Source organism: Azohydromonas lata NBRC 102462 (assembly GCF_001571085.1).
In the GTDB taxonomy this organism is placed as follows: Bacteria; Pseudomonadota; Gammaproteobacteria; order Burkholderiales; family Burkholderiaceae_C; genus Azohydromonas; species Azohydromonas lata.
In genome coordinates, this window is sequence record NZ_BCTC01000005.1 from 1 (window position 1) to 54084 (window position 54084).

Consider the following 54084-nt stretch of genomic DNA (forward strand, 5'->3'; position numbering starts at 1 on the left):
CGCCATCAGGCCCACGCGGTCCAGCATCTTCAGACCGCGCTTGAGGGCGTCGTCCTTGTTGCGGCCCAGCACCTTGATCTGCGCCAGCGTGAGGTTCTCCGTCACCGACAGGTGGGGAAACAGCTCGAAGTGCTGGAACACCATGCCCACGTGGCTGCGCAGCTTGGGCAAGTCAGTTTTCGGGTCGGCGATGCTCACGCCGTTGACGACGATGTCACCCTTCTGGAAGGGCTCCAGCGCGTTGACGGTCTTGATGAGCGTGGACTTGCCGGAGCCCGACGGGCCGCAGACGACCACGACCTCGCCCTTTTGGATGCTGGTGGTGCAGTCGGTGAGCACCTGGAAGCTGCCGTACCACTTGCTGACGTTCTTGATGTCTATCATGAGGTTGCCCCCTCAACGGATGATGGCGATCTTCTTCTGCAGCCGCCGCACGAGCATGGACAGGCTGAAGCAGATCACGAAGTAGACGACCGCGGCGACCAGGTAGGTCTCGACGGGCCGGTTGAAGTTCTTGCCGGCGACCTCAAAACCCTTGAGCAGGTCGTAGGCGCCGATGGCGTAGACCAGCGAGGTGTCCTGGAACAGGATGATGGTCTGCGTGAGCAGCACCGGCAGCATGTTGCGAAAGGCTTGCGGCAGGACCACGAGCTGCATGGTCTGGCGGTAGCTCATGCCCATGGCGTAGCCCGCATAGACCTGGCCCTTGGGCACGCTCTGTATGCCCGCGCGCATGATCTCGGAGTAGTACGCGGCCTCGAACACCGTGAAGGTGATGGTGGCCGAGAGCTCCGCGCCCAGCGGGCGTCCCGTGAGCAGCGGGATGAGCAGGAAGAACCACAGGATGACCATCACCAGCGGTATGGAGCGCAGCGTGTCCACGTAGAGCTGCGCCGGGATCTGCAGCCACTTGTGGCTGGAGAGCCGCATCATCGCCAGCAGCGTGCCCAGCAGGATGCCGCCGACCATGGCCACCACCGTGAGCTGCAGCGAGAACAGGAAGCCCTTGGCGACGAAGCCGGTGATGACGTCCCAGCTCAGGAAGGAGAAGTCGAGGTTGAGCATGTCAGCGCGCTCCCGCCTGCGTGCCCGGGATGTGCAGCCGGCGCTCGATGAAGATGGCGATGCGGTTGACCAGCAGCGCCGAGACGAAGTAGAGCGCCGTCACCGCCAGGTAGATCTCCACGCCGCGCGAGGTCTCCTCCTGCGCCTGCATGGCGAACATGGTCAGCTCGGCGATCGAGACCGCAAAGGCCACGGCCGAGTTCTTGATGATGTTCATGCTCTCGCTGGTCAGCGGCGGGATGACGATGCGAAACGCCATGGGCAGCAGCACGTAGCGGTAGGTCTGCGCCAGCGTCAGGCCCAGCGCCAGCCCCGCGTAGCGCTGCCCGCGCGGCAGCGCCTGTATGCCCGCCCTCACCTGCTCGGACACGCGCGCCGAGGTGAAGAAGCCCAGCGCGAACACCACCAGGACGAAGCTCGGGAAGGCGCGCAGCGGCGGCAGCAGCGCCGGCACCACGTGGTACCAGAGGAAGATCTGCACCAGCAGCGGAATGTTGCGAAACAGCTCCGTCCACGCGTTGCCCAGCAGCACCAGCGCGCGGCTGGGCGTGGTGCGCAGGATGCCGACGAGCGAGCCCACCACCAGCGCCACCACCAGCGCCAGCAGCGCCACCGAGAGCGTCCAGCCCCAGGCCGAGAGCATCCAGTCGAGGTAGGTGATGTTGCCGTCGCTGCCGAAGCAGCTCGGCACGGCCTCGCCCTCTATGGTGTCGCGGCAGAACACCTGCCAATCCCATGCCATGCGTTCTTCTCCTTCTTCGGCGCCTGCGCGGCGCGCATGAAAAAGGCGCGGGCAACGCTGCTGTGCGTCACCCGCGCCGCGGCTCAGGGTCCGGGCGTCACGGTCAAGCCGTGGCCGGCGGCCATGGAATTACAGCTTCTTGGCGTATTCCTCGGCCGGCTGGTCGTTGGGCTTCTTCAGCGCCTCCTTGAGCAGGTCGCTCATGGGCAGCTTGACCACGGCGCCGGTGGGCGGCGTGGGCTGCATGAACCACTTGTCGTAGAGCTTGTTGATCTCGCCGGACTTGGCCATGTCGGCGATCGTCTGGTTGACGATCTTGCGCAGGCCCTCGTCGTCCTTGCGCATCATGATGGCGATGGGCTCCACCGACAGCGGCTCGCCCACGATCTTGAAGTCCGCGGGGTTCTTGCTGCGGGCGATCAGGCCGGCGAGCAGGCTGGAGTCCATGACGAAGGCGTCGGCGCGGCCGGTGTCCACGAGCAGGAAGCTGTCGGCGTGGTCCTTGCCGAAGACTTCCTTGAACTCCATGCCCTCGGCACGCTTGTGGCGCCTAAGGGTTTGCACGGAGGTCGTGCCGGTGGTGGTGGCCACGGTCTTGCCCTTGAGGTCGGCCACCGAGTTGATGCCGGAGTTGGCCTTGACGGCCAGGCGCACGGTCTCGACGAAGGTGGTGTTGGCGAAGGCCACGTCCTTCTGGCGCGCGAGGTTGTTGGTGGTGGAACCGCACTCCAGGTCCACGGTGCCGTTTTGCACCAGCGGGATGCGGTTTTGCGAGGTCACGGGCTGGTACTTGATCTCCAGGCGCTTGCCGATGGCCTTCTCGACGCTTTCGACGGCCTTTTCGCAGATGGCCACGTGGTAGCCCACGTACTTGGAGCCACCCAGGGTGTAGGACAGCACGCCGGACGACTCGCGCACGCCCAAGGTGATGGTGCCCGTGTCCTTGGCCTTTTTGAGGGTGTCGGACTGGGCTTGCGCTGCACCGGCTGCCGCCAGGATGGTGGCGACGAGCAGGATCTTCTTCATGCGGGCTCCTTGATCAAGAAGTAGTAATGGGAGTGAAAGCATTCTAGGCACGGCTTCAGGCCACTCGGCCCGCCGGCGCGTCGATTGCGGCTTCCCCGCCGCTTTGCTGCAACAACCACATGCGCGCGTAGCGCCCCTGCAGCGCCAGCAGCTCGGCATGCGTGCCCTGCTCGACGATGCGCCCCTGCTCCATGACCAGGATGCGGTGCGCATCCACCACCGTGGAGAGCCGGTGCGCGATCACCAGCGCCGTCTTGCCCTGCGCGGCGCTCTTGAGCTCGGCCTGAATGGCGCGCTCGTTGGCCGAGTCCAGGGCGGAGGTCGCCTCGTCGAAGATGAGGATGGGCGGGTTCTTGAGCAGCGTGCGGGCGATGGCCACGCGCTGCTTCTCGCCGCCCGAGAGTTTGAGGCCCCGCTCGCCCACCATGGTGTCGTAGCCCTTGGGCGTGGAGGCGATGAAGTCGTGGATGCGCGCGGCGCGGGCCGCGGCTTCCACCTCCTGGCGGCTGGCGCCGGGGCGGCCGTAGGCGATGTTGTATTCCACGGTGTCGTTGAAGAGCACCGTGTCCTGCGGAACGATGCCTATCGATTGGCGCAGGCTCGCCTGCGTGACCTCGCGGATGTCCTGCCCGTCTATGGCGATGCGCCCGCCACTGACGTCGTAGAAGCGGTAGAGCAGCCGCGCCAGCGTGGACTTGCCCGCCCCGGACGGCCCAACCACCGCCACCGTCTTGCCCGCCGGGATCTCGAAGCTCAGGCCCTTGAGGATGGGCCGCGCCGCCTCGTAGGCAAAGCTCACGTCCTCGAAGCGCACGCAACCTTCGCTCACGCGCAGCGCTTGGGCGGCCGGCGCGTCGGCCACTTCGCGGTGCGTCTCCAGCAGGTGGAACATCCGGTCCAGGTCGGTGAGCGACTGCTTGATCTCGCGGTAGAGCACGCCCAGGAAGTTCAGCGGGATGTAGAGCTGGATCATGAAGGCGTTGATCATCACCAGGTCGCCCAACGTCATGCGCCCGTCCACCACGCCCTGCGTGGCGCGCCAGAGCATGGCCACCAGCGCCACGGCGATGACGAGCTGCTGCCCGCTGTTGAGTAGCGACAGCGTGCGCTGGCTCTTGAGGGCCGCCTTGCGCAGTGCTTCGAGGCTGCGGTCGTAGCGGCTGGCCTCGAACTCCTCGTTGTTGAAGTACTTGACCGTCTCGAAGTTGAGCAGCGAGTCGATGGCCTTGGTGTGGGCCTGCGAGTCGAGCTGGTTCATCTCGCGGCGGTACTGGGTGCGCCACTCGGTCACGGAGATGGTGAAGGCGACGTAGCACACGAGCGCGGCCAGCGTGATCCAGGCGAAGCCGGTGTCGAACTTCACCGCCAGCAGCGTGAGCACCAGGCCGACTTCGATGATGGTGGGCAGGATGCTGTAGAGCGAGTAGGAGATGAGCGAGTGCACGGCGCGCGTGCCGCGCTCGATGTCGCGCGTCATGCCGCCGGTCTGGCGCTCCAGGTGAAAGCGCAGGCTCAAGGCATGCAGGTGGCGGAACACCTGCAGCGAGATGCGCCGCGCCGTGCCCTCGGTGGCGCGGGCGAAGATGAGCTCGCGCAGCTCGGTGAACACGCTGGTGGACAGGCGCAGCGCCGCGTAGGCCACCAGCAGTCCAACCGGGACCACCAGCATGGATGCGGCGCTGCCGGGCTGGATGGAGAGCGCGTCCACCAGCTGCTTGAGCAGCAGCGGCACGCCCACGTTGGCCACCTTGGCCCCGACCATGAAGGCCAGCGCCGCGCCCACGCGCCAGCGGTAGTGCCACAGGTAGGGCAGCAGCTTGCGCAGGGTGCTCCAGTCGGAGCGGCGGGCGGCGGGGTCGGAAGAGGAGTCGACGGCGCTAGAGCGGGCCAGGGCGCGCATGATGTAGGGATCAGTGACAACCCTTGCCATCATGCCCATGTCCGAATCCCCTGCCACCCTGCCCACCGACAAGGAGCTGGTCCTGCGCGTCATCCCCATGCCGTCCGACGTCAACGCCAGCGGCGACGTCTTCGGCGGCTGGGTGATGGCGCAGGTCGATCTGGCCGGGGCGGTGCTGCCCGCGCGGCGCGCCCAGGGACGCATCGCCACCATCGCCGTCAAGGAGTTCGTGTTCAAGCAGCCCGTGCGCGTGGGCGACCTGCTGAGCTTTTATGCCGAGATCATCCACTTGGGCCGCAGCTCCATGACGGTGGACGTGGCCGTGTATTCCCAGCCGCTGCATGACGCCAAGCGGGTGCTCAAGGTCACCGAGGCGGTGCTGACCTACGTGGCCGTGGACGAGCAGGGCCGCCCGCGGCCGCTGCCGCCCGTTTGAGCACCGGCAGCCTCAAGCGCTTTTAGAACTTCGAAAAGTCCGGCCGGCGCTTCTCGAAAAAGGCCTGGAAGGCCTCCATGGCTTCGGGGCTGCGCAGGCGCTGGACGAACACCTCGCGCTCCTCCTGCAGCGCCTGGCGCAGCGCCGGCAGCAGCGGCGCGCGCATCAAGGCCTTGGTCGCGCGCACCGCAGCCGGCGGCAGCTGCGTAAAGCGCGCGGCCAGCCGCCGCGCATGCGGCAGCACTTCCGAAGGCGGCATCACAGCATTGGCCAGGCCCAGCTCCACGGCCTCGGCGCCCGTGAAGGCATCGCCCAGCAGCAGCTTCTCGGCCGCGCGGGCATGGCCCAGGCGCTGTGCCAGCAGCAGGCTGGAGCCAAACTCCGGCACCAGCCCCAGGTTGACGAAGGGCAGCGCCAGCCGCGCCTCGTCTGACACCACCACCAGGTCACAGTGCAGCAGCAGCGTGCAGCCTATGCCTATGGCCGCGCCCGTGACGGCGGCCACCAGCGGCTTTTCCAGCGCCAGCACCGCTTCCATGAAGGCAAATACCGGCGCGTCCTCGGCGCCGGGCGGGTACTTCATGAAGTCCTCCAGGTCGTTGCCGGAGGTGAAGATGCCGGGCTGCCCCGCCACCAGCACCGCGCGCACGGCCGCGTCGGCCTGCGCGGCGCGCAGCGCCGCGGCCATGTCGGCGTACATCTGCGCGGTCAGCGCATTCTTCTTCTCGGGGCGGGCGATCTCCAGCGTGGCGACGCCGTCGACGTTGGCGGTACGGATGCTCATGAATCAGGCTCTTGAAGCCGAAAGTCCGAAGGCGGCTCACGATAGCAGTGTCAAGGCCTTTGCACCCCCTGTTGATGCGTCCATGCGCAATGGATTACGCTTGACGAGGGAGAACTGACGTGGACGTGCTGCAACTCGACGTGTCCGGACGACCGCAAGCTTGGATCACCGCCCGCGAGGCGGCCGTGATCTACGCCACCGACGGCGTCGCGTGGACTTTGGGCGACCCCTGCGCGGTGCTGCGCGGGGGCGTGCAGCGCGCCACCGGCCGCATCTCGCGCATCGAGGTGCATTCCATCATCGCCGTGCGCGGCGCCATTCCCAGCCGCGCCTGGCGGCAGACGCCGGCGCTGAGCAACTCCAAGCTCTTTGCGCGCGACCGCTACTTCTGCGCCTACTGCGGCCACCACCTCCCCGCCGACGAGCTCACGCGCGAGCACGTGGTGCCCACCTCGCGCGGCGGCGCCGACACCTGGCTCAACTGCGTCACCGCCTGCCGCTCGTGCAACGGCCGCAAGGGCAACCGGCTGCCGGAGGAGGCCCGCATGAGCCTGCTGTACTTGCCCTACGTGCCCAGCCTGCACGAGGACATGATCCTGCGCGGGCGCCGCATCCTGGCCGACCAGATGGAGTTTCTGCTCGCCAGCGTGCCGCGTTCGAGCCGGCTGCACGGCTGAGCTTCACGCTCGACGCGGCGCGATCTCCTGGCGCACGGCGCTGCGGCTTTACGTTGCAGCAACGCACCCGCGCTAACCTTCGCCCCGTCCGTTTGGGCTGCGCCCCGTTTTCAGCGTCCGGCCTACGCCGCGCCAAGGCCGGTACCCCAGCCGTCAACGCGACGCTGCCGGCAAGCGTTGCGCTGCCACCTGCAAGGGAACACATCACATGAACCGCATCAAGACTCTGGCCGCCCTGGCGCTGGCCGCCGCGCTGGCCGCCTGCAGCACCACCAGCCCCGACGTCATACAGCGCGGCGACGCGCAGCGCCTGTCGCAGATCCAGGACGCCACCGTGCTCAACGTGCGCGACGTGGTGGTCGAGGGCAGCCAAAGCGGCGCGGGGGCCGCCACCGGCGGCGTGCTGGGCGGCATCGCCGGCTCCACGCGCAGCAGCGGCCGCGAGTCGGTGGCCATCGGCCTCGTGGGTGCCGTGGCCGGCGCGCTGGCGGGCAACGCCATCGAGCGCGCCTCCACGCGCGAGAACGCCGTGGAGGTGCTGGTGCAACTGCCCAGCGGCGAGCGCCGCGCCATCGTCCAGGCCAAGGGCAACGAGAACTTCGTGCCCGGCGAGCGCGTGGTGCTGGTCACCACCGGCGGCAAGACCCGCGTGGTGCGCAACCCCGGCGGCGCCGGCTACTACACGCCCGCTCCGGCGCTGGCGCCGCAGCCCACCCAGCCCGGCGCGCCCGTCTATTCGCCCAACGGCCGCCCGGCGTACTGAAAACGCCGCCGGGGGGCGCAGGGCTGCGCCACGCCGCGGCCCACCCCGCAGGCACTTTCTCCTGCGGCCGCTACACGTCCAACGTGTAAACCTGCGCCTCGCGGCGCTCCTGAGGGTTGTGGCCCAGAAGCGGCTTGTCCCAGTCGGCGCCGTGGGCACCCTGGCCGGGCACCAGGCCGCTGGTCATCACCGCCACCTCCTCGCTGGTGGCGTCGAACTCCGCCACCTGCACGCGCTGCTCGTCGAAGAGCCGCGCCACCATGGCGCCGCCGGAGTCGATCAGCACCAGGAACTTCGCCGGTTTCTGCATGGATTCTCCCGAGGTTTTTTGCGTCTGATTTCCAGGTCTCACGGCGCCCAGCCGCACGGCGCCGGGCCATTGTCGGCCCGGCAAGCGCGGTGCCCAGCAGCGGGGAAAGCCCTGAGCACGCCCGGCCTGCGCGGGCGTGACGCTTGCCCGCACGGTGCATGCCGCCCACCCCGCGGCGGACCTCTTCCACAACAGGAGCCCTCACATGAAGCGTTTGATGTCCAGCGTCGTGCTCGGCTGTTCCATGGCCCTCTTCACCGGCCTTGCAGGCGCGGCCAACGGCATGGTGCGCAGCGACCGCAACTTCATGGAGCAGGCGGCCCAGAACGGGCACGCCGAGGTCGAGGCCGCCAAGCTCGCGCAGAGCAAGAGCGGCAACGAGAAGGTGAAGTCCTTCGCCGCGCAGATGGAGCAGGACCACACCAAGACCAACGACGAGCTCGCCGCGCTGGCCTCCAGCAAGAACGTCAAGCTCCCCACCGAGCCCTCGGTGGTGCAAAAGAGCAAGGCCAAGGCGATGGGCGCCCTGGACGGCGCGAAGTTCGACCGCCAGTACGCCGACACCATGGGCGTCAAGGCGCACGAGGACACACTCAAGATGTTCCAGAAGGCCGCCTCCGGCGCCAAGGACCCGGACGTCAAGGCTTTCGCCGCCAAGACCGTGCCCGCGCTGGAGCAGCACCTGAAGATGTCGCGCGACTTGCGCGCTTCGCTGGGCAAGTAAGCACCTGACGCGAGCTTCCCGGGGCCTGCTCGCAGCGCACACCGGGAGCCGCCCGGGAGCGCCTGGCCAACGCCCCGGGCCTGTTGCGCCCACTACAGCGGCTGCATCAGCACAACCCCCATTAGCAGTGGTTTCCATATCATGGAAAATGCTGAGTGCGCGAAAAGCATCAAACGAAGTGGGGGGAAGAAGTCATGGAAACGCCGTGTTCAATCCTGATTGTTGAAGACGAGGCGGTGATTGCCCTGGACCTTCAACTGCAACTGGAGGACATGGGCTACCGCGTGCTCGGCCCTGCGGAGAGCGGCCCCCAGGCGCTGGCGCTGGCGGCGCAGGAGCGGCCGGACCTGGTGCTGATGGACATCCGCATCCAGGGTCCCATCGACGGCATAGAGACCGCCGCCCGCCTTGGGCGCGTGAGCGGGCTGCCCGTGGTGTTTCTCACCTCCCACAGCGACGACGAGACCGTCGCCCAAGCCGCGCGCACCTCTCCCTGCGGCTTTCTCACCAAGCCTTTCGAGGGCCGTGCGCTGCGCGCGGCCATCGAGATGGCGCTGTCGCGCGCGACGCTGGAGCGGCAGTTGCGCGAATCGGAGCGCTGGTTCGCCGCCACGCTGCGCGGCGTGCAGGACGGCGTGCTGGTGGTCAACCCCGACACGACGCTGCGCTTCATCAACCCCGCGGCCGAGGCCCTCACCGGCTGGAGCGCCGAGGAGGCCGTGGGCCGCCGCCTGGAGGACGTGGTGCGCTACGCCAGCGGCGACGACGATCCGCCCGCGGTGCTGAAGGCCCTGGCCGAGAACCGCAGCGTGGGCGTGACCCACGGCCGGCGGCTGCTGCGGCGCAACAGCGCGCGCACCATGGTGGTGGTGGACGAGTCGGCCTCGCCGGTGGAAGGCGAGTTCGGCCTGCGCATGGGCGCGGTGCTGGTGCTGCGCGACGCCACCGAGCGCCTGTCGCGCGAGGGGCTGGACGCCGCCGGGCAGCACCGTCCGCCCGCGGCCAACGCCGCCGACGAGCCGGCCGCCGAGCCGCAAGACCTGCCGCCCAGGGCACGGGCCACGTGAATGCCGGGAGTGCGGTCTCCGGCCTCCAGGCCACAACGCCTGAGGGCGGCTGAAGTTTTCAGATTTCTCCCCATCGGCCGTGCCGGGAAGCGCCCCTCATGAGCGCCTCGCAACCCGGCGCCCCTCGCGGCACCCTCCCGCGGCCGGACGGCACGCCGCCGGGCAACGGGCCGCCGGACGCCCCTGCCCCCGCCACGCGGCTGCCGCGCTCGCTGCGGCTGCCCCTGCCGCGCGCCGTGCTGGCGGCGCTGCTGCTGCTGCTGGCCGTGGCGGCGGTGGCGCTGTGGACGCAGCGGCGCGCGGCCGACGCCTCCGAGCTGCGCCGCCACACGCTGGACGTGCGCCTGGAGCTGGCCGCGTTCAGCTCCGACCTGAAGGACCTCTCCCGCGCCGTGCGCGGCTACGCCATCAGCGGCCAGGACGACTGGCTGGACCCCTACCGCACCGCGCGCGAACGGCTGCCTGAGCAGTTGCAGCGGCTGCAGCGCCTGACGGCCGGCAACGAGGCGCAGCAGCAGCGGCTGCGGCAGCTCGGCCCGCTGCTCAACGGCTACCTGCGCTACGTCTCGGACGCGCTGGACACGGCCGAGCGCGACGGGCTGGAGGCGGCGCGTCGGCGCATTGCCGGCGGCCCGCGGCACACGCAGGCCGACGACATCGACCTGCTGCTGGCCGAGCTCGACGCCGAGGAGCTGCGCCAGCTCGCCCTGTACGAGCGCGCGGCGCAGCGCAGCACCGATCTCAACACCGCCGTGACGCTGCTGGGCAGCCTGCTGTCCCTCACGCTCATGGCGCTGGCCGGGCGGGCGCTGCAGCGCAAGCTGCGCCAGTTGCGCGCCAACGTGGACCGGCTGGCCCGCGCACGCAGCGCCGAATCGCAAGCCATGGCGCGGCTGCAGCAGACGCAGTCCTCGCTGTACGCGGCCAACGAGGCGCTGCAGGCGCAGGCCGACCACCTGGCCGAGCTCAACGACGCGCTGTGGCAGTGGATCAGCACCCAGCCCGCGGCGGCGCGGCCGGCGGGCCAGGCGCCCGGCTCGGCGCTGGACGATCCGCAGCGGCTGCAAGCGCTGCGCCGCACGGGGCTGATGGACTCCGCGCCTGAGCACAGCTTCGACCGTTTCACGAGGCTGGCCGCGCAGTCGCTGCAGGTGCCGGTGAGCCTGATCTGCCTGGTGGACGCCGAGCGCCAGTTCTTCAAGAGCCAATGCGGCCTGGGCGAACCCCTGTCCAGCGCGCGGCAGACGCCGCTGTCGCACTCCTTGTGCCAGCACGTGGTGACCTCGGGGCAGGCGCTGGAGGTGTCGGACGCGCGCACGGACCCGCTGCTGCGCGACAGCGGCGCGGTGAAGGACCTCGGCGTGGTGGCCTACCTGGGCGTGCCGCTGGCCACGCCGGACGGGCAGGTGCTGGGCAGCTTCTGCGCCATGGACCACCGCCCGCGCCGCTGGAGCACGCAGGACCGCGCGACGCTGGAGCGCATCGCGCAGTCGGTGCTGGCGGGCATCGCGGTGCGCATGCAGTTGCACGAGCTGGAACGCCGCGTGGCCGAGCGCACGGCCGAGGTGCAGTTGCTGGCCGGCGCCATAGAGCACTCGCTCACCGGCTTCAGCATCGTGGGCCTGGACGGGCGCTTCACTTTCGTCAACGAGGCCTATGCGCGCATGGCCGGCTACGACAGCCCGCAGGACGTGATCGGCACGTCCGTTTCCGCGCACTGCGCCGACCCGTCGCTGAGCCGGCGCGTTGGGCGCCAGGTGCACGGCCAGGGCAGTTGCCGCATGGACTTCACCGCGCGGCGGCGCGACGGCAGCACCTTCGAGGCGCTGCTGGACGCACACCGCGCGCAGGACCCGGGCGGCCGCGAGATCCACGTCGGCACGGTGATGGACATCACCGAGCGCAAGCGCGCCGAGCAGGCGCTGCGCATGAGCGAGGAGCGCTTGCGGCTGGCGCTGGACGCCGGCGGCATGGACGCCTTCGAGCTGGACCCGGTGTCCGGCGTGGTGCTGCGCATAGGCAGCCTGCAAAGCGCGCTGGGCCTGACGGCCGAGGAGCAGCACCTGTTGAAGGCCTACCTCAAGCGCGTGCACCCGCAGGACCGCGCCGCGCTGCAGGCGGCCCTGGCGGAGTTGAGCCCGCAGCAGCCCTCCTACCGCGCCGAGTACCGCATCCAGTCCGCCGACGGCACCTGGCGCTGGCTGCTGGAGCGCTCGCAGCAAAGCTTCAATGCCGCGGGCGAGCGCGGGCGCATCACCGGCGTGGTGGTGGACGTGACCGAGCGCCGCCATGACGAGGAGGCGGTGAAGACCTCGCTGGCCGAGAAGGAGGTGCTGCTGCAGGAGGTGCACCACCGGGTGAAGAACAACCTGCAGGTGGTCAGCAGCCTGCTGCAGTTGCAGCGCCGCCAGCTTTCGGACCCGGCCATCCAGGCCGCCTTCAGCGAGACGGAAAGCCGCGTGCGCGCCATGGCGCTGGTGCACCAGCGGCTGTACCAGCAAAGCACGCTGTCCTCGCTGGACTTCGCCGACTACCTGCGCAGCCTGGGCAGCCAACTGCTGCAGAGCTTTGGCGGCGAGCGCTCGGTGAAGGTGGTGTATCAACTGCAGCCGCTGAAGCTGCCCGTGGGCACCGCCATCCCGCTGGGCCTGATCGTGACGGAGCTGATCACCAACGCCTTGAAGTACGCCTTCGACCGGCACGGCGGCGTGTTGGGCGTGGAGCTGGCGCCGGATGGCGAGTGGGGCCTGCACCTGGTGGTGAGCGACGACGGCCCCGGCTTGCCCGCCGGTTTCGAGCCGCTGCGCAGCCGCGGCCTGGGCATGCGGCTGGTGCAGACGCTCTCGCGCCAGATCGACGCGACGGTGGAGTTCGGCGAGAACGCGGACGGCGGGGGCACGCGCTGCCGCATCCGGGCGCCCATCAGCCGGGATGCGGCGCAAGGCGGGGCGATCTGAACGGACGTCACGCCAGCACCAGCGCCTGCGCAAGGTGGGCATAGACGGCCGACACGCGGCGCTGGTGGCGTGACTCGGGGTGGGCCAGCAGCCACAGCTCGGTCTGGCATTCGTCCAGCGCGTCGCTCAAGGGGCGCAGGTCGGCCCGGCCGTGGGCGAGGAACATGGGCAGCAGGCCCACGCCGCAGCCCAGGGCAATGAGCTCCATCACGGTGAGGATGCTGTTGGCACGCCAGGCCGGCACCGCCTTGGGGAAGCGGCGGCGGCGCCACAGCACCGTGGGGTGGTCCGGCAAGGCGTCGTCCGGCGCCACCCAGGCGGCGCGGCCGGCTTCCACGTCGGCCCAATCGCGCACGGCCGAATCGCGCGCCGTATAGAGCGCCACGCGCAGCGGCCCAAGATCGCGGCCGACCAGGTGCGGTGGCGGGCGCCGCGTGGCGCGCACGGCGAGGTCGGCGTCGCGCCGCGTGAGGCTGGCCAGCTCGTTGCCCGCATGCAGCTCGAACGTGAGCTGCGGGTGGCCTTTCTGGAAATCGCGCAGCGCGGGTGCGACCAGCCCGTGCAGCAGCGTGTCGGTGGTGGTGAGGCGCACGCTGCCGGCCAGGCTTTGCGGCGGCTGCTGCGCGGCGGATCGCGCCGCCTCCAGCGCCGTCTCCACGGCCTCGGCCTGCTCGGCCAAGGTGCGGGCCAGGTCCAGCGGCAGGCAGCCGGTGCGCGATCGCTCAAAGAGCGGCTGTTTTAAACCGCGCTCCAGGCGCTGCAGCGCGCGAAACGCGGTGGAGGCGTCCACCTTCAGCCGCTCGGCCGCGCCGTTGAGGCTGCCCGCGCGCACCAGGGCCAGCACCAGGGCGAGGTCGTCCGCGCCCAGGTCGTATTGCGTTTGTGCAGTCATCACATGCTCCGCTGCCAATTCCATAGGCGCCGGTGCAATCCTAGATTGGAGGCTTCTTCTTTTCCAACACAGGAGTGCTGCCATGGCTTCCACCCTCGATCTGGCCTCTTCCACCCGCCTTGCCGGCCGCGGCGTCGTCACCCCCGCCGCCCTGGGCGCCACGCTGCTGCGCGTGAGCCTGGGGGTGATGTGGATCTCGCATGCGCTGCTGAAGCTGCTGGTGTTCACGCTGCCCGGCACGGCGCAGTTTTTCGAGAGCGTCGGCTTCTGGGGCTGGCTGGCCTACCCGGTGTTTGCGGCCGAATTGACCGGCGGGCTGATGCTGGTGCTGGGAATTTATGCGCGGCAGGTGTCGCTGGCACTGGTGCCGGTGATGCTGGCGGCGGCGTCCGTGCACATGGGCAACGGCTGGGTGTTCACCAGTGCGGGCGGGGGATGGGAGTACCCGGTGTTTTTGGCGGTGGCGTCAGTGGTGGTTTGGCTGGTGGGGGATGGGGCTTTCAGCCTGAAGCGCAGTGGAGAGGAAATAGCTCGGTTTTGAGCAGCGGCGCCGCGAACCCGGATCAACCTTCGGGCAAGTTCTTGACGAAATTGTGCTTGGGCTTGAAGCGGGCGCGCAGGTCGGCCAGCTAGGCGGCGCGCGCGGCGGGCTCCAGTCGGCGGGCGATGTCCTGCACCAGCTCCAGTTCGTTCTGGTAGGGACTTAGCGCAAGCTCCATGGCGTCGTCCAGCACGCGCTGCAGCAGTTGCACCGCGTCGGCACGCTGGTCGTCGCCCAAGTGCACGGCGATATGGCGCAGCGCCGCCGCCTCGCACCAGGCCGGTGGCTGCACGAGGCGGCAGGCTTCGGCCCAACGGCCCTCGTCGGCCAGGGCTTGCGCGGTGCGGCCCTCCTGCCTGCAGCACTGGAGCAACTGCGTCCAAGTGCTCCAGGTGCAGCGCTTGCAGCGTCGGCAATTGGTCGATGGCGGGCTGCATCTCCACCCTTTTCCGCTGTCTACGCCTGAGCTTGGCGGCGAGCGCGACAGCGACAAGCAGCAGGGATACTCCCAAAATCAATACTTCCAGCACACCGATTTTGCACTTCACCCTAGACATACTGAGAAAATCCAGGGAGGGGCGAGCGATTCCGACGCGCCACGATTAGGAAATAATTTTGTAGGCCCGTTGGCAGGAAACCTACTGAGCAACACATCACAAGCACGGATTGGGACAAAACCTGCGTTCAGGATGCCAGAGGTGCATCAACGCGCAGATACGCGAGGCAGTAGAGCAAAGGCAATTGAAATAAAAATCAAACAATCACCGTGGTTTTAAAATATAAATCCACGCAAAAGCAGAAATCAAAAATTATAGGAATCGACAAAATCACGATGGAATTTCGCCGCCATCAAAAAGGCAGTACTACCATTTCCATGCTTGCGCAGTGTCAAATTTGATTCGCAAACAAAAAAACCAACCAGATTGTGGTTGGTTTCTTTTTATTGGTAGGCCGTGTAGGACTTGAACCTACGACCAAAGGATTATGAGTCCTCTGCTCTAACCGACTGAGCTAACGGCCCCCTGCACAGCGTTGCGCTGAGCCCGCCATTGTAGCCATGGCAGGCGCCGGTTCCGTCACTTCTGGCTCAGCGCGTTGCTCACCAGCCGCGAGGTGATGTCCACGATCTGGATCATCCGGTCGTAGGCCATGCGCGTTGGGCCGATCACGCCCAGCGTGCCCACCACGCGGCCATCCACCTCGTAGGGCGCGGAGACCACCGACAGCTCCTCGAACGGCACCACGCGGCTTTCGCCGCCTATATAGATGCGCACGCCCTCGGCGCGGCTGGAGACGTCCAGCAGCCGCATCAGCTCGGTCTTGCGCTCGAACAGGTCGAAGAGCTTGCGGATCGACCCCATGTCGTTGCCGAAGTCCTGCACCGCCAGCAGGTTGCGCTCGCCGCTGACCACGACCTGGTCGCTCTCCTCCAGCGCCTGGCTGCCGGCCTGCACCGCGGCCTGCATCAGCAGCGCGATCTCGCCGCGCAACTGCTCCACCTCGCCCTGCAGCCGCGCGCGCACCTCCTCGATGCTCAGCCCGGCGTAGTGGTGGTTCAGGTAGTTCGTCGCCTCCACCAGCTCGCCCTGCGTGTGGTCGCGCGCGGTGAAGATGACGCGGTTTTGCACGTCGCCGTCCGGCGCCACCAGGATCACCAGCACCCGCTTGTCGCCCAAGCGCAGGAACTCGATGTGGTGGAACACGCCCGCCTTGCGCGGCGCGGTGACCACGCCCACGAAGCTGGAAAGGTTGGACAACAGGTGCGCCGCCTGCGCAATCACGCGCTGCGGCTGGTCCGGGTGAAGCTGCTCGCGCGCCGCGGCCATGTCGCTGGCCCCCTGCTCCAGGCCGCGCGCGGTCAGCATGGTGTCCACGAAGAGGCGGTAGCCGCGCGGCGTGGGAATGCGCCCGGCGCTGGTGTGCGGGCTGGCGATGAGGCCCAGGTCCTCCAGGTCCGCCATCACGTTGCGGATGGTGGCCGGCGACAGCTCCAGGCCGCAGGCCTTGGACAGCGTGCGCGAGCCCACGGGCTGGCCGTCGGCGATGTAGCGTTCAACCAGGGCTTTGAGAAGGGTGCGGGCGCGCTCGTCGAGCATGCTTTTCATTCTACGGAGATGCGGCCGTGTCATCCTTCACGCAAGGGGTGCTGTGGTGTAATCCCGCGCATGCCGACCCCCTTCCGTCACGCCGCCATCGTGGGCAAGTACCAGGCGCACGGCATCAGCTCCGTACTCGAGGAGGTGGCGCAGTTTCTGGTCAAGCAAGGCCTGCAGGTTTCGCTGGAACGCAACACCGCCCGCAGCACCGGCCTCACCACCTATCCCGTGCTCGACACCACCGACATCGGCCGCCACTGCGACGTGGCCGTGGTGGTCGGCGGCGACGGCACCATGCTGGGCATCGCCCGCGAGCTGGCCCGCCACAACCTGCCGCTGGTGGGCATCAACCAGGGCCGGCTGGGCTTCATCACCGACGTGCCCATCGGCCACTTCCGCGACGCCCTGGCCTCCATGGTGGCCGGCGACTACGAGGAGGAGCACCGCTCCATGCTCGAAGGCGGCATCTGGCGCGACGGCCGCTGCATCTTCGAGGGCCTGTCGCTCAACGACGTGGTGGTCAGCCGCGGCGCCACCGCCGCCATGGTCGAGCTCAGCGTGCACATAGGCACCGAGTTCATCGCCAACATCCGCGCCGACGGCCTCGTCATCGCCACGCCCACGGGCTCCACGGCCTACGCGCTGTCCGCGGGCGGGCCCATCCTGCACCCGGGCATTGGCGGCTGGGTGCTGGTGCCCATCGCCTCGCACACGCTCTCCAACCGCCCAATAGTGCTGCCGGATGCCGGAGAGATGCGGGTGGAGATCGTGGCCGGAAGGGACGCCTCGGCCAACTTCGACATGCAAAGCCTGGCCAGCCTGCACATAGGCGACCAGGTCCGGATGCAGCGCTCGGCGCACAAGGTGCGCTTCCTGCACCCCGTGGGCTGGAGCTACTACGCCACGCTGCGGCGCAAGCTGCGCTGGTACGAGGGAGTGGTCTGATGCTGCGTCGCCTGGTGCTGCGCGACTTCGTGATCGTCTCGGCGCTGGAAGTGGACTTCGATGCCGGCTTCTCCGTGCTCACCGGCGAGACCGGCGCGGGCAAATCCATCCTGATCGACGCGCTGCAGCTCGCCCTGGGCAGCCGCGGCGACGCCGGCGTGGTGCGCGAGGGCGCCTCGCGCGCCGACATCACCGCCGAGTTCGACACGCCCCCCGCCCTCTCGCCCTGGCTGGAGGAAGCCGGCTTCGACCACGACGGCTCCACCTTGCTGCTGCGCCGCACGCTGGACGCGCAAGGAAAAAGCCGCGCGTGGATCAACGGCAGCGTGGCCACCGTGGCGCAGTTGCGCGAGGCGGCGGAGCTCCTGCTCGACATCCACGGCCAGCACGCCTGGCAAAGCCTCACCCGCCCGGCCGCCGTGCGCGCCCTGCTCGACGGTCAGGCCGGCGTGGACGGCGCCCCGCTCGCCGCGCTGTTCGCCCGCTGGCGCGACGCCCAACAGACGTTGCAGGACGCCCGCGCGCGCCAGGACAGCCTGGAGCGCGAGCGCGAGCGCCTGGCCTGGCAGATCGGCGAGCTCGACAAGCTGGCACCCGGCGAGGACGAATGGGAGCCGCTCAACGCCGAGCACGAGCGGCTGTCGCACGCCCAGTCGCTGCTCACGGCCGCGCGCACGGCGCTGGACGCCCTCTCCGAGGCCGAGCCCAGCGCCGACGCCCTCACCAACCGAGCCATCGACGCGCTCTGCGACGTCACCCGCTACGACGCCCGCCTGGAGCCGGTGGTGGAAGTGCTGCAGGCCGCGCAGGTGCAACTGGCCGACGCGGCGCACAGCCTCAACGCCTACCTGGGCCACGCCGAGCTGGAGCCGGAACGGCTCAACGAGCTGGACGAGCGCCTTTCGGCCTGGATGTCGCTCGCGCGCCGCTACCGCCGCCCGCCCGCCGAGCTGCCCGCGCTGCTGGCGCAGTGGCGCGCCGAGCTGAAGACGCTGGACGCCGCCACCGACCTCGACGCCCTGGAGGCCGAGGTGAAGAAGGCGCTGGAAGCCTGGCGCGTGGAAGCCCAGCGCGTGAGCGCGCTGCGCCGCACGGCCGCGCCGCAACTGGGCTCGCGCGTCACGCAGGCCATGCAGACGCTGGGCATGGCCGGCGGCCGCTTCGAAGTGGGCCTGCTGCCGCAGGAGCAGCCGCAGGCTTTCGGCCTGGAGTCGGTGGAGCTGCGCGTGGCGGGCCACGCCGGCAGCTCGCCGCGGCCGCTGGCCAAGGTGGCGTCGGGCGGCGAGCTCTCGCGCCTGGCGCTGGCCATCGCGGTGACCACGGCGCGCGAGGAAGCCGCGGGCGCGGCCACGCTGATCTTTGACGAGATCGACGCCGGCGTCGGCGGCGCCGTGGGCGACGCCGTGGGCCGGCTCATGAAGCAGCTCGGCCGCGAACGCCAAGTGCTGGCCGTGACGCACCTGGCGCAGGTGGCGGCCTGCGCCGACCACCACTTCGTGGTCAGCAAGGCCGAGCGCAAGGGCGTGACGCTCAGCGACGTGCAGTCCGTTTCCGGCGAGGCCCGCGTGGCCGAGGTCGCGCGCATGCTGGGCGGCGAACGCCTGGCCGGCACCAGCCTGGCCCACGCCCAGGCGATGCTGGACGAGGCCGCGGCCACCGCGCCGGGCCGCGAGCGGGCCAGGCCGCGATGAGCGAAGACCTCCACCCCACCACCCCCGCCCCGCGTGAGGTGGTGCTCGTCACCGGCATCTCGGGGTCGGGCAAGTCCGTGGCCCTCCACGCGCTGGAGGACGCCGGCTACTTCTGCGTGGACAACCTGCCGCCGGAGCTGCTGCCGGCCTTCCTGCACCTGCAGGCCGGGCACGACCGCCACGTGGCCGTGGCGGTGGACGTGCGCACGGCGGGCTCGCTGCCGCGCCTGGTGCCCATGCTCCCGCAACTGCGCGCCGAGGGCGTGCTGGTGCGCCCGCTGTTCCTGGACGCCACCACCAACGCGCTGCTGCGCCGCTTCTCCGAAACGCGCCGCCCCCACCCGCTGACCAAGCGCGCCGCCGACAGCGGCAAGCCCCAGCCGGCGCTGGTGGAGGCCATCGAGATCGAGCGCGAGCTGCTGGCCGGGCTGCGCGAGGTCTCCACCGTCATAGACACCAGCGAGCTGCGCCCCGCCGTGCTGCGCAGCTGGATACGCGACCTGGTGGGCGCGCGCCCGGGCTCGCTCACGCTGGTGTTCGAGTCCTTCGCCTTCAAGCACGGCGTGCCGCTGGACGCGGACTTCGTGTTCGACGTGCGCGTGCTCCCGAACCCGTACTACATCCGCGAGCTGCGGCCGCTGACCGGGCGCGACGCCCCGGTGGCCGACTACCTGCGCGCGCAACCGGAGGCCCATGACATGCTGGAGCAGATCGCCACCTTCCTGCGCCACTGGCTGCCCGCGTTCGAGGACGACCAGCGCAGCTACCTCACCGTGGCCATCGGCTGCACGGGCGGGCAGCACCGCTCGGTCTACCTGGTGGAATCGCTGGCGCAGCGCTTTGCCAGCCACAGCACCGGCGCCGTGCTGCGCCGCCACCGCGAGCTTGACGGGCTGGCATGAGCGCCGACCCTGCCGGCAACGGTCACGCCACCCGCAGCGAGGCGCCCTCGCCCGGCCCGGCCGCCCCGGCCGACCAAACCGCGCTGCCCCTGTTCCCGCTGAACACCGTGCTCTACCCGGGCGGCCTGCTGCCCTTGAAGATCTTCGAGGCGCGCTACCTGGACATGGTGGGCGAGTGCCTGCGCACCGGCAGCAGCTTCGGCGTGGTGGCCTTGCGCGAGGGGCTGGAAGTGCGCCGCCCCGGTGCCGCGGCTGAAACCTTCGAGCACGCCGGTGTGCTCGCGCGCGTGGACGACGTGGACGCGCCGCAACCCAACATCCTGCTGCTGCGCTGCAGCGGCACGCGCCGCTTCACGCTGGACGCCCCGCGCCAGGACAGCGACGGCCTGTGGCGCGCCGACGTCCATTTCCTGCCGGAGGACGCCACCGTCCCGCCCGGCGAGGAATTCCAGGGCGCCGCCAACGCCCTGGCCCGTGCCCTGGAGGCCCTGGAGTCGCAAGGCATGCACCTGTGCGAGGGCGAGCCCAAGCTGGACGACGCCGGCTGGGTGGCCAACCGCTGGTGCGAGCTGCTGCCCCTGCCGTTGAGCGCGCGCCAGAAGCTCATGCTGCTGTCCGACCCGCTGATGCGGCTGCGCCTGGTGGACGACGTACTGCGCCAGCGCGGGCTGGTGACGGGCTGAAGGGAACGCAGGCGCCCTGCTGTCCGGGGAAAGTGCTTGTGCCCCGTCCGCCTGGTGGCAAGGGTGCCTCGCACCCTCGTCCGTCTTGTCGGGATGCTGGCGCACCGGCGTTGGCCCCGGGCCATGCCGCTCGAACGCCATACCCCGGTGTTACTGGCACGCCTGGACCGCTTGCGCCCAGGCGCCCAACGGCAGGTGTTAGACCGTCTAACACCGTGTTCAGGGGGCAGCACCATGCCGGCCGCCGCAGGACTTGCCCCCGGCCGTGTACCCCGCCTGTAGGAGGCCCGCGACCTTGGCCAGCCGCCGGCGCCGCGCCGCTCACCCCCCGTGGCGCTCCAGCAGCTTGCGCACCGGCGCCGGTAAACCCATCTCGAAAGCCTCCTCCACCGACACCCAGCGCCCCGCGGGCAGCAGCGCCTGGGCGGCCGCGCGGGCGGCGGCGTCGCCAGCGGGCAGCTCGTGCAGCCAGGGCTGCAGCACCCAGTCGAAGTGCGTGAGGGCGTGCTCCACGGCCGGCAACGCCTCGCCCTGGCCCGGCAGCGCGGCCAGCAGGCGCTGCAGCGCGGCGGGGTCCTCGTACTCCGGCAGGCTCCACAGCCGCGCCCACACGCCGCTGTCCGGACGCTGGGTCAGCCACAGGCGGCCGTCCTGTTCCAGCCACAGCAGCGCGTGGCTGCGCTGGCCGCGCTTGAGCTTCCTGGTCTTGACGGGATAGCGCGTGGGCTCGCCCTGCGCACGGCCCACGCACGTCTGCTGCAGCGGGCACAGCAGGCAGCTCGGCTTGCGCAGCGTGCAGACGGTGGCGCCCAGGTCCATCAGGCCCTGGGTGTAGGCCTCCATGCCGGTGGCCGGCAGCAGCGCCTCGGCGCACGCCCACAGCTCGCGCTCGGCGCTGGCCTGCGACAGGTCGGCCGAGAAACCCAGCGCACGGGTGAGCACGCGCTTGACGTTGCCGTCCAGGATGGCGGCGCGCTCGCCGAAGCAAAACGCCGCGATCGCCGCCGCCGTGGAGCGCCCAATGCCGGGCAGCGTGGCCAGCACGGCGCTGCTGCGCGGAAAGGCGCCGCCGTGCTGCTCCATCACCGCCTGCGCGCAGCGGTGCAGGTTGCGCGCGCGGCTGTAGTAGCCCAGGCCGCTCCAGAGGGCCAGCACGTCGTCCTGCGGCGCGGCGGCCAGCGCCGCCACGTCGGGAAAGCGCGCCAGGAAGCGGTCGTAGTACGCCAGCACCGTGGACACCTGGGTCTGCTGCAGCATGATTTCCGACAGCCACACGCGGTACGGATCGCGCGTGTTCTGCCAGGGCAGGTCGTGGCGCCCATGCGTGCGCTGCCAGGCCACGACGCGTTCGGCCAGGGAAGGAGAAACGGCCTCGCCGGCCGAGAAGTCTTGGGTTCGCATCGGGGAAGAAAAAGGTCAGGCGGCTCGCGCCTGCAGATGGGGGCTGTCGGCACCCGTCAAGAGAGCTGGGACGTTCTCCAGCCGGCCCAACAGGCGTTGGGCGTGAATGAAGCTTTCCTGCTCCAGCAGCTCCTGCGCTTCGAGCTCGCCGATGCGCTGCTGCAACTCCTCGGTGGCCAGTTGCAGGCGCTGCACGCTGTCGTGGCGGTGCTGCAGCCGCTCGCGCGAGCGCTCCAGCCGCGTCTGCGCGGGCGTCCACAGGGCGTGGCTCCAGCTCTCCAGCTCGGCGGTGGCGGCGTTGAACAGCCGCACCAGGCGTGACTGCAGCATGCGCAGCAGCCGCGTCTGGTGCTGCGGCTGCAGCAGCCGCAGCAGGTTGGTCACACCCAAGTGGCGCGTGTAGGCGCCGCTGAGCACGGTGAGCTCGTCCATGTAGGGCTGCAGCGGCGGGGGCGTCTGCGCCTGCAGCGGCAGCGAGAAGGTGGTGGCGATGGCGCCGTAGCCGGCGGCCATCACGCCGTGGATGTCGTTGCAGCGGCGCTGCGCTTGGGCCAGGCGCAACTGCAGCCGCTGGCTCAGCGCGGCAAAGGCGCGTCCCATCAGCGCCGGGCGCTGCCAGGTGTTGCCGCTTTCCTCGCGCATGCGGCGCAGCTCGGCGTGCAGGGTTTGCGCGTGCAGCCCGGCCAGCAGCTCCTGCGCCATGCGGGCGTGGACAGCGCGCAGGGCATCGAGCCGCTCGCAGCAGTCCTGCAGTTGTTGGGTGTCGTGGTTCACGCGCTGCTGCAGCGCCAGCAGCCGCGCGGCGCTGCGCTCCTGCAGCTCGCGCAGCTCGCCCATGCGGGCGGCCAGGTCGGCCTGGTGTTCGTCCTGCAGCAGGGCCAGCCGCAGTGCCAGCGCGTGGGCCTGGAGCTGCAGCGGCTGGCCCGCCTGGTGGCGCAGCCGCAAGGCGCCGATCAGCTCGACACAGTCCTCATCGAGCAGGTCGTGCTCGCCCAGCACCTGCGCCAGCTCGTCAGCCGGGCAGCCTGGCGGCCGAGGCCACATCGGCACCTCGGTCGAGGAAAAAAAGAGTTTGTCGAGCATGTGCAAGCCAGCAGGCCGGGGATGCAAAGGCCATTGTGGCCCAGCCCCCCCGTGGACACGGGTGAGGCAAACACTTGCTGACAGGAAAGCCACAGGCACTGCGGAAATTCACCGCCGCTGACACCTTGGGCAGAAAAAGGTCGAGCGTTGCGCCTGCACCAGTCGCTGCACGGGGGTGCCGCAGCGCCGGCAGTCCTGGCCTTCGCGGCCGTAGACCCCGGCCTCGTGCTGGAAGGCGCCGCTCATGCCGTGGGCGTCGCGGAAGTCGCGCAGCGTCGAGCCGCCCAGCTCCAGCGCGCGTCCCAGGATGCGGCGCAGCGCCTGCAGCAGCTTCTCGCAGCGCGCCAGGCTCAGCGTGTTGGCGGGGGTGCGCGGGTCGATGCCGGCCTCGTAGAGCGCCTCGCAGGCGTAGATGTTGCCGGCGCCCACCACGATGTCACCGGCCAGCAGCGCGGTCTTGATGGGGACGCTGCGGCGGCTGAAGCCCTCGCGCAGCCGCGCCGCGGTGAGCGCGGGGTCGAAGGGCTCACAGCCCAGCCGCGCCAGGAGCCTGGCGGCCATGCCCGCGTCCAGCGCGGGCGACCAGACCACGGCGCCGAAGCGGCGCGGGTCGGTCAGCCGCAATGTGCCGGCGTCGGTGGCGAGGTCGAAGTGCTCGTGCTTCGTCGGCGCATGGGCTTGCTCCAGCAGGGCCAGCGAGCCCGACATGCCCAGGTGCAGCAGCAGGCCTCCCTGGGGGGCGCCGGTGCCAGCGTCCAGCAGCGGCAGCCAGATGTACTTGCCGCGCCGCTGCAGCGTGCCCACGCGCAGGCCCACGAGCGATTGCGGCTCCACGCCCAGCGGCCAGCGCAGCGCAGCGCCCACGCGCACGGCGCGGACAATGGAACCTTCCAGCCGCGGCGCGACGCTGCGCCGCGTGACTTCGACTTCAGGCAATTCAGGCATCGGCATGATTATCCGCAGCGCTGCCGATGGCCTCGCGGGAGTGGCGGGGTCACCGGCCACCTAGAATGAAAACGCAAAAGGAGTGCTGATGGCCGGATTTGCCTCGCAATGGTTCAAGCGCCCGCTGCGCGCGCAACTGCGCGGCGTGGCCGCCGCCGCCATGCTGTGCACCGCATACGCGGCGCAGGCCCAAACGCAGACGCCGGCGCCGGCCGAGGCCCCGGCTTCCAGCCCAAGTGCAAGCCCGGCTGCGCCGGTGCCGCAGAACTCGGCGCTGGACACGCCGCTGCTCTACCAGTTGCTGGTGGGTGAGATCGTGTTGCGCAACGGCCAGGCGGGCGACGCCTACCAGCTCTACCTGGACGCCGCGCGGCGGCTGCGCGACGAGGGGCTGTTCCGCCGCACGGTGGAGATCGCGCTGCAGGCCCGTGCGGGCGACCAGGCGCTGCAGGCCGCCAAGGCCTGGCGCCAGGCGCTGCCGCAGTCCGGCGAGGCACTGCGCTTCGAGCTGCAGTTGCTGCTGGCGCTGCACCGCGGCAACGAAGTGGCCGAGCCGCTGCGCACGCTGCTGGAGCGCAGCCCCGACGCCGAGCGCCCGGGCCTGATCGCCACGCTGCCGCGGCTGCTGCAGCGCCAGGACCAGCCGCGCGAGACGGCGCAACTGCTGGACAACGTGCTCAAACCCTACCTGGAGCGGCCGGACACGCGCACCATCAGCCGCGTGGCCCAGGGCAGCGCCTGGTTGTCCGCGGGCGAAGCGCAACGCGCCCTGTCGCTGGCGGAACAGGCGGCGGCCGACGATCCGAACTCGCCCGCGCCGGCCCTGCTGGCGCTGGAGATGCTGCCGCGCCAGGTGGCGGCCGACGCGCTGGTGCGCCGCTACATGGAGCAGCCGCAGGCCGAGCCGGCGGTGCGGCTGTCGTATGCCCGCACCCTGAGCGCCATGCAGCGCTACGGCGAGGCGGTGCAGCAAGTCGAGCTGGTCACGCAGGCCAAGCCGGATGTGGCGCCGCCCTTCCTGATGTTGGGCGCGTTGCGGCTGGAGCTGCGCGAGCCCGCGCGCGCCGAAGTCGCGCTGCAGCGCTATCTGCAACTGGTGCGCGAACAGGGCGCCAGTGCCAACGAGGAAGGCGAGGACGAGCCCGCCGACGAGGCCCGCCAGCGCGGCGTGACGCAGGCGCAACTGCTGCTGGCCCAAGCGGCCGAGCAGCGCGGCGACATGGCGCAGGCCGAGCGCTGGCTCGCCGGCATAGACGACCCGCAGCGCCTGGTGGAAGTGCAGGCGCGCCGCGCGCTGCTGCTGGCGCACCAGGGCCGCGTGGACGAAGGCCGTGCCCTGCTGCACGCCCTGCCTGAGCGCAGCGAGGAGGAGGCGCGCGCCAAGCTCATGGCCGAGGTGCAGTGGCTGCGCGAGCTCAAGCGCTGGGACGAAACCTACAAACTGCTGGCCGCGGGCAACCAGCGCTTCAGTGCCGATCCGGACCTGCTGTACGAGCAGGCCATGGCGGCCGAGAAGCTGGATCGCGTGGACGAGATGGAGCGGCTGCTGCGCCAGGTGATCACGCTCAAGCCGGACCACCAGCACGCCTACAACGCGCTGGGCTACTCGCTGGCCGAGCGCAACCAGCGGCTGCCGGAGGCGCGGCAGCTCATCGCCAAGGCGCTGGAGCTGGCGCCGGGCGACCCCTTCATCATCGACAGCTTGGGCTGGGTCGAATTCCGCATGGGTAACACGCAGGAGGCCCTGCGGCTGCTGCAGCAGGCCTACACGGCGCGGCCGGACATCGAAATCGCCGCGCACCTGGGTGAAGTGCTGTGGACGCTGGGCCGGCGCGACGAGGCGCTGCGCGTGTGGCGCGAAGCCCGCGGGCGCGACGGCAGCAACGAGCTGCTGCGCGCGACGCTGGCGCGATTGAAGGTCGACTTGTGATACGCCGGCGCCGGCTGGCCGCCGCGCTGCCGGCGGTGCTGCTGGCCGCATGCGCGCAGCCCCCGCGCGCCGTGGCGCCGGACATGGTGGCCGGCCGCCTGGCCGTGCAGGTGGACGCCTTCAACGAGGCCCCGGCGCGCAGCTTCAGCGCCGCCTTCGAGCTGCAGGGCAATGCCGAGCGCGGCCATCTGCAGCTCACCTCGCCCTTGGGCACGGTGCTGGCGCGCGCGCAGTGGATGCCGGGGCAGGCGCTGCTGCAGACCTCGCAGGGCGAAAGCCGCGACGCCAGCCTGGACGCGCTCTCGGAGCGCATGTTGGGCGAGCCCATGCCGCTGGCCGCGCTCATCGAGTGGCTGCATGGCCGACCGTGGCCCGGTGCCCCGGTGCAGCGCCTGGCCGACGGCTTCGAGCAGCTGGGCTGGCGCATCGACCTCAGCCGCTATGGCGACGGCGTGCTGCTGGCGCAGCGGTCGCAGCAGCCGGCCATAGGGGTGCGGGCGCGGCTGGATCAGAATCCCTGATTCATTTTTGAGTTCTTGCCGGCCTGCCCGGCGGCTTTGCCTCCATCGCCCATGTCCTTGCGCGCGCTCTACGACGTCCCTGCCCCCGCCAAGCTGAACCTCTTCCTGCACGTGGTGGGACGCCGCGAGGACGGTTATCACCTGCTGCAGTCGGTGTTCGTCCTCATAGACTGGAGCGACACGCTGCACTTCGAGCTGCGGCACGACGGGCAGTTGCACCGCCACGACCTGGGGCCGGCGTTGCCGGAAGACGATCTGTCTCTGCGCGCTGCGCGGCTGCTGCAGCAGCGCAGCGGCACGGCGCTGGGGGCGGACATCTTCGTGCTCAAGCGCGTGCCCTGGGGCGCGGGCCTGGGCGGCGGCAGCTCCGATGCGGCCAGCGTGCTGCTGGCGCTCAACCGCCTCTGGGGCTTGAACTGGAGCCGCGCGCAACTGCTGGAGCTCGCGCCGCTGCTGGGGGCGGACGTGCCTTTCTTCGTCGGCGGGCGCAATGCGTTCGTCGAGGGCATTGGCGACCGCCTCACGCCGCTGGAGGTGCCGGTGGAGCGATTCGCCGTCGTCAAGCCACCTGTGGAACTCCCTACGAAGAACATTTTTTCGAGCCCCCTGTTGTCAGGCCGAAAAACCGATGCTATAGTCGCGTTCTTTCCTGCAGACGACGTGACGCACACGATCTTGCAGCCAGGCTTCGGTCACAACGACTTGCAAGCCGCCGCTGAAGATCAAGCTCACGAGGTAGCGCAAGCTGCCCAGTGGTTGCGGGCCCGATACGGCAATAGCCGAATGACAGGTTCCGGAAGCGCAGTGTTTGCAAGAATAAAAAAACGTGCTACAATCGATGTCTCGCTTACGGCGACAAAGTTAGAAGATGATGCAAGTGCACTGGCATCGCTTCCGACGAAGTGGGCGGGAAGGTTGTGCAGCAGTTTGAGCCGTCATCCATTGGATGGCTGGGTCGGCTGACAAGTTTCAGGTGCTGGCGCGAGCCGGAACCGGTGTAGGGGAGTCGCCAAGTTGGTCAAGGCATCGGATTTTGATTCCGACATGCGAGGGTTCGAGTCCTTCCTCCCCTGCCAAATAAATAAGTAGTGTCATCACCCAAGCTTGCGGCGCCGCTTTGACGGCGCCGCTTCGCTTCCAAAACCCGTTTCGACGGAGCGCGCATCGTGTTGTTCAATACCGTGCTGTTCACCGGCAACGCCAATCCGTTGCTGGCCCAGGAAATCGCCACCCACCTGGGCGTCGAAGTCGGCAAGGCTTCTGTCGGCCGCTTCTCCGATGGGGAAGTCACCGTCGAGATCCAGCAAAACGTGCGTGCGCGCGACGTGTTCGTGGTGCAGTCCACCTGCGCTCCGACCAACGAGAACCTGATGGAACTGCTCATCATGGTCGATGCGCTCAAGCGTGCCAGTGCACGCCGCATCACGGCCGTGATGCCCTACTTCGGCTACGCCCGCCAGGACCGCCGTCCGCGCTCCACCCGCGTGCCCATCAGCGCCAAGGTCGTGGCCAACCTGCTGGAGACCGTGGGCGTCGAGCGCGTGCTGACCATGGACCTGCACGCCGACCAGATCCAGGGCTTCTTCGACATCCCGGTGGACAACATCTACGCCTCGCCGGTGCTGCTGTCCGACCTCAAGAGCCGCAGCTACACCGATCTGGTGGTGGTGAGCCCGGACGTCGGCGGCGTGGTGCGCGCCCGCGCCCTGGCCAAGCAGTTGGGCTGCGACCTGGCCATCATCGACAAGCGCCGTCCCGCCGCCAACGTCTCCGAAGTGATGCACGTCATCGGCGAGATCGAAGGCCGCAACTGCGTGATCATGGACGACATGATCGACACCGCCGGCACGCTGGTGAAGGCGGCCGAAGTCCTCAAGGACCGCGGCGCCAAGAACGTTTACGCCTACTGCACGCACGCCGTGTTCTCCGGCCCGGCCATCGACCGCATCCAGAACTCGGCGCTGGACGAGGTGGTGATCACCAACACCATCCCCATGAGCGAAGCCGCCCGCGGCTGCCGCAAGATCCGCCAGCTCTCCGTGGCCTTCCTGTTCGCGGAGACCATCCGCCGCATCTCGGACGGCGAATCGGTGACGTCTCTGTTCGCCGAGCAAAACAATAATTTCTGATGAATGAGCGGGCTCCCTTGCGGGAGCCCTTTTCGCATGGCGGGCCTCTCGGCCCGTTTACACCTTGGGCAGCCTGGTCGCGGGTGCCCGATTCACTTGGAGTGAAGCATGAAATTCGTCGCTTTTGAGCGCACCCTGCAGGGGACCGGAGCGAGCCGCCGCCTGCGCATTGCTGGCAAGGTGCCTGGCATCGTTTACGGCGCCGGCGAGCCCGCCACGATCGAGCTGGACCACAACGCCCTGTTCCACGCCCTGAAGAAGGAAGCTTTCCACAGCTCCCTGCTGGAAATGGAACTCAACGGCGAGACCTCCAAGGTCATCCTGCGTGACTACCAGATGCACGCCTGGAAGCCCATCGTGATGCACATCGACTTCCAGCGCGTGGACGAAACGACCCGCCTGCACAAGAAGGTGCCGCTGCACTTCACGAACGAAGAGAACTCGCCGGCCGTCAAGACCGACAAGTGCACCATCGCTCACGTGACCACCGAGATCGAAGTCGAGTGCCTGGCCGCCCAGCTGCCCGAATTCCTGACCGTGGACCTGGGCGAGCTGGTCAATGGCCAGTCGCTGCACGCCTCCGACCTGAAGCTGCCGGCCAACGTCAAGCTGGTCAACCGTGGCCGCAACCCGGTGATCGTCGTGGCCAACCCGCCCAAGGCCGAAGAAGAGATCGTGGCTCCGGTGGTTGCCGCCGCTCCCGCCAAGGGCAAGAAGGGCAAGAAGTAATTGCCTGGGGCCTCTCACGGCCTCTACCTTCTCGAAAAAGCCCCGCCCAGCGGGGCTTTTTTACGTGCGCGGCCCGCAGGCTCAACTGTGCGCCGCGCCGCTTCGCGGCTTGCGCCGCCGGGCCTGATGCCCTGCCCGCGCCGGCCTGCACATCCGCCTCGCGATAATCCACACCATGATTCGACTGCTGGTGGGCCTGGGCAATCCCGGCCCGGAATACGAGGACACGCGCCACAACGCCGGCTTCTGGTGGGTGGACGCCGTGGCACATCAGTTGCGCACGACGCTGGTGGCCGACCGCAGCTACTGGGGCCTGGTCGCGCGGGTCAACCGCCCCGAAGGCCCGCTGTGGCTGCTGGAGCCCCAGACCTACATGAACCTGTCCGGCAAGTCCGTGGCGGCGCTGGCGCGCTTCTTCAAGATCGCGCCGGAGGAAATCCTGGTTGCGCACGATGAGCTGGACGTGCTGCCCGGCCAGATGAAGCTCAAGCGCGGCGGCAGCCACGCGGGCCACAACGGCCTCAAGGACATGCAGGCGCAGCTCGGCAGCGCCGACTTCTGGCGGCTGCGGCTGGGCATCGGCCATCCCGGCGTGAAGGCCGAGGTCGTGAACTACGTGCTGAAAAAACCCTCGCCCACCGACCGCGAGGCCATTTACGCCTGCATAGACAAGTCGCTTCAGGCGCTGGACCTGCTGCTGGCGGCCGACATGGAGCGCGCCACCATGAAGCTCAACGCCCGCCCGCCGCGGCCCAAACCGCCCAAGCCGGCGGCAGCACCAGCCGCCGCCGCGACGCCCGCCGCTCCTGCTGCCAGCGGTGAGGACGGCGTGAACAAAGGCAGCGTCTCCTGATGAAGCGCGTGCTGCTGCCCGCCTTGCTGCTGGCGGCCGCCACCGCGGCCTCGGCACAAGCCGTCTACCGCTGCGGACCGGACGGCAGCGACTACCGCCAGACGCCCTGCCCCGGCGGCCAGGCGCTGAACGTGGCCGACCCGCGCACCGACGCGCAGCGCAGCGAGGCTGCCCAGCGCACACAGCGCGATGCGGAACTGGCCCAGGGGCTGCGGCAGCCGGCGTCGGCCGCCGGCACGGCAGCATCTTCGCCGGCACGCCTGGCCAAGCCTGCTGCGCCACCCGCCGCAGACCACAAATCGGCCAACAGCCGCCACCACGGCAAGCGGCATCGCGCCGCTGCTGAAAACGCCCGCACGGCCCGCACGCCGGTGGAGCCCAAGCCCGCGAAACCGTCAAAAGCGGCCAAGCCGGCAGACGCGCAGCCCTGAGGCCTGCCGGGCGTCGCCAGCCAGCGCCAGAAATGACAAAGGCCGGCAGACCGCCGGCCTTTGTCGTTGGAAAGCGTCAGATCAGCCCGCCGATGCCGCCGTCGCGGCCTGCAGCCGGCGGTACTTGGCCCACAGCGATTCCTTGTCTTCCACGCGCTGCGGGTTGACCGGGATGCAGCTCACGGGGCAGACCTGCACGCATTGCGGCTCGTCGAAGTGGCCCACGCACTCGGTGCAGCGCTCCGGGTCGATCTCGTAGAACTCCACGCCCAGCGAGATGGCCAGGTTGGGACATTCGGGCTCGCAGACGTCGCAGTTGATGCACTCGTCGGTGATCATGAGCGCCATCAACGCTCTCCTTCTTACTTCAGTGATGTGGGGGACGGTGGCCTGATGCAGCGTCAGGCGCGGCTCACGCGTTCCTGCAGGCGGCGCAGGACCGAGGGTGCCACGAACTTGGAGACATCACCGCCCAGGGTGGCAATCTCGCGGACGAAGGTGCCGCTGACGAACTGGTACTGGTCGCTGGGCGTGAGGAACAGCGTCTCCACGTCCGGCATGAGCTGGCGGTTCATCCCCGCCATCTGGAACTCGTACTCGAAGTCGCTCACCGCGCGCAGGCCGCGCACCACCACCTTGCCGCCGTGCTCGACCACGAAGTCGCGCAGCAGGCCGCGAAAAGCGATGACTTCCACGTTCGGATAGGCCCGCGCCACCTCGCGTGCGATCTCCAGCCGCTCGTCCACGTTGAACATGGTGCGCTTGTGGTGCCCGGCGGCCACGGCCAGGATGAGCCGCTCGAACAGCCGGCTGGCACGGCGCATGAGGTCCTCGTGGCCCAGCGTCAGCGGATCGAAGGTGCCGGGATAGACGGCGGTGAGCCGCGTGGTGCTGGTCATGGCTGGGCCTCCGTGGCAGAAGCGGTGCCGCCCGCGTGGTCGTCGCGCTGCAGCAGGTGGAAGAACACGGCGCCGGCCCGCCCTTGCCGGTGCAGCCGCAGCCCCGCGGGCGCCTGCGTCAACGCCACCGGCGCCTCCAGGTAAATGAACCCATCCGACGCCAGCAGCGGGCGTGCCGCCGCGATCGAGGCGTCGAACAGGTTGGCGTCGAAAGGCGGATCGATGAAGACCAGCTCGAAGCTGCCCGGTGCCGCACTGCGCATCCAGGCGATGGCATCAGCCTGCCGCACGTCCATTTGCGAGGCCTTCAGGCGCTGCTGCGACGCGCGCAGGCTGGCCACCAGTTGCGTGTCGCGCTCCAGGAGCGTGACCTGGGCCGCGCCGCGCGAGGCGGCCTCGAAGCCCAGCGCCCCGCTGCCCGCGTAGGCGTCCAGCACACGCCAGCCGGATAAATCCTGGCCCAGCCAGTTGAAGAGGGTTTCGCGCACGCGGTCCGGCGTGGGCCGCAGCCCGGGCTTGTCGGCCACGGGCAGCTTGCTGCGCTTCCACAGCCCGCCGATCAGCCGCACCTCGCGCGGCGCGTTAGCGGTGGCTGCAGCAGAGCGGGACGCGCCGCCGCGCGCCTCGCGCGTCGGCGCGTGGCTTTTCATGGCCGGACCGGAATCCCGTCGCGCGCCAGCAGCGCCTTGGCCTGCGCCACGGTGAACTCGCCGTAGTGGAAGATGCTGGCCGCCAGCACCGCGTCGGCGCCGCCGATGCGAATGCCTTCGGACAGGTGCTCCAGCGCGCCCACGCCGCCGGAAGCGATGACGGGCACGGGCACGGCGTCGCTCACCGCGCGGGTGAGCTCCAGGTTGAAGCCGATCTTGGTGCCGTCGCGGTCCATGCTGGTCAGCAGGATTTCGCCCGCGCCGTACTCGGCCATCTGCCGGGCCCAAGCGACGGCGTCCAGGCCGACGTTCTTGCGCCCGCCGTGGGTGTAGACGTCCCAGCCGGGGCCGCGCGCGGCGAGGTCCTCGCCATTGCGCTCCTTGGCGTCTATGGCCACCACGATGCACTGCGCACCGTACTTCTCGGACGCATCGCGGATCACCTGCGGATTGGCCACGGCGGCGGAGTTGAAGCTCACCTTGTCCGCGCCCGCGTTGAGCAGCCGGCGCACGTCTTCCACGGTGCGCACGCCGCCGCCCACGGTCAGCGGAATGAACACCTGAGAGGCCACGGCCTCGATGATGTGCAGGATGAGGTCGCGCCCGTCGCTGGTGGCGGTGATGTCCAGGAAGGTCAGCTCGTCGGCGCCCTGGTCGTTGTAGCGCGCGGCGATCTCCACCGGGTCGCCGGCGTCGCGCAGCTCCACGAAGTTCACGCCCTTGACGACGCGCCCACCCGTGACATCCAGGCAGGGAATGATGCGTTTGGCGAGCATTTAGCGGGCGACGCCTTCGAGCAGCTCGTCGGCGCGCTCCTGGGCCTTGGCGAAGTCCAGCGCGCCGGTGTAGATGGAGCGGCCGCAGATCACGCCCTCCACGCCCTCGCTGTACACCTCGCACAGCCGCTCGATGTCGGTCATGTTGGACAGGCCGCCGGAGGCGATGACGGGCACCGACAGCGCCTGCGCGAGCTTGACGGTGGCGTCGATGTTGATGCCCGTGAGCATGCCGTCGCGGCCGATGTCGGTGTAGATCACGCCTTCGACGCCGTAGTCCTCGAACTTGCGCGCCAGGTCCACCACCTCGTGGCCGGTGAGCTTGCTCCAGCCGTCGGTGGCGACCTTGCCGTCCTTGGCGTCCAGGCCCACGATGATGTGGCCGCCGAAGGCGCTGCAGGCGTCCTTGAGCAGGCCCGGGTTCTTGACCGCGGCGGTGCCGATGATCACGAAGCTCAGGCCGTCGTCGAGGTAGCGCTCGATGGTGTCGAGGTCGCGGATGCCGCCGCCAAGCTGCACCGGGATCTCGTCGCCCACCTCGGCGAGGATGGACTTGATGGCAGCCTCGTTGACGGGCTTGCCGGCGAAGGCGCCGTTGAGGTCCACCAGGTGCAGCCGGCGCGCGCCGGCGTCAACCCAGCGCCGCGCCATGGCGGCCGGGTCCTCGCCAAACGTGGTGGATGCATTCATGTCGCCTTGTTGAAGGCGCACGCATTTACCGTCCTTGAGGTCGATGGCGGGGATGAGGAGCATGGCTCGGCAGAGCAATTAGGGGTTGGAAAGGAAAACCGATTTCTCGGTACTTCGGAGCTTGGGGAGCTTCAGGGCTTCCAGAGCAGGAAGTTGCGGTAGAGCGCCAGGCCGTGGGCCGCGCTTTTCTCCGGGTGGAACTGGGAGGCAAAAATGTTATCCCTGGCCACCACGCAGGTAAAGCTGCCACCGTAGTCGGTTTCACCCGCACTGTGAGCAGCGTTTTCAGGCACGGCGTAGTAGCTGTGCACGAAATAGAAATAGGCCTCGTCGGGCACGCCGGCCCAAATGGGGTGCGGCTGCGTCTGGCGCACCTGGTTCCAGCCCATGTGCGGCACCTTGAAGCGGCTGCCGTCGGCCTGCAGCCGGCCTTCGAGCTGGAAGCGGCGCACGCGGCCCGGGATCAGCCCCAGGCCCGGCGTGTCCTGCTCCTCGCTGTGGTCCAGCAGCATCTGCATGCCCACGCACACGCCCATGAGCGGCTTGCTGGCGGCGGCTTCCAGCACGGCCTCGCGCAGGCCGGAGTCGGCCAAATCACGCATGCAGTCGCGCATGGCGCCTTGGCCCGGCAACACCACGCGCTCGGCGGCGCGCACTTCCTCGGGACGCGAGGTGATGATGACGTCCAGGCCGGTGCCCTCGGCCACGTGCAGCACGGCCTGCGACACCGAGCGCAGGTTGCCCATGCCGTAATCGACGACCGCGACGGTGCGGTTGCTCATCTCAGAGACACCCTTTGGTGGAAGGAATCACGTCGGCGGCGCGCTCGTCCACCGTCCAGGCCATGCGCAGCGCGCGTCCAAACGCCTTGAAGATCGTCTCGCACTGGTGGTGCGCGTTGACGCCCTTGAGGTTGTCGATATGCAGGCTCACCAGGGCGTAATTCACGAAACCCTGGAAGAACTCGAACACGAGCTGCGTGTCCAGCGCGCCAATCGTGGCGCGCGTGAACTCCACGCCCATGTGCAGCCCCGGGCGGCCGGAGAAGTCCACCACCACGCGCGAGAGCGCCTCGTCCAGCGGCACGTAGCTGTGGCCGTAGCGGGTCAGGCCCTTCTTGTCGCCCACGGCCTTGGCCACGGCCATGCCCAGGGTGATGCCCACGTCTTCCACGGTGTGGTGGCCGTCGATGTGCAGGTCGCCCGCGCATTCGACTTCCAGGTCCACCAGGCCGTGGCGGGCGATCTGGTCGAGCATGTGGTCGAAGAAGCCGATGCCCGTGGCCAGCTTGGCCTGGCCGCTGCCGTCGAGGTTGATACGCACGCGTATCTGCGTTTCCTTGGTATCGCGCCGGACTTCGGCGATACGGGGCTCTCGGGACGACATCACAGGCTCGCTTTCAGGGCGTCGATCATCAAACGGTTTTCGGCGGGCGTGCCCACCGTCAGGCGCAGGCAGTTGTCCAGCAGCGGGTGCAGCGCGGAGACGTTCTTCACCAGCACCCCGCGGGACTTCATGCCCTCGAAGGCCTTTTTCGCATCCGGCACGCGCACCAGGATCATGTTGGCCTCACTGGGATACGCCCGCGCCCCGGGCAGTTCCCGCAGTTGGGTCAGCAGCGCGGCACGCTCCTCGCGCAGCACGGCCGCCTGGCGGGCGAACTCGTCCGCATGCTCCAGCGCGAACAGCGCCGCTTCGGCGTTGAGGGCGCTGATGTTGTAGGGGGGGCGCACCTTGTCGATCTCGTGCACCAGCGCCGCGGCGCCGGCCATGTAGCCCAGGCGCACGCCGGCCAGGCCGAACTTGGAGAGCGTGCGCATCACCAGCACGTGCGGGTGCTGCGCCATGCGCTGCATCCACGAGCGCGAGGCAAAGGGCTGATAGGCCTCGTCGAACACCACGAAGCCGCTGCCCAGCGCGCCCACGGCGTCCACGATGCGCTGCACCACGGCGTCGTCAAAGAGGTTGGCGGTCGGGTTGTTCGGGTAGGCGATGTAGGTGATGGCGGGCCGGTGCTCTTCGATGGCGGCCAGCATGGCGGCCTCGTCCAGCTCGAAGTCGGCCGTCATCGGCACGCCCACGAACTGCAGGCCCTGCAGCCTGGCCGACATCTCGTACATCACGAAGCCGGGCAGCGGCGCCAGGATCTTGGCGCCGGGCCGGTCGCAGGCCAGCGCCAGCAGCGAGATCAGCTCATCGGACCCGTTGCCCAGCATCAGCGCGCAGCCCTCAGGCAGCTCGACGTACCGGGACAGCGCCGCGACCACGTCGCCCACGCAAGTCGTCGGGTAGCGGTTGATGGCCACTTTGCCCAGGCGCTCGCCCAGCGCCGCCTGCAGCGGCTGCGGCAAGGTAAAAGGGTTTTCCATCGCGTCCAGCTTCACCAGGCCACGGCTGTCCTGGATGGCGTAGGCGTGCATGGACTGCACGTCCTGGCGGATGACGCGCTGCATCAGCGCCTGCAGGGAATCCGTCGTGGGGGTCTTGGGGGCCGTCATCACACGCCCTCCTTCTTGAGGCGGAGCTCCGCGGCCTGCGCGTGGGCCTGCAGCCCTTCGCCGTAGGCCAGCTCGGCGGCGATGCGGCCCAGCTGCTGCGCGCCCTGCTCGCTCACCTCGATGAGGCTGCTGCGCTTCTGGAAGTCGTAGGTACCCAGCGGCGAGCTGAAACGCGCCGTGCCGGACGTCGGCAGCACGTGGTTGGGCCCCGCGCAGTAGTCGCCCAGGCTTTCGCTGGTGAACGCGCCCAGGAAGATGGCGCCGGCGTGGCGCAGCAGCGGCTCCCAGCGGTGCGGCTCGCTGGAGCTGACCTCCAGGTGCTCCGGGGCGATGCGGTTGCTGATCTCGCAGGCCTCCTCCATGGAGCGCGTGTGGATCAGCGCGCCGCGGCCTTCCAGCGAGGCGCGGATCACGTCCGCCCGCGGCATGCCCGGCAGCAGCCGCTCGACGGCCTCGCGCACCTGCGCGATGTAGGCCTCGTCGGGGCACAGCAGGATGCTTTGCGCCAGCTCGTCGTGCTCGGCCTGGCTGAACAGGTCCATGGCCACCCAGTCCGCCGGCGTGCTGCCGTCGGCCAGCACCAGGATCTCGCTGGGCCCGGCAATCATGTCGATGCCCACCTGGCCGAAGACGCGGCGCTTGGCGCTGGCGACGTAGGCGTTGCCCGGGCCGGTGATCTTGTCCACGCGCGGGATGGACGCCGTGCCGTAGGCCAGCGCCGCCACGGCCTGCGCCCCGCCCACGGTGAAGGCGCGATGCACGCCGGCCACGTAGGCCGCGGCCAGCACCAGCGGGTTCTTCTCGCCCTTGGGCGTGGGCACCACCATCACGATTTCCGGCACGCCGGCCACGTGGGCGGGAATGGCGTTCATCAGCACGCTGGACGGATAGGCCGCCTTGCCGCCGGGCACGTAGATGCCCACGCGGTCCAGCGGCGTGACCTTCTGGCCCAGCAGCGTGCCGTCCTCGTCGCGGTAGCTCCAGCTCTTGCCGCTGGCTTCGAGCTGGCGCTCGTGGTAGCTGCGCACGCGCTTGGCGGCGAACTCCAGCGCTTCGCGCTGCGCGGGGGTGATGGCGTCGAACGCGGCCTTGAGCTCCTCGCGGCCCAGCTCCAGGGCGGCGACGCTGTCGGCCTGCACGCCGTCAAAGCGGGCGGTGAACTCCAGCACGGCGGCGTCGCCGCGGGTGCGCACGGCCTCGATGATCTCCGCCACGCGATGCTCGATCGCGGCATCGGTCTCGGCCGACCAGTGCAGCACGCGCTGGAGGGCTGATTCGAAATCCGCGGCGGCGGTGCTGAGGTGGCGCAGCTGGAGGCTCATGGGATGGACGCAGTGGTTCCGGTTGGTGGAGAAAACTGGAAAGGTTGAAAGGGTCAGGCGGGGATGGCGCCGGCAAAGGCGTCAATGAGCGGCCGCAGCCCGGCGCGCTTGAGTTTCAGCGCGGCCTGGTTCACGACCAGCCGAGAGGAGATGGGCATGATCTGCTCGACCTCCACCAGGTGGTTGGCGCGCAGCGTGGAGCCGGTGGACACCAGGTCCACGATGGCGTCGGCCAGCCCGGTGAGCGGCGCCAGCTCCATGGAGCCGTAGAGCTTGATCAGGTCCACGTGCACGCCCTTGTCGGCGAAGTGCTGGCGCGCGATGTGGGTGTACTTGGTGGCCACGCGGATGCGCGAGCCCTGGCGCACGGCGGCGGCGTAGTCGAAATCGGAGCGCACGGCCACGCTCATGCGGCAGCAGGCGATGCGCAGGTCCAGCGGCTGGTACAGGCCCGTGGCCAGCTCGCCGCCCGCGTGCTCCAGCAGCACGTCCAGGCCGGCCACGCCCAGGTCCGCGCCGCCGTACTGCACGTAGGTGGGCACGTCGGTGGCGCGCACCAGCACCACGCGCACCTCGGCTCGGTTGGTGGGCAGGATGAGCTTGCGCGACTTCTCCGGGTCCTCGCCGACCTCGATGCCCGCGGCGCGCAGCAGCGGCAGCGTTTCTTCGAAGATGCGGCCCTTGGATAGCGCCAGGGTGATGGTGTCGTTCATGGGATGACTACGGCTCAGGCCTTGACGCGCTCGATGTCCGCGCCGACGGCGCGCAGCTTCTCTTCCATGCGGTCGTAGCCGCGGTCGAGGTGGTAAATGCGGTCCACCCGCGTCTCGCCCTGGGCCACCAGGCCGGCGATGACGAGGCTGGCCGAGGCGCGTAAATCCGTGGCCATGACGGTGGCACCGGAGAGCTGCGGCACGCCCTGGATGACGGCGGTGTGGCCGTCCACCTCTATCCTGGCGCCCAGCCGCAGCAGCTCGTTCACGTGCATGAAGCGGTTTTCGAAGATGGTCTCCGTCACCTTGGCGGCGCCTTCGGCCATGCAGTTGAGCGTCATGAGCTGCGCCTGCATGTCGGTCGGGAAGGCCGGGTATTCGCTGGTGCGAAAGCTCACGGCCTTGAGCCGGCCGTCGCCGCGCACGCGTATCCAGTCGGCGCCGGTTTCCATCTGCACGCCGGCCTCGCGCAGCTTGTCCAGCACGGCGTCCAGGTGGTCGGGGCGCGTGTTCTTCAACAGCACGTCGCCGCCGGCCGCGGCCACGGCGCAAATAAAAGTGCCGGTTTCGATGCGGTCGGGGACGATGCGGTGCGGCTCGCGCGGGGCGTGCAGCTCGGCCACGCCCTGGACGCGGATGCGGCTGCTGCCGTGGCCCTCGATGCGCGCGCCCATGGCGATGAGCATCTCGGCCAGGTCGATGACTTCCGGCTCCTGCGCCGCGTTCTCCAGCACCGTCTCGCCCTCGGCCAGCGTGGCGGCCATGAGCAGGTTCTCGGTGCCGGTGACGGTGACCATGTCGGTGGTGATGCGCGCGCCCTTGAGGCGGCCGTCGCTGGTGGCGACGATGTTGCCGTGCTCCACCGCGATGGTCGCGCCCATGGCCTGCAGGCCCTTGATGTGCTGGTCCACCGGGCGCGAGCCGATCGCGCAGCCGCCGGGCAGCGACACCGTGGCGCGCCCCAGGCGGGCCAGCAGCGGGCCCAGCACCAGGATGGAGGCGCGCATAGTCTTGACCAGCTCGTAGGGCGCCACGGGCTCTATGCCGGCGCGGGCGTCGATGAGCACCTCGTCGCCGCCGGGGGTGCCGCGTTCGCCGCACCAGTCGGCGGCCACGCCCATGGTGCGCAGCAGCGCCAGCGTGGTGCCCACGTCGCGCAGGCGCGGCACGTTGGCCAGGCATACGGGCTGCGCGGTCAACAGCGCGGCGCAAAGCTCAGGCAGCGCCGCGTTCTTGGCGCCGGAGATGACGATCTCGCCCTTCAGGGAGCGGCCGCCGCGGATCAGGAGTTGGTCCATGCTGGGAATGCGGGCAAGGCGGCTCGGCGGCGGCGAAGGGGCTGGCGCGGTCGCCGCGCACGCCCACCGCGGCGACAAGGCCGCGTAGGCGTCAGTGGTGGTGGTCTGCGGAAGGCTGCTGCGCGGCCCATTCGGCCGGCGTCAGCGTCTTCATGGACAGCGCGTGGATTTGCTGGCGCATGCGGTCGCCCAGGGCGGCGTACACACGCTGGTGGCGCGCAATGCGCGAGAGACCTTCGAAGGCGGCGGACACGATGGTGGCGAAGAAATGTTCGCCATCCCCCTCCACCGCCAGGTGCGAACAGTCGAGGCCGGCAGCGATGTAGCTGCGGACTTCGTCAGGGGTGGGATTGGCCATGGTGGCGCGATTCTAGCGGGGCGCGCCAAGCTCCCCCGGCATGCTGGGCCATCTCCCGGGCTTCAACCCGTAACCAAGTCCTTGAAAAACGGCTGGAAAGTGGCCGAAAGCGGCGCCTGCGGCGCGCCGCCCAAGGCCTCAATGCCGCAGCTTGTAGCCGCTGCGCAGCAACTGCAGCGCCACGCCGGCGACGAAAACAAAACTCAGGCCGACCACCGCCAGGCTGGTCCAGGGCGAGACGTCGCCCACGCCGAAGAAGCCGTGGCGAAAGCCGTCGATCATGTAGAAGAAGGGGTTCAGGTGGCTCACGCCCTGCCAGAAGCCCGGCAGCGAGTGCACCGAGTAGAAGACGCCCGACAGGAAGGTCATGGGCATGATGATGAAGTTCTGGAAGGCGGCCATCTGGTCGAACTTCTCGGCCCACAGCCCGGCGATCAGGCCCAGTGCCCCCAGCATGCCCGCGCCCAGCACGGCAAAGACGATGATCCACCATGGCTCGGCCAGCCGCGGCGGCGCGAACCAGGCCGTGACGGCGAACACCCCCAGGCCCACGATCAGCCCGCGCGCCATGGCCGCGCCCGTGTAGGCCACGAACCAGGCCCAGTGCGACAGCGGCGTGACCAGCAAGAACACCAGGTTGCCCGTGATCTTGCTCTGTATGAGCGAGCTGGAGCTGTTGGCGAAGGCGTTCTGCAGCACGCTCATCATCACCAGCCCCGGGATGAGGAAGCTCGTGTAGGCCACGCCCGGATAGACCTGCACGTGCGCCTCCAGCACGTGGCCAAAGATCAGCAGGTACAGCACCGCGGTGAGCACCGGCGCCGCCACGGTCTGGAAACTCACCTTGTAGAAGCGCAGGATTTCCTTGCGGAACAGCGTTCCGGCGCCCTCAAAACGACCGGCCTTCATGCCGCCACTCCCTGCGCGGCGGCCTCGAACTCGGCGCCCTGCATGATTTCGATGAACACGTCTTCCAGGTCGGCGCGGCCGATTTCCAGCTCCTCCACGCGCACGCCGCTCTGGCGCAGCGCGGCCAGCAGCGTTTCGATCTCGGCGGCGTCATGCGCCTTGAGCTGCACGATGCGGCCGGTGACGCGGGCGTGGGCGGCCAGCGCCGCGGGCAGCACGTCGTCGGTCTTGAAGCGCAGCATGGTGCTGGCGGTGCCCGCGAGCAGGTTGGCCGTGCGGTCCAGCGCCACGATGCGCCCGCGCTTGAGCATGGCGATGCGGTGGCACAGGGCTTCCGCCTCTTCCAGGTAGTGCGTGGTCAGCAGCACGGTGTGGCCCTGGCGGTTGAGCTTGGCGATGAACTGCCACAGCGTCTGGCGCAGCTCCACGTCCACGCCGGCGGTGGGCTCGTCCAGGACGATGACGGGCGGCCGGTGCACCAGCGCCTGCGCCACCAGCACGCGGCGCTTCATGCCGCCGGAGAGCTGGCGCATGTTGGACTGCGCCTTGTCGGCCAGGCCCAGCTCGGTGAGCAGCTCGTCGATCCAGTCGTCGTTGTTCTTGACGCCGAAGTAGCCGCTCTGGATGCGCAGCGTCTCGCGCACGCTGAAGAAGGGATCGAAAACGAGCTCCTGCGGGACGATGCCCAGCTGCTTGCGCGCGCTGGCGTAGTCGCCAACCACGTCGTGGCCCAGCACGGTGACCTGCCCGCCGCTGGCGCGGCTCAGGCCCGCCAGGATGCTGATGAGCGTGGTTTTCCCCGCACCGTTGGGGCCCAGCAGGCCGAAGAACTCGCCCCGCTCGATGTCGAAACTCACGCCGTCGAGGGCGCGGAAAGCGCCGCGCGGCGTGTCGTAGGTCTTGCTGACGTTCTGGAAGCTGACGGCTGGCATAGGGGCGCGATTGTAGGGACGGCACCTCGGCGCCGCAGGCGGCGCGGGTGCGTCACCAGGCAGGCTGCGGGCCTGCCGCCAACGCCGGTGGGCCCGCCCTCAAGCTGACGGGCCGACCTGCTCCCACAGCACCTGCGGCTCCAGCGTCAGGCCGACGCTCTCCAGCCGCAGCGGCTCGTTCGTCCCCAGGGGGTGCAGCACCCACAGCCCGTCCTCGCCCTTGCGGTAGAGGTCGCCGCGGCGCTTGTCGGGGTCCAGCAGCAGGTATTCGCGCAGCGTGGGCAGCAGCCGGTAGTCGGCGAACTTGTCGCCGCGGTCGAAGGCGGCGGTGGAAGGAGAGAGCACTTCCACCACCAGCAGGGCCTCGCGCTTCACCAGCGGATCGGTGTCGGTGGTGCTGCAGGTCACCAGCACGTCGGGGTAGTAGAAGCAGTCCGCCGCTTCAACGCGAAGCTTCATGTCGGACATGAAAGTGCGGCAGGGCGTGCCGCGCAAGTGAGCGCGCAGGGCGATATAGACATTGCCCGCGGCGTTGACGTGCCGCTCCTCGGCGCCCGCCATCGCAAACACCTCTCCGCGACTGAACTCGTGCTTCACGGGTTCATGTGCATCCCACGCGAGGAAGTCCTCGGCGCTCATCGGCTGCTTTTTCGCGGCGTGGCCCATGGCGACGAGTTTAAGGGGCGTCTCAGGCCCCCGCCCCCTGCAGCGCCTTCCTCCGCTGCGCCTTGGGCAGCTTGGCCAGCCGCGCCGCCTCGGCGTGGAACCGGTCCCAGTCGCCGCCCACGCGCTCGAAGAGGCGCATGAAGTCCGGCACCAGGTCGCCGTAGGCGCCCTGCACCGCCAGCGAGGCGTTGTTGGCGCGCTGGACCCAGCCGTCCCAGCCGCCGTCGCCGTGCCACTCGCGCTGCTTGAGCTGCTCGTAGTCGCGGCGGAAATCCGCCATCAGCTCGGCCTTGCGCGCGCGCTTGTCCGCGTCGGAGGCGTCGCTGCGGTAGAGCGCATCCAGCCGCTCGCGCAGGGCGCGCGTGAGAGAACGGAACTGCGCGCGGCGCGCCTCGGTCTCCTGGTACTCCTCACGCAGGTGCGGGTTGCCGCGGTGCGCCATCCAGCGCTCCAGCCCAAGGCGCTCCACCGCCGTGGCGTAGGACTCGTTGAAGGCCGTGTCGTCGTCCGCATAGGCCTTCTGGTGCGCCAGCTCGTGGAACAGCAGCCGCGCCAGGTCCGTCTCCGGGCCGCTCACGAAGGTGTTGAGCAGCGGGTCGCCCCCGAGCCAGTTGCTCCAGCCCAGCGTGGAATAGGCCGGCACGCCGTAGACCGACACCTCCCAGCCCGCATGCTTGAGCTCATCGCCCAGGCCGCGCGCCTCGTCGCGGTCGAAATAGCCGCGGTAGCCCACGCAGCCCAGGATGGGGAAGCACCAGGTCTTCAACTGCAGCGACAGCTCCGGTGCCGCCACCACGTTCCACACCGCCGCGTCGCGGTGCAGGTCGGCGTAGCGGCGGTAGCTGGCGTTGTCGGGCAGCTTCAGCTCGGTGATGGCGAAGTCGCGCATCTCCTGGCTCAGGCGCAGGCGCTCGCGCAAGTCGGCGGGCGTGGCCTCGTCGCCCACCCATTCCTTGACCGGCTTGGCACGGGTGAGCAGGTCGAAGTGGCCGCGCAGCGACTGCGCGTAGTAGCCGACGCTGGCGCAGCCGCCCAGCGCGGGCAGCAGCGCGGCCAGCACCAGGGCCCGCCAGGAGCGGCGCAGCGCGCGGCTCACGCCGGACGAACCTCCACCAGGCAGTCGTAGAAGCTGGGCGCGTTGCCCATGTCGGTCAGGCGCTGGTGCGTCAGCTCGTTGACGTTGCGCCCGTCCGGCGCCAGCTTGCGCCACCAGATGCCCAGTCCCACCACCACGCCCGGGCGCGAGCGCGTGCTCACCCGCGCGCGCAGCGTGATCTCGCCGCGGTCGTTGAACACGCGCACCAGGCTGCCGTCCACCACGCCGCGCGCCATGGCGTCGTCCGGGGTGATCTCCAGCGCCGGCTCGCCCTCCACGTCGCGCAGGCTTTTCACGTTGACGAAGGTCGAGTTCAGGAAGTGGCGCGCCGGCGGCGAGATCATGGCCAGCGGGTAGCGCGCGGCCAGCTCCGGCGAGGCCTGCACGCTCTCGTAGTTGGGCACGAAGTCCGGCACGCCCAGGCCCGGGGCATCCACGACGGCCTTGCCGTCGGCAGTCGGAAAGCCGCCCTCGGCAAAGGGCGCGTCCGGCACCGGCAGCCGCGCCCAGCCGCGCGCGCGCAGGGCGTCGAAGTCGATGTTCTTCAGCGCGGTGCGCGCCAGCGTCTCGTCGTCGTCCTTGAAGCACGCATCGTCCAGCCCCAGGCGGGCGGCGATCAGTCTGAAGATTTCCGTGTTGGGCCTGGCCTCGCCCAAGGGCGCGATGGCCGGCTCGTTGAGCAGCACGTCGGTGTGGCCGTAGGAGGTGTGGACGTCCAGGTGCTCCAGCTGCGTGGTGGCGGGCAGCACGATGTCGGCGTGGTCGGCCGTGTCCGTCATGAACTGCTCCAGGACGACGGTGAACAGGTCCTCGCGCTGGAAGCCCGCCGCCACCTGGGCCGACTGCGGCGCCACCGCCAGCGGGTTGCTGTTGTAGACGACCACCGCCTCCACCTTGGGACCGAAGTCCGGCGAGGCCTCGCGCAGCAGGTCCTGGCCGATGGTGCTCATGTTGATGACGCGCGGCCGGCGCCCTGCCAGCAGGTCCGGGCGCTGCAGCGCCGCGTCGTTGCGCGCTTGGGCCGCCCAACCGGAGGCCGAGAGCAGCAGCCCGCCCGCGCGGTGCCGCCACGCGCCCGTGAGGCAGGGCAGCAGCGCGATCAGCCGCACCGCGTTGCCGCCGCCGCGCACGCGCTGCATGCCGTAGTTCAGGCGGATGGCGGCTGGCTTCACCGTGGCGTAGTCGTGGGCCAGCTCGCGGATGAGACCGGCCTCCACGCCGCAGACCTCGGCCGCGCGCTCCGGCGTCCAGGCCAGCGCCTGCTCGCGGATCTTCTCGAAGCCGCTGACGTGGCGCCGGATGTAGTCGTGGTCCAGCGCGTCCTGGCGGATGAGCTCGCCCATGAGCGCCAGGGCCAGCGCGCCGTCGGTGCCCGGGCGCAGCGCCAGGTGGCGGTGGCACTTGTCGGCGCTGTCGGTGCGGCGCGGATCAATGCACCAGAGCTTGGCGCCGGCGCGCTTGGCCTGCTGCGCCAGCGTCCAGAAGTGCACGCTGGAGGTGATGGGGTTGCTGCCCCAGATCAGGATGAGCTTGCTCTCCGGGAAGAACTGCACCTGCATGCCCACCTTGCCGCCGTAGGTGGCGGCGAGTGCCGCACCGCCGGCCGAGGCGCAGATGGTGCGCTCCAGCAGCGAGGCGCCCAGCTTGTGGAACACCCGCGCGGCCATGCCCTCGCCCTGCAGCAGCCCCATGGTGCCGGCGTAGCTGTACGGGAGGATGGCCTGCGGCTGGCGCGCGGCAATCTCCTTGAGCCGCGCGGCCACCGTGTCCAGCGCCTCGTCCCAGGAGATGCGCTGGAACTGCCCGCTGCCCTTTGGGCCCACGCGCTTCATCGGATAAAGCAGCCGCTCCGGGTGGTAGGTGCGCTCGGTATAGCGGCTGACCTTGGTGCACAGCGCGCCCAAGGTGCGCTCATGCTCCGGGTCGGCCTGCACGCGCAAGGCGACACCGTTTTGCACGCTCACGCGCAGCGCGCAGGTGTCGGGACAGTCGTGCGGGCAGGCGCCGTGGACATGGCGCACGGGCGACGCGGCTTCAGTACCGGCGGGAGAAAGAGCGGGGGAAGATGCGGGAAAAGACGGCTGAACATCCATCGGCGAACTATTGCACAGCCCCTCCGGGGTCACCCTTGTGGGGGATGTGACGCCTTAAGATTTCCAGCAGCCGCCTTGAGCAGGAGCGCTTGATGTTGTTGATTGAATCCATCCTGGCCGAAGCCGCGGGCATTGCCGCGCTGCGCCGGGATATCCACGCCTACCCTGAGCTGTGCTTCGAGGAGGCGCGCACGGGCGACCTCGTCGCCCGCCAGTTGGAGGCGTGGGGTATCGAGGTGCACCGTGGCCTGGGACGCACGGGGCTGGTGGGCGTGATACGCAACGGCACGTCAGATCGCGCCGTGGGCCTGCGCGCCGACATGGATGCGCTACCCATCCAGGAGCACAACCACTTCGGCCACGCCAGCCGCCACGCCGGAAAAATGCACGCCTGCGGCCACGATGGCCACACCGCCATGCTGCTGGCCGCCGCGCAATACCTGGCCAAGCACCGCCATTTCGACGGCACGGTGTATTTGATATTCCAGCCCGCCGAGGAAGGCGGCGGCGGTGCGCGGGAAATGATGCGCGACGGTTTGTTCCAGCGCTTTCCCATGGAAGCCATCTTCGGCGCCCACAACTGGCCGGGGCTCAAGGCCGGGCAGATTGCAGTGAAGACCGGCCCCTGTTTCGCGTCCAGCAACGAATTCAAAATTGTTTTGCGCGGCAAGGGCTGCCACGGCGCCATGCCGCACATGGGCACCGACCCCGTACCGGCGGCCTGCCAGATGGTGCAGGCCTTTCAAACCATACTGACGCGCAACAAGCACCCGCTGGATACCGGCGTCATTTCGGTGACCATGATCCACACGGGCGAGGCCACCAACGTCATTCCCGAAAGCTGCGAAATGCAGGGCACGGTGCGAACCTTCACCACGCCCGTGCTGGACTTGATAGAACGGCGCATGCGCCAAATCGCCCAATCCACGGCCGAGGCTTTTGAATTGGAGTGCAATTTCGAGTTCGACCGCAATTACCCGCCCACCGTCAACCACGATGCTGAAAGCGCCTTCATTCGCGAGGTCGGCACGGAACTGCTGGGCGCCGACAACGTGCAGGAATTCGTGCCCACCATGGGCGCCGAGGATTTCAGCTATTTCCTGCAGGAAAAGCCGGGCTGCTATTTCGTGATCGGCAACGGCGACGGCACGCACCGCGACGGCGGCCATGGCTTGGGGCCCTGCACGCTGCACAATCCCAGCTACGATTTCAACGACGAATTGATCCCCATTGGCGCCTCCCTGTGGGTACGGGTGGCGGAACGCTGGCTCAACCGGCCGCGCTGAACGCGGCCCAGGAGATTCAAGATGGACGCGGACGCTCTGAACACCTGTTTCTCGCACAAGTATTCAGAGGCCCGCGAGAAATTCCTGGCCGCAGCCGATGCCGCGGGCCTGGACGCACATGCTGAAATTCACCCCCTGCTCGGCCAGGACGGCGAGACCCTGGCGCTGGACGTGGCGCGCTGCGGCCCCATCTCCGCCGAAAAATTGCTGCTGGTGAGCAGCGGTTGCCACGGCGTGGAGGGTTATGCCGGCTCGGCCGTGCAAATCGCCCTGCTGCGCGACGCCAATTTTCTGGAGCAGGCGCAGCAGGCCGGCGTGGCGGTATTGTTCCTGCACGCCCTGAATCCCTGGGGCATGTCCTGGATGCGGCGCACCACGCAGGAAAACGTGGACCTCAACCGCAATTTCCAGGATTTCAGCCACCCCCTGCCCGCCAACCCCGGCTACGACGAATTGCACCCGCTGCTGGTGCCCTCCACCTGGCCACCCTCGCCGGAGAACGAGCAGAAATTGCAGGCGGTCTTGGCGCAGCGCGGCATGGCGGCGTTGCAGCAAATCGTCAGCGGCGGCCAGTATTCCGAACCGGAAGGCCTCTTTTACGGCGGCCATGCGCCGACCTGGAGCCAGCAGGCCCTGCGCCACGTGCTGCGCGACCACGCGCGGCGATGCTCGAAACTCGGCTGGGTGGATCTGCACAGCGGCCTGGGGGCCACCGGACAGGCTGAAATCATTTTCTCGGGCGACGGCAGCGACCCGGCGCAAGTCGAGCGCGCCCGCGCCTGGTGGCCGACCTTGAAAACCATGCACGAGCACACCTCCATCTCGGCCGTGATTTCAGGCGCGATGTGGAGCGTGATCGGACAGGAATGCCCGCAGGCGGAATTCACGGGGATGGGGTTTGAATTCGGCACCGTGCCGCCGCTGCATATCCTGCAGGCGATGCGGGCGGACCAGTGGCTGGAGAATCACCCGGAAAAGCCGCTGCGCACGGCGTTGGCCCAGAAAATCCGACAGGGGTTGTTCGAGGCATTCTTCATTGATGCGCCGCAGTGGCAGCAGGCATTGATTGAAAATGGGCTGGATGCAAGCCGTGCAGCTCTCACCGGCTTGAATGCCTCATGACGCACTCATCCTTTATCCTATTATTTTCAGACAGCGAAGTCGCTGCGGTCACCTTGGCGAATGGAAACGTCCGCATTTTGTTTTCCGCAGCGCATGTGCTGCGCTACGCTCCGAATGATTTCGAAAAACTCATTGAAGGGTTTGCGCGCAACGTGGAGCTGGTTCTGTCGGCGACAATGCCCGGCCTGACGCTCAATGAATTCATGGGGAGAATTTCGTCAGGCCGGATATTTGTAGAGAATCAATGGGCACGGCAAGCCGCCTTTCCCCATACCATTTCAGGCCCTATCAAACTAGAGCTTAGTTTTGCCAACCAATCCCATCTTGACATAGAGACGGATGGGCTGGAGTGCCGATTCATCGGGGAATCAAACTTTTTTGAATCGATGGCCTGTTGAATTTCAAGGCGCATCCCTAGAGCTATCGCACCGCGTACCCTGATCTGCCCTTGCCGCGAAGGCGAGAATAACGAATTTAAGATTTACGCAGAATACCGCCAATTTTTCACACTGCACAACCGTGGATCACTTGATGATCACGCGAAATACATGCGCATGGCACATGCGATGTGATTGCGCCAAATTATCGCCTTGCGACATTCACAGCATTCGATTCCAGTGATTTACTTAAGCTCGCATAACGAATGAATATGACAATCCCCAACCATATCATTCAAACGTTTGGGTAAATCCCAACTTTTTGAGGTTGGATCATGGCGCGCCTCATCAAACCAAGAGAAAACCACCAGCCAACAATAGTCGCGGCCACATCTAAATCCAAATACCACAGCAAACGACCCACCAGCAACATCAAGAAACAGGTATTTTTACCCATTCCAGAACCGTTGGCACTAATAGATTCCGCATCAACATACGCTCCGTAACAAAAACTTACCTAAACGGATGGAATGAAAATGAGCAAAATCAAGGGATGGGTTGCGGCGATCATATTGGGTTTGAGCTCGGCGGCACAGGCGACAGTACTGTTGCAGGATGACTTCGACCATGAAACCGCCGGCGGCACCGTGGACAATTACAGAGGGTTTAGTAATTTCTCGGTCGTGCGCGGTTCAGTCGACCTCGTTCGATCCAGCCCACCCCTGAATTGCATGGGCGGCCAGGGCTTTTGCGTGGATATGGATGGAACAAGCCGTTACGGCGGCACACTGCAGTCCAACACACTGTTCACACTGCAAGCCGGCACTTACAACCTGAGTTTTTCTGCTTCGGGTAACCAGCGCACCCGAGGCTATGACACGCTCATCGCCAGTGTGGGTTCGGTGTTCAGCCAGTCCATTTCTTTGGCATTTAATGCGCCCCACAATATTTACGACTTCACGTTTTCGGTACTGGCGCCAACGACCGGCTACTTGAGCTTCTCCAATACCGGCAACGACAATGAGGGCGTCATACTCGACAACATTCTTTTCTCTTTCAACAATAACAACAACAACACCGTGCCCGAGCCGGCCAGCCTTGCGCTGTTTGGTCTGGGTCTGGGCGGCATGCTCCTGAAACGCCGCCGCAAAGCCTAGGTGATGGGCTCAGGTGTGCCGCGGGCGGCCTCACGACCGCCCACGCTCTCACTTCAGCAGGCCATGCCCAATGCCTTCAGCTCGCCAGCCACCTGCTGAATGTCTCTGAACAGCACCGCATTCCACCCGAATTCCCGCGCCGCCTGGATATTGGCCGGGGAATCATCTATGAATATGGCGCTGCGCCCGGCCAGATTGAACCGCTCGTGCGCCAGCTCATAAAACTCGCGCTCGGGTTTCATGCGCCGCACGCGGGCCGAGAACAGGCCGCCGTGGAACAGGCCAAAAAAGCCGTGCGCCTTTTCGATATGCGCGGCATAACCCAGCGGCATGTTCGAAAAGAAATACTGTTTCAAACCCCGCTGCCGCAGCGCGTGCAGCAGTTCCACGCTGTCGGGCAGCGGCTGCAGCTCGTCCGGCACGGCCTGGATGACGGTGTGCACGTCGGCTTCCGTCAGGCCCGTGCGGTGGGCGATGCGCTGCGCCAGGGCAGCCTCTTCCACGTCGCCGCGGTCGTAGGCGCCCCAGTCGCCGCCTTCCACGAAGAAGCGGCGCGCCAGCGCCAGGGCGCTGGCTTCGTCGTGCGCGTGGCGCGGCAGCACGCGCTGCAGCAGCACGGCCGGACGCCAGCGCAGCAGCACCGCGCCCACGTCCCAGATCACCACGGGTTTCAGCTCCGCTGCACTCATCCCCTCAATCTCCTCAGCAGTCCGGCGGTGGAAGCGTCCAGCCCCGTCACGTCCCCGGATTCAAATCGCGGCAGCAGCGCATTGCACAGTGCCTTGCCCAACTCCACGCCCCACTGGTCGTAGCTGTTGATGCCCCACACCACGCCGCTGGTAAACACACGGTGCTCGTACAACGCCACCAGCGCACCCAGGCTGCGCGGGGTCAGCCGCTCCAGCACCAGCGTCGTGCTGGGCCGGTTGCCGGGGAAACTGCGGTGGCGTGCCAACACGTCCCGGGCGATGTCCGGCGACGCGGTGGGCGCTTTTTCGCCCATCGCCTCGTCCGCCGTCTTGCCCAGCATCAACGCCTGCGATTGCGCCAGGCAGTTGGCCAGCAATTTCGTCTGCAAGTCGGCATGCGGGTGTGCGGGCTCGCGCACGGCGATGAACTCCACCGGGATCACGTCCGTACCCTGGTGCAGCATCTGGAAGAAGGCGTGCTGGCCGTTGGTGCCGGGCTCGCCCCACACCAGCGGGCTGGTGGCAAAGGGAAGCTCTTCACCGGCGTAGTCCACGCGCTTGCCGTTGGACTCCATCTCCAACTGCTGCAAATACGCCGGCAGCCGCGCCAGGCCCTGGTGGTAGGGCGCGACGCAGCGGCTGGTGAAGCCGTGGAAGTCGCGGTTCCAGACCTCCAGCAGGCCCATGAGCGCGGGCAGGTTCTCTTCCAGCGGCGCCTCGGCGAAGTGGCGGTCCATGGCATGGGCGCCGGCCAGCAGCTCGCGGAAGTTGTCCGCGCCAATGGCGATGGCGATGGGCAGGCCGATGGCGCTCCACAGCGAGTAGCGCCCGCCCACCCAGTCCCAGAAGCCGAAGGTCTTGTCGATGCCGAAGGCCGCCGCCGCGCCGACGTTGGTGGTCGTGGCGGCGAAGTGCCGGGCGATGTCGGTGCCGCCACCGGCCAGGAACCACGCCCGCGCCACCGCGGCGTTGGCCATGGTCTCCTGCGTGGTGAACGTCTTGCTGGCCACGATGAACAGCGTCTTGGCCGGCTCCAGTTGCGCCAGCAGCGGGGCGATGTCGTGCCCGTCCACGTTGGAGACGAAGTGGCTGCGCAGCCCCGGCTGCGTGTAGGGCTGCAGCGCCTTCACCGCCATCAGCGGCCCAAGGTCGGAGCCGCCTATGCCGATGTTGACCACGTCGGTGAAGCCGGCGGCGCGCACCTCCTCGGCATAGGCCAGCATGCGCTCCAGCACCTCGTGCACGTCGTCGCTGAAGGGGCCCTGCCCTTTGGGCGCGCGCAGCGCGGTGTGCAGCACGGCGCGGCCCTCGGTGGTGTTGACCGGCTCGCCGGCCAGCAGGGCGTCGCGCCGCGCCTCCAGGCCCACCTCGCGCGCCAGCTCCAGCAGCAGGCGGCGCGTGGCCTCGTCCCAGCGCTGCTTGGACAGGTCGGCAAACACCTCCGGCGCCTGCACGCCGAAGCGCTCGAAGCGCTGGGGGTCGCTCTTGAAGATCTCGCGCAGGTCGAGATCACGGCCGTGCGCCTGCCAGTGGCCTTGCAAACCACTCCAGGCCACGGTCTTGTCGCCGCGCACGAAGGCGGCGACGGCTGCTTGGGCCGCGTGGGACGTCACTTGCACAGCTCCTCGATCATGCGGTCGAGCTTGGCCGCGTCGGCGGCAAAGGCGCGAATGCCTTCGGCCAGCTTGTCGCTGGCCATGGCGTCGTCGTTCAGGGCGTAGCGGAAGCACGGCTCGTTGAGCGTGCGGGCGTGGATGTCCATGCCCTTGGCCGCGGCCGGGTCCAGCCGGCGCGGCACGGGGCCTTCGCTGCCCTGCAGCGCGGCCAGCAGGTCGGGGCTGATGGTCAGCAGGTCGCAGCCGGCCAGCGCCAGGATCTGCCCGGCATTGCGGAAGCTCGCGCCCATCACTTCGGTCGGAATGTCGAAGTGCTTGTAGTAGTTGTAGATGGCGGCGACGCTCTTGACGCCGGGGTCGTTCTCGCCGGCATTGGCGGCCTCGTCCCAGGCGGCGCCGGCCTGCTTCTTGTACCAGTCGTAGATGCGGCCGACGAAGGGCGAGATCAGCGTCACGCCGGCATCGCCGCAGGCCACGGCCTGGCAGAAGGAGAACAGCAGCGTGAGGTTGCAGTGGATGCCCTCGTGCTCCAGCGCCTTGGCCGCCTGGATGCCTTCCCAGGTGGCGGCGATCTTGATCAGCACGCGCTCGCGCGCAATGCCGGCGCGCTCGTACAGGGCGATCAGGTGGTGCGCGCGGGCAATGGTGGCGGCCGTGTCGAAGCTCAGCCGCGCATCCACCTCGGTGCTCACGCGGCCCGGGACGACCTTCAGGATTTCCAGGCCGAAGCGCACCAGCACCTCGTCCACCACGCGCTCCAGCGGCACGCGCGGGTGGGCCTTGACCACCTCGGTCAGCAGCGGCGCGTACTCCGCTTGCTGCACGGCCTTGAGGATGAGGGAGGGATTGGTCGTCGCGTCGCGCGGCGCGAACTGCGCCAGTTGCTTGAAGTTGCCGGTATCGGCCACGACGGTGGTGTGCTGCTTGAGCTGCTCGAGTTGATTCACGGCTTGGTCCTGCAGGCGGCGCCTGCGCATCGGTCTGACACGGTCTGCGGCGCGGCGTCCTCTTTGGCGAACGTGTGCGCTCGTTGACCCTCCTAAGAAACTCTAGCATCATGAACCATGTAACCCGGTTACATCCCAGGCTCGCTCCTCTCGGAAGGTTTTTTCACGATGTCTTTTGATCTGGTGTTCTTTGGCGGTACTGGCGACCTCACCTGGCGCAAGCTGATGCCTGCGCTGTTCCAGGCGTTTCGCCACGGCAAGCTGCCCGCGGGCGGCCGCATCCTGGCCGTGGCGCGCGAGGAGCGCAGCGACGACAACTACCGCGACTTCATCCGCCAGCGCTTCGACGAGGTCGAGCCCGCCAAGCGGCCCAGCGACGAGGAGTTCGCCCGCTTCGCCCAACTGCTGCACTACCGGCAGATGGACTTGTCCAAGCCGGACCACTACGCGCGGCTGAAGCGCTGGCTGGACGAGCCCAAGGCCGAGGAAGGCCGCGCCACCCCGGCCGACACCGCGGTGCTGTACCTGGCCACCAGCCCGCACCTCTTCCCCGTGATCTGCGAGCAGCTCGGCGCCGTGGGCCTGAACCACGACCGCGTGCGCGTGGTGCTGGAAAAGCCGCTGGGCCACGACCTGCAAAGCGCGCGCGAGATCAACGCCGTGGTGCGCTCGGTGTTCAAGGAGGCGCAGGCCTTCCGCATCGACCACTACCTGGGCAAGCCCGCGGTGCAGAACCTGGCGGCGTTGCGCTTTGGCAACGCGCTCTTCGAGCCGCTGTGGCGTCGCGAAAGCATCGCCAACATCCAGATCACCATCGCCGAGTCCTTGGGCGTGGGCACGCGCGGCGACTTCTACGACCGCACCGGCGCGCTGCGCGACATGGTCCAGAACCATGCGCTGCAGTTGCTGACCATGATCGCCATGGAGCCGCCGCCCACCGCCGACGCCTACGCCATTCGCGACGAGAAGCTCAAGGTGCTGAAGTCGCTCAAGCCTTTCACCCCCGAGTCGGTGCAGCGCGACGTGGTGCGCGGCCAGTACCGCGCCGGCAGCGTCGGCGGGCAGTCGGTGCCCGGCTACCTGGACGAGGCCAAGGTGCCCGCGGGCAGCCGCTGCGAGACCTTCGTGGCCCTGCGCACCGAGGTGCAGAACTGGCGCTGGGCCGGCGTGCCCTTCTACCTGCGCACCGGCAAGCGGCTGGCCTCGCGCGAGGCGCACATCGTGGTGAACTTCCGCCCCGTGCCGCACCCCATCTTTGCCGGCATGAGCAACGCCAACAAGCTGGTGATCAAGCTGCAGCCGGAGGACGGGCTGGAGCTGCACCTGATGGCGGCCAAGGGCAGCGTGGGCAGCGGCAGCGAGGCGCTCTCCCCCGTGTCGCTGGACCTGGACTTCGACAAGGCATTCCCCAGCGAGCGCGTGGGCGCCTACGAACGCTTGCTGCTGGACGCCATCGCCGGGCGGCTGAACCTGTTCGTCCGCAGCGACGAGCAGGAGCAGGCCTGGGCCTGGGTGGAGCCCATACTTCAGGCCTGGAAACAGGACACCCAAGGCCCACGCCCCTACGTGGCGGGCAGCTGGGGTCCGCCGGCGGCCAGCGCCCTGGTGGCGCGCGACGGTTTCATGTGGGACGAAGAGCAGTAAACACAAGGCGGAGCGCCCACGCCGCCCTCTAGAGGGACATCCATGAGTAACGAAAGCCCGCTGCTGGAGCGCATTCGCGCAGCGCTGCCGGCGCTGTCGCCGGCGGAGCAGCGCGTGGGCGAG

At 68.6% G+C, this 54084-nt stretch carries 57 protein-coding genes and 2 tRNA genes (1 of these 59 only partly in view); 25 read left to right on the top strand and 34 right to left on the bottom strand.

The window, feature by feature from the left end:
* The 5 genes from ALA01S_RS03195 to ALA01S_RS03215 all read right to left on the bottom strand — a co-directional run.
* Positions 1-384, bottom strand: a 384-nt coding sequence (locus ALA01S_RS03195; RefSeq protein ID WP_157118734.1) for an ATP-binding cassette domain-containing protein, incomplete at its 3' end; no start/stop codon positions are given.
* Positions 385-396: 12 nt separating this feature from the next.
* Positions 397-1065, bottom strand: coding sequence for an amino acid ABC transporter permease (locus ALA01S_RS03200; protein WP_066331971.1), 669 nt, complete (start codon positions 1063-1065; stop codon positions 397-399).
* A 1-nt stretch (position 1066) separates the two neighbouring features.
* A complete protein-coding gene (locus tag ALA01S_RS03205; RefSeq protein WP_066331973.1) occupies positions 1067-1807 on the bottom strand; it encodes an amino acid ABC transporter permease in 741 nt (246 codons plus the stop codon).
* 129 nt (positions 1808-1936) lie between these two features.
* Complete coding sequence (locus ALA01S_RS03210; RefSeq protein WP_066331975.1) at positions 1937-2833, bottom strand: amino acid ABC transporter substrate-binding protein; 897 nt, start codon at positions 2831-2833, stop codon at positions 1937-1939.
* Between the two features lie 55 nt (positions 2834-2888).
* A complete protein-coding gene (locus ALA01S_RS03215; RefSeq protein ID WP_066331978.1) occupies positions 2889-4733 on the bottom strand; it encodes an ABCB family ABC transporter ATP-binding protein/permease in 1845 nt (614 codons plus the stop codon).
* Positions 4734-4770: 37 nt separating this feature from the next.
* Between ALA01S_RS03215 and ALA01S_RS03220 the strand changes: the two genes are divergently transcribed.
* Positions 4771-5169 carry an acyl-CoA thioesterase gene (locus ALA01S_RS03220; RefSeq protein ID WP_066331979.1) on the top strand — a complete coding sequence of 133 codons (399 nt, stop codon included), beginning with the start codon at positions 4771-4773 and terminating at the stop codon, positions 5167-5169.
* Between the two features lie 22 nt (positions 5170-5191).
* Here the strand turns inward: ALA01S_RS03220 and ALA01S_RS03225 are convergent, their stop codons facing one another.
* Positions 5192-5953: an enoyl-CoA hydratase gene (locus ALA01S_RS03225; protein WP_066331981.1), complete on the bottom strand. Its 762-nt coding sequence runs from the start codon at positions 5951-5953 to the stop codon at positions 5192-5194.
* 119 nt (positions 5954-6072) lie between these two features.
* Here ALA01S_RS03225 and ALA01S_RS03230 point away from each other — a divergent pair, with 119 nt between their 5' ends.
* Together ALA01S_RS03230 and ALA01S_RS03235 are read left to right on the top strand one after the other, a co-directional pair.
* Positions 6073-6630 carry an HNH endonuclease gene (locus ALA01S_RS03230; protein WP_066331983.1) on the top strand — a complete coding sequence of 186 codons (558 nt, stop codon included), beginning with the start codon at positions 6073-6075 and terminating at the stop codon, positions 6628-6630.
* Positions 6631-6838: 208 nt separating this feature from the next.
* Positions 6839-7393, top strand: coding sequence for an outer membrane lipoprotein (locus ALA01S_RS03235; protein ID WP_238455676.1), 555 nt, complete (start codon positions 6839-6841; stop codon positions 7391-7393).
* A 70-nt stretch (positions 7394-7463) separates the two neighbouring features.
* Here the strand turns inward: ALA01S_RS03235 and ALA01S_RS03240 are convergent, their stop codons facing one another.
* On the bottom strand, positions 7464-7703 hold the full coding sequence (locus tag ALA01S_RS03240) for a hypothetical protein (protein ID WP_066331989.1): 240 nt from the start codon (positions 7701-7703) through the stop codon (positions 7464-7466).
* Positions 7704-7908: 205 nt separating this feature from the next.
* On the opposite strand from ALA01S_RS03240, the gene ALA01S_RS03245 reads away from it, so the two are divergent.
* From ALA01S_RS03245 to ALA01S_RS03255, 3 genes are all read left to right on the top strand, one after another.
* Positions 7909-8427: a DUF4142 domain-containing protein gene (locus ALA01S_RS03245; RefSeq protein ID WP_066331991.1), complete on the top strand. Its 519-nt coding sequence runs from the start codon at positions 7909-7911 to the stop codon at positions 8425-8427.
* A gap of 194 nt (positions 8428-8621) precedes the next feature.
* Positions 8622-9494 carry an ATP-binding response regulator gene (locus ALA01S_RS03250; RefSeq protein ID WP_084267170.1) on the top strand — a complete coding sequence of 291 codons (873 nt, stop codon included), beginning with the start codon at positions 8622-8624 and terminating at the stop codon, positions 9492-9494.
* 98 nt (positions 9495-9592) lie between these two features.
* The gene (locus ALA01S_RS03255) at positions 9593-12451 is read left to right on the top strand and encodes a histidine kinase dimerization/phosphoacceptor domain -containing protein (RefSeq protein ID WP_066331995.1); all 2859 of its coding nucleotides are present in this window, start codon (positions 9593-9595) and stop codon (positions 12449-12451) included.
* A 7-nt stretch (positions 12452-12458) separates the two neighbouring features.
* Here the strand turns inward: ALA01S_RS03255 and ALA01S_RS03260 are convergent, their stop codons facing one another.
* Positions 12459-13343: a LysR family transcriptional regulator gene (locus tag ALA01S_RS03260; protein WP_066332227.1), complete on the bottom strand. Its 885-nt coding sequence runs from the start codon at positions 13341-13343 to the stop codon at positions 12459-12461.
* Positions 13344-13425: 82 nt separating this feature from the next.
* On the opposite strand from ALA01S_RS03260, the gene ALA01S_RS03265 reads away from it, so the two are divergent.
* The gene (locus tag ALA01S_RS03265; protein WP_084267171.1) at positions 13426-13884 is read left to right on the top strand and encodes a DoxX family protein; all 459 of its coding nucleotides are present in this window, start codon (positions 13426-13428) and stop codon (positions 13882-13884) included.
* 88 nt (positions 13885-13972) lie between these two features.
* Here the strand turns inward: ALA01S_RS03265 and ALA01S_RS03270 are convergent, their stop codons facing one another.
* The 3 genes from ALA01S_RS03270 to hrcA all read right to left on the bottom strand — a co-directional run bounded on the left by ALA01S_RS03270 (position 13973) and on the right by hrcA (position 15980).
* Complete coding sequence (locus ALA01S_RS03270; RefSeq protein ID WP_066332003.1) at positions 13973-14257, bottom strand: hypothetical protein; 285 nt, start codon at positions 14255-14257, stop codon at positions 13973-13975.
* A gap of 571 nt (positions 14258-14828) precedes the next feature.
* A tRNA-Ile gene (locus ALA01S_RS03275) sits at positions 14829-14905 on the bottom strand.
* Positions 14906-14960: 55 nt separating this feature from the next.
* A complete protein-coding gene (gene hrcA, locus ALA01S_RS03280) occupies positions 14961-15980 on the bottom strand; it encodes a heat-inducible transcriptional repressor HrcA (protein ID WP_066332004.1) in 1020 nt (339 codons plus the stop codon).
* 69 nt (positions 15981-16049) lie between these two features.
* On the opposite strand from hrcA, the gene ALA01S_RS03285 reads away from it, so the two are divergent.
* Genes ALA01S_RS03285 through ALA01S_RS03300 form a run of 4 tightly spaced genes read left to right on the top strand, consistent with a single transcriptional unit; the run spans position 16050 to position 20201 of the window.
* Positions 16050-16925, top strand: coding sequence for an NAD kinase (locus ALA01S_RS03285; RefSeq protein WP_066332005.1), 876 nt, complete (start codon positions 16050-16052; stop codon positions 16923-16925).
* Positions 16925-18616: a DNA repair protein RecN gene (gene recN / locus ALA01S_RS03290; RefSeq protein WP_174548602.1), complete on the top strand. Its 1692-nt coding sequence runs from the start codon at positions 16925-16927 to the stop codon at positions 18614-18616. The genes ALA01S_RS03285 and recN overlap by 1 nt, the downstream gene beginning before the upstream one ends.
* Positions 18613-19518 carry an RNase adapter RapZ gene (gene rapZ / locus ALA01S_RS03295; RefSeq protein WP_066332006.1) on the top strand — a complete coding sequence of 302 codons (906 nt, stop codon included), beginning with the start codon at positions 18613-18615 and terminating at the stop codon, positions 19516-19518. Before recN ends, rapZ begins: the two co-directional genes overlap by 4 nt.
* Positions 19515-20201 carry an LON peptidase substrate-binding domain-containing protein gene (locus ALA01S_RS03300; RefSeq protein ID WP_084267172.1) on the top strand — a complete coding sequence of 229 codons (687 nt, stop codon included), beginning with the start codon at positions 19515-19517 and terminating at the stop codon, positions 20199-20201. Before rapZ ends, ALA01S_RS03300 begins: the two co-directional genes overlap by 4 nt.
* A 321-nt stretch (positions 20202-20522) precedes the next feature.
* On the opposite strand, the gene mutY is transcribed toward ALA01S_RS03300, so the two are convergent.
* The 3 genes from mutY to mutM form a co-directional block, all read right to left on the bottom strand.
* On the bottom strand, positions 20523-21602 hold the full coding sequence (mutY, locus tag ALA01S_RS03305) for an A/G-specific adenine glycosylase (RefSeq protein ID WP_066332007.1): 1080 nt from the start codon (positions 21600-21602) through the stop codon (positions 20523-20525).
* Between the two features lie 15 nt (positions 21603-21617).
* Entirely contained in the window at positions 21618-22685 is a 1068-nt protein-coding gene (locus tag ALA01S_RS03310; protein WP_066332008.1) for a hypothetical protein, read from the bottom strand.
* A gap of 108 nt (positions 22686-22793) precedes the next feature.
* Positions 22794-23630 carry a bifunctional DNA-formamidopyrimidine glycosylase/DNA-(apurinic or apyrimidinic site) lyase gene (mutM, locus tag ALA01S_RS03315; RefSeq protein ID WP_066332014.1) on the bottom strand — a complete coding sequence of 279 codons (837 nt, stop codon included), beginning with the start codon at positions 23628-23630 and terminating at the stop codon, positions 22794-22796.
* 88 nt (positions 23631-23718) lie between these two features.
* Between mutM and ALA01S_RS03320 the strand changes: the two genes are divergently transcribed.
* The 8 genes from ALA01S_RS03320 (at position 23719) to ALA01S_RS03355 (ending at position 30223) form a co-directional block, all read left to right on the top strand.
* Positions 23719-25560, top strand: a complete 1842-nt coding sequence (locus tag ALA01S_RS03320; protein ID WP_066332238.1) for a tetratricopeptide repeat protein — start codon at positions 23719-23721, stop codon at positions 25558-25560.
* Positions 25557-26081, top strand: coding sequence for an outer membrane lipoprotein LolB (locus ALA01S_RS03325; protein WP_238455677.1), 525 nt, complete (start codon positions 25557-25559; stop codon positions 26079-26081). Before ALA01S_RS03320 ends, ALA01S_RS03325 begins: the two co-directional genes overlap by 4 nt.
* 57 nt (positions 26082-26138) lie before the next feature.
* Positions 26139-27044: a 4-(cytidine 5'-diphospho)-2-C-methyl-D-erythritol kinase gene (ispE, locus tag ALA01S_RS03330; RefSeq protein WP_174548604.1), complete on the top strand. Its 906-nt coding sequence runs from the start codon at positions 26139-26141 to the stop codon at positions 27042-27044.
* 36 nt (positions 27045-27080) lie between these two features.
* A tRNA-Gln gene (locus ALA01S_RS03335) sits at positions 27081-27157 on the top strand.
* Between the two features lie 90 nt (positions 27158-27247).
* Positions 27248-28210, top strand: a complete 963-nt coding sequence (locus ALA01S_RS03340) for a ribose-phosphate pyrophosphokinase (protein ID WP_066332018.1) — start codon at positions 27248-27250, stop codon at positions 28208-28210.
* A 108-nt stretch (positions 28211-28318) separates the two neighbouring features.
* Positions 28319-28939 (top strand): 50S ribosomal protein L25/general stress protein Ctc, encoded by a 621-nt coding sequence (locus ALA01S_RS03345; RefSeq protein ID WP_066332020.1) that lies wholly within the window; start codon positions 28319-28321, stop codon positions 28937-28939.
* Positions 28940-29114: 175 nt separating this feature from the next.
* Positions 29115-29792 (top strand): aminoacyl-tRNA hydrolase, encoded by a 678-nt coding sequence (gene pth / locus ALA01S_RS03350; protein ID WP_066332023.1) that lies wholly within the window; start codon positions 29115-29117, stop codon positions 29790-29792.
* Positions 29792-30223 carry a hypothetical protein gene (locus ALA01S_RS03355; RefSeq protein ID WP_066332025.1) on the top strand — a complete coding sequence of 144 codons (432 nt, stop codon included), beginning with the start codon at positions 29792-29794 and terminating at the stop codon, positions 30221-30223. Before pth ends, ALA01S_RS03355 begins: the two co-directional genes overlap by 1 nt.
* Before the next feature lie 81 nt (positions 30224-30304).
* Here ALA01S_RS03355 and ALA01S_RS03360 read toward each other — a convergent pair whose 3' ends face one another.
* The 17 genes from ALA01S_RS03360 to ALA01S_RS03440 all read right to left on the bottom strand — a co-directional run bounded on the left by ALA01S_RS03360 (position 30305) and on the right by ALA01S_RS03440 (position 45123).
* Positions 30305-30571 (bottom strand): YfhL family 4Fe-4S dicluster ferredoxin, encoded by a 267-nt coding sequence (locus ALA01S_RS03360; RefSeq protein WP_066332027.1) that lies wholly within the window; start codon positions 30569-30571, stop codon positions 30305-30307.
* 53 nt (positions 30572-30624) lie between these two features.
* The gene (gene coaD / locus ALA01S_RS03365; protein ID WP_066332030.1) at positions 30625-31122 is read right to left on the bottom strand and encodes a pantetheine-phosphate adenylyltransferase; all 498 of its coding nucleotides are present in this window, start codon (positions 31120-31122) and stop codon (positions 30625-30627) included.
* Entirely contained in the window at positions 31119-31772 is a 654-nt protein-coding gene (rsmD, locus tag ALA01S_RS03370; RefSeq protein ID WP_084267173.1) for a 16S rRNA (guanine(966)-N(2))-methyltransferase RsmD, read from the bottom strand. Before rsmD ends, coaD begins: the two co-directional genes overlap by 4 nt.
* Entirely contained in the window at positions 31769-32548 is a 780-nt protein-coding gene (hisF, locus tag ALA01S_RS03375) for an imidazole glycerol phosphate synthase subunit HisF (RefSeq protein ID WP_066332033.1), read from the bottom strand. Before hisF ends, rsmD begins: the two co-directional genes overlap by 4 nt.
* Entirely contained in the window at positions 32549-33301 is a 753-nt protein-coding gene (gene hisA / locus ALA01S_RS03380; protein ID WP_066332035.1) for a 1-(5-phosphoribosyl)-5-[(5-phosphoribosylamino)methylideneamino]imidazole-4-carboxamide isomerase, read from the bottom strand. It abuts the gene before it with no gap.
* Between the two features lie 68 nt (positions 33302-33369).
* Positions 33370-34020, bottom strand: a complete 651-nt coding sequence (gene hisH, locus ALA01S_RS03385) for an imidazole glycerol phosphate synthase subunit HisH (RefSeq protein ID WP_066332045.1) — start codon at positions 34018-34020, stop codon at positions 33370-33372.
* Between the two features lies 1 nt (position 34021).
* The gene (gene hisB / locus ALA01S_RS03390) at positions 34022-34624 is read right to left on the bottom strand and encodes an imidazoleglycerol-phosphate dehydratase HisB (protein ID WP_066332047.1); all 603 of its coding nucleotides are present in this window, start codon (positions 34622-34624) and stop codon (positions 34022-34024) included.
* Positions 34624-35736: a histidinol-phosphate transaminase gene (gene hisC / locus ALA01S_RS03395; RefSeq protein WP_066332048.1), complete on the bottom strand. Its 1113-nt coding sequence runs from the start codon at positions 35734-35736 to the stop codon at positions 34624-34626. Before hisC ends, hisB begins: the two co-directional genes overlap by 1 nt.
* On the bottom strand, positions 35736-37058 hold the full coding sequence (hisD, locus tag ALA01S_RS03400) for a histidinol dehydrogenase (protein WP_066332050.1): 1323 nt from the start codon (positions 37056-37058) through the stop codon (positions 35736-35738). Before hisD ends, hisC begins: the two co-directional genes overlap by 1 nt.
* A gap of 53 nt (positions 37059-37111) precedes the next feature.
* A complete protein-coding gene (gene hisG / locus ALA01S_RS03405; protein ID WP_066332053.1) occupies positions 37112-37771 on the bottom strand; it encodes an ATP phosphoribosyltransferase in 660 nt (219 codons plus the stop codon).
* A 14-nt stretch (positions 37772-37785) separates the two neighbouring features.
* The gene (gene murA / locus ALA01S_RS03410; RefSeq protein WP_066332056.1) at positions 37786-39069 is read right to left on the bottom strand and encodes a UDP-N-acetylglucosamine 1-carboxyvinyltransferase; all 1284 of its coding nucleotides are present in this window, start codon (positions 39067-39069) and stop codon (positions 37786-37788) included.
* Between the two features lie 91 nt (positions 39070-39160).
* Complete coding sequence (locus ALA01S_RS03415) at positions 39161-39427, bottom strand: BolA family protein (RefSeq protein ID WP_066332058.1); 267 nt, start codon at positions 39425-39427, stop codon at positions 39161-39163.
* A 138-nt stretch (positions 39428-39565) separates the two neighbouring features.
* Complete coding sequence (locus ALA01S_RS03420; protein WP_066332060.1) at positions 39566-40336, bottom strand: ABC transporter permease; 771 nt, start codon at positions 40334-40336, stop codon at positions 39566-39568.
* Positions 40333-41268 (bottom strand): ABC transporter ATP-binding protein, encoded by a 936-nt coding sequence (locus tag ALA01S_RS03425; RefSeq protein WP_066332063.1) that lies wholly within the window; start codon positions 41266-41268, stop codon positions 40333-40335. Before ALA01S_RS03425 ends, ALA01S_RS03420 begins: the two co-directional genes overlap by 4 nt.
* Before the next feature lie 99 nt (positions 41269-41367).
* Positions 41368-41907: a Uma2 family endonuclease gene (locus ALA01S_RS03430; protein ID WP_238455678.1), complete on the bottom strand. Its 540-nt coding sequence runs from the start codon at positions 41905-41907 to the stop codon at positions 41368-41370.
* Positions 41908-41956: 49 nt separating this feature from the next.
* Positions 41957-43030, bottom strand: coding sequence for an aminopeptidase (locus ALA01S_RS03435; RefSeq protein WP_066332066.1), 1074 nt, complete (start codon positions 43028-43030; stop codon positions 41957-41959).
* Positions 43027-45123, bottom strand: a complete 2097-nt coding sequence (locus tag ALA01S_RS03440) for a molybdopterin-containing oxidoreductase family protein (protein WP_066332067.1) — start codon at positions 45121-45123, stop codon at positions 43027-43029. The genes ALA01S_RS03435 and ALA01S_RS03440 overlap by 4 nt, the downstream gene beginning before the upstream one ends.
* A 92-nt stretch (positions 45124-45215) precedes the next feature.
* Here ALA01S_RS03440 and ALA01S_RS03445 point away from each other — a divergent pair, with 92 nt between their 5' ends.
* From ALA01S_RS03445 to ALA01S_RS03455, 4 genes are all read left to right on the top strand, one after another.
* Positions 45216-46409, top strand: coding sequence for a M20 aminoacylase family protein (locus ALA01S_RS03445; RefSeq protein ID WP_066332068.1), 1194 nt, complete (start codon positions 45216-45218; stop codon positions 46407-46409).
* Positions 46410-46430: 21 nt separating this feature from the next.
* Positions 46431-47531, top strand: coding sequence for a M14 family metallopeptidase (locus tag ALA01S_RS03450; RefSeq protein WP_066332070.1), 1101 nt, complete (start codon positions 46431-46433; stop codon positions 47529-47531).
* Positions 47528-47929 (top strand): hypothetical protein, encoded by a 402-nt coding sequence (locus tag ALA01S_RS32555; protein WP_157118735.1) that lies wholly within the window; start codon positions 47528-47530, stop codon positions 47927-47929. The genes ALA01S_RS03450 and ALA01S_RS32555 overlap by 4 nt, the downstream gene beginning before the upstream one ends.
* Before the next feature lie 515 nt (positions 47930-48444).
* Complete coding sequence (locus ALA01S_RS03455; protein WP_169805843.1) at positions 48445-49065, top strand: PEP-CTERM sorting domain-containing protein; 621 nt, start codon at positions 48445-48447, stop codon at positions 49063-49065.
* A 53-nt stretch (positions 49066-49118) separates the two neighbouring features.
* Here the strand turns inward: ALA01S_RS03455 and ALA01S_RS03460 are convergent, their stop codons facing one another.
* Genes ALA01S_RS03460 through tal form a run of 3 tightly spaced genes read right to left on the bottom strand, consistent with a single transcriptional unit; the run spans position 49119 to position 52317 of the window.
* The gene (locus ALA01S_RS03460; RefSeq protein ID WP_066332081.1) at positions 49119-49754 is read right to left on the bottom strand and encodes an HAD family hydrolase; all 636 of its coding nucleotides are present in this window, start codon (positions 49752-49754) and stop codon (positions 49119-49121) included.
* Complete coding sequence (gene pgi / locus ALA01S_RS03465) at positions 49751-51367, bottom strand: glucose-6-phosphate isomerase (protein ID WP_084267175.1); 1617 nt, start codon at positions 51365-51367, stop codon at positions 49751-49753. Before pgi ends, ALA01S_RS03460 begins: the two co-directional genes overlap by 4 nt.
* On the bottom strand, positions 51364-52317 hold the full coding sequence (tal, locus tag ALA01S_RS03470) for a transaldolase (protein ID WP_066332248.1): 954 nt from the start codon (positions 52315-52317) through the stop codon (positions 51364-51366). The genes pgi and tal overlap by 4 nt, the downstream gene beginning before the upstream one ends.
* Positions 52318-52485: 168 nt before the next feature.
* Here tal and zwf point away from each other — a divergent pair, with 168 nt between their 5' ends.
* Positions 52486-53961 carry a glucose-6-phosphate dehydrogenase gene (gene zwf / locus ALA01S_RS03475; protein ID WP_066332083.1) on the top strand — a complete coding sequence of 492 codons (1476 nt, stop codon included), beginning with the start codon at positions 52486-52488 and terminating at the stop codon, positions 53959-53961.
* 60 nt (positions 53962-54021) lie between these two features.
* Positions 54022-54084 carry the 5' end (the start) of an SIS domain-containing protein gene (locus ALA01S_RS03480; protein WP_066332250.1) on the top strand. 813 nt of this gene lie beyond the right edge of the window, so the window shows 63 of its 876 coding nt (coding positions 1-63); it begins with the start codon at positions 54022-54024; its stop codon lies off the right edge, out of view.

Excerpts from the sequence above, each read along its gene's own strand:
- ALA01S_RS03260 (WP_066332227.1), bottom strand. The coding sequence starts at position 13,343 with ATGACTGCACAAACGCAATACGACCTGGGCGCGGACGACCTCGCCCTG.
- ALA01S_RS03235 (WP_238455676.1), top strand. The coding sequence starts at position 6,839 with ATGAACCGCATCAAGACTCTGGCCGCCCTGGCGCTGGCCGCCGCGCTG.
- zwf (WP_066332083.1), top strand. The coding sequence starts at position 52,486 with ATGTCTTTTGATCTGGTGTTCTTTGGCGGTACTGGCGACCTCACCTGG.
- murA (WP_066332056.1), bottom strand. The coding sequence starts at position 39,069 with ATGGACCAACTCCTGATCCGCGGCGGCCGCTCCCTGAAGGGCGAGATC.
- ALA01S_RS03450 (WP_066332070.1), top strand. The coding sequence starts at position 46,431 with ATGGACGCGGACGCTCTGAACACCTGTTTCTCGCACAAGTATTCAGAG.
- ALA01S_RS03360 (WP_066332027.1), bottom strand. The coding sequence starts at position 30,571 with ATGGCGCTCATGATCACCGACGAGTGCATCAACTGCGACGTCTGCGAG.
- ALA01S_RS03320 (WP_066332238.1), top strand. The coding sequence starts at position 23,719 with ATGGCCGGATTTGCCTCGCAATGGTTCAAGCGCCCGCTGCGCGCGCAA.
- ALA01S_RS03430 (WP_238455678.1), bottom strand. The coding sequence starts at position 41,907 with ATGAGCGCCGAGGACTTCCTCGCGTGGGATGCACATGAACCCGTGAAG.
- recN (WP_174548602.1), top strand. The coding sequence starts at position 16,925 with ATGCTGCGTCGCCTGGTGCTGCGCGACTTCGTGATCGTCTCGGCGCTG.
- ALA01S_RS03460 (WP_066332081.1), bottom strand. The coding sequence starts at position 49,754 with ATGAGTGCAGCGGAGCTGAAACCCGTGGTGATCTGGGACGTGGGCGCG.
- ALA01S_RS03210 (WP_066331975.1), bottom strand. The coding sequence starts at position 2,833 with ATGAAGAAGATCCTGCTCGTCGCCACCATCCTGGCGGCAGCCGGTGCA.
- ALA01S_RS03220 (WP_066331979.1), top strand. The coding sequence starts at position 4,771 with ATGTCCGAATCCCCTGCCACCCTGCCCACCGACAAGGAGCTGGTCCTG.
- hrcA (WP_066332004.1), bottom strand. The coding sequence starts at position 15,980 with ATGCTCGACGAGCGCGCCCGCACCCTTCTCAAAGCCCTGGTTGAACGC.
- coaD (WP_066332030.1), bottom strand. The coding sequence starts at position 31,122 with ATGACCAGCACCACGCGGCTCACCGCCGTCTATCCCGGCACCTTCGAT.
- ALA01S_RS03415 (WP_066332058.1), bottom strand. The coding sequence starts at position 39,427 with ATGGCCAATCCCACCCCTGACGAAGTCCGCAGCTACATCGCTGCCGGC.
- ALA01S_RS03240 (WP_066331989.1), bottom strand. The coding sequence starts at position 7,703 with ATGCAGAAACCGGCGAAGTTCCTGGTGCTGATCGACTCCGGCGGCGCC.
- ALA01S_RS03200 (WP_066331971.1), bottom strand. The coding sequence starts at position 1,065 with ATGCTCAACCTCGACTTCTCCTTCCTGAGCTGGGACGTCATCACCGGC.
- rsmD (WP_084267173.1), bottom strand. The coding sequence starts at position 31,772 with ATGAAAAGCCACGCGCCGACGCGCGAGGCGCGCGGCGGCGCGTCCCGC.
- ALA01S_RS03420 (WP_066332060.1), bottom strand. The coding sequence starts at position 40,336 with ATGAAGGCCGGTCGTTTTGAGGGCGCCGGAACGCTGTTCCGCAAGGAA.
- ALA01S_RS03215 (WP_066331978.1), bottom strand. The coding sequence starts at position 4,733 with ATGCGCGCCCTGGCCCGCTCTAGCGCCGTCGACTCCTCTTCCGACCCC.
- rapZ (WP_066332006.1), top strand. The coding sequence starts at position 18,613 with ATGAGCGAAGACCTCCACCCCACCACCCCCGCCCCGCGTGAGGTGGTG.
- ALA01S_RS03355 (WP_066332025.1), top strand. The coding sequence starts at position 29,792 with ATGAAGCGCGTGCTGCTGCCCGCCTTGCTGCTGGCGGCCGCCACCGCG.
- ALA01S_RS32555 (WP_157118735.1), top strand. The coding sequence starts at position 47,528 with ATGACGCACTCATCCTTTATCCTATTATTTTCAGACAGCGAAGTCGCT.
- hisC (WP_066332048.1), bottom strand. The coding sequence starts at position 35,736 with ATGACGGCCCCCAAGACCCCCACGACGGATTCCCTGCAGGCGCTGATG.
- ALA01S_RS03255 (WP_066331995.1), top strand. The coding sequence starts at position 9,593 with ATGAGCGCCTCGCAACCCGGCGCCCCTCGCGGCACCCTCCCGCGGCCG.
- ALA01S_RS03285 (WP_066332005.1), top strand. The coding sequence starts at position 16,050 with ATGCCGACCCCCTTCCGTCACGCCGCCATCGTGGGCAAGTACCAGGCG.
- ALA01S_RS03205 (WP_066331973.1), bottom strand. The coding sequence starts at position 1,807 with ATGGCATGGGATTGGCAGGTGTTCTGCCGCGACACCATAGAGGGCGAG.
- mutM (WP_066332014.1), bottom strand. The coding sequence starts at position 23,630 with ATGCCTGAATTGCCTGAAGTCGAAGTCACGCGGCGCAGCGTCGCGCCG.
- ALA01S_RS03225 (WP_066331981.1), bottom strand. The coding sequence starts at position 5,953 with ATGAGCATCCGTACCGCCAACGTCGACGGCGTCGCCACGCTGGAGATC.
- ALA01S_RS03345 (WP_066332020.1), top strand. The coding sequence starts at position 28,319 with ATGAAATTCGTCGCTTTTGAGCGCACCCTGCAGGGGACCGGAGCGAGC.
- ALA01S_RS03245 (WP_066331991.1), top strand. The coding sequence starts at position 7,909 with ATGAAGCGTTTGATGTCCAGCGTCGTGCTCGGCTGTTCCATGGCCCTC.
- ALA01S_RS03455 (WP_169805843.1), top strand. The coding sequence starts at position 48,445 with ATGAGCAAAATCAAGGGATGGGTTGCGGCGATCATATTGGGTTTGAGC.
- ALA01S_RS03445 (WP_066332068.1), top strand. The coding sequence starts at position 45,216 with ATGTTGTTGATTGAATCCATCCTGGCCGAAGCCGCGGGCATTGCCGCG.
- ALA01S_RS03425 (WP_066332063.1), bottom strand. The coding sequence starts at position 41,268 with ATGCCAGCCGTCAGCTTCCAGAACGTCAGCAAGACCTACGACACGCCG.
- ALA01S_RS03300 (WP_084267172.1), top strand. The coding sequence starts at position 19,515 with ATGAGCGCCGACCCTGCCGGCAACGGTCACGCCACCCGCAGCGAGGCG.
- ALA01S_RS03250 (WP_084267170.1), top strand. The coding sequence starts at position 8,622 with ATGGAAACGCCGTGTTCAATCCTGATTGTTGAAGACGAGGCGGTGATT.
- hisG (WP_066332053.1), bottom strand. The coding sequence starts at position 37,771 with ATGAACGACACCATCACCCTGGCGCTATCCAAGGGCCGCATCTTCGAA.
- mutY (WP_066332007.1), bottom strand. The coding sequence starts at position 21,602 with ATGCGAACCCAAGACTTCTCGGCCGGCGAGGCCGTTTCTCCTTCCCTG.
- hisA (WP_066332035.1), bottom strand. The coding sequence starts at position 33,301 with ATGCTCCTCATCCCCGCCATCGACCTCAAGGACGGTAAATGCGTGCGC.
- pth (WP_066332023.1), top strand. The coding sequence starts at position 29,115 with ATGATTCGACTGCTGGTGGGCCTGGGCAATCCCGGCCCGGAATACGAG.
- hisF (WP_066332033.1), bottom strand. The coding sequence starts at position 32,548 with ATGCTCGCCAAACGCATCATTCCCTGCCTGGATGTCACGGGTGGGCGC.
- ALA01S_RS03310 (WP_066332008.1), bottom strand. The coding sequence starts at position 22,685 with ATGCTCGACAAACTCTTTTTTTCCTCGACCGAGGTGCCGATGTGGCCT.
- ALA01S_RS03265 (WP_084267171.1), top strand. The coding sequence starts at position 13,426 with ATGGCTTCCACCCTCGATCTGGCCTCTTCCACCCGCCTTGCCGGCCGC.
- hisD (WP_066332050.1), bottom strand. The coding sequence starts at position 37,058 with ATGAGCCTCCAGCTGCGCCACCTCAGCACCGCCGCCGCGGATTTCGAA.
- hisB (WP_066332047.1), bottom strand. The coding sequence starts at position 34,624 with ATGTCGTCCCGAGAGCCCCGTATCGCCGAAGTCCGGCGCGATACCAAG.
- ALA01S_RS03440 (WP_066332067.1), bottom strand. The coding sequence starts at position 45,123 with ATGGATGTTCAGCCGTCTTTTCCCGCATCTTCCCCCGCTCTTTCTCCC.
- hisH (WP_066332045.1), bottom strand. The coding sequence starts at position 34,020 with ATGAGCAACCGCACCGTCGCGGTCGTCGATTACGGCATGGGCAACCTG.